55 protein-coding genes and 14 pseudogenes are annotated in these 54,069 nt (G+C 69.2%); 33 read left to right on the forward strand and 36 right to left on the reverse strand.

Annotation, left to right across the window (positions count from 1 at the left end):
• Positions 1–184: 184 nt before the first annotated feature.
• From ACFYO2_RS41870 to ACFYO2_RS41880, 3 genes and pseudogenes are all read left to right on the forward strand, one after another.
• Positions 185–529 (forward strand): annotated as a pseudogene (locus tag ACFYO2_RS41870) (sporulation protein); the annotation flags it as partial.
• A gap of 38 nt (positions 530–567) precedes the next feature.
• The gene (locus ACFYO2_RS41875; protein ID WP_388360781.1) at positions 568–918 is read left to right on the forward strand and encodes a transposase; all 351 of its coding nucleotides are present in this window, start codon (positions 568–570) and stop codon (positions 916–918) included.
• Between the two features lie 520 nt (positions 919–1,438).
• The gene (locus ACFYO2_RS41880; RefSeq protein WP_388360592.1) at positions 1,439–2,179 is read left to right on the forward strand and encodes an alpha/beta hydrolase; all 741 of its coding nucleotides are present in this window, start codon (positions 1,439–1,441) and stop codon (positions 2,177–2,179) included.
• Between the two features lie 599 nt (positions 2,180–2,778).
• Here the strand turns inward: ACFYO2_RS41880 and ACFYO2_RS41885 are convergent.
• The 3 genes and pseudogenes from ACFYO2_RS41885 to ACFYO2_RS41895 form a co-directional block, all read right to left on the reverse strand.
• The gene (locus tag ACFYO2_RS41885) at positions 2,779–3,717 is read right to left on the reverse strand and encodes a hypothetical protein (RefSeq protein WP_388360594.1); all 939 of its coding nucleotides are present in this window, start codon (positions 3,715–3,717) and stop codon (positions 2,779–2,781) included.
• Positions 3,717–4,250 carry a hypothetical protein gene (locus ACFYO2_RS41890; protein ID WP_388360595.1) on the reverse strand — a complete coding sequence of 178 codons (534 nt, stop codon included), beginning with the start codon at positions 4,248–4,250 and terminating at the stop codon, positions 3,717–3,719. Before ACFYO2_RS41890 ends, ACFYO2_RS41885 begins: the two co-directional genes overlap by 1 nt.
• 460 nt (positions 4,251–4,710) lie before the next feature.
• A pseudogene (locus ACFYO2_RS41895) lies at positions 4,711–5,165 on the reverse strand (alpha/beta fold hydrolase); the annotation flags it as partial.
• 3 nt (positions 5,166–5,168) lie between these two features.
• Between ACFYO2_RS41895 and ACFYO2_RS41900 the strand changes: the two are divergent.
• The 3 genes and pseudogenes from ACFYO2_RS41900 to ACFYO2_RS41910 all read left to right on the forward strand — a co-directional run.
• Positions 5,169–5,374: pseudogene (locus ACFYO2_RS41900) on the forward strand (transposase); the annotation flags it as partial.
• Between the two features lie 107 nt (positions 5,375–5,481).
• Entirely contained in the window at positions 5,482–6,138 is a 657-nt protein-coding gene (locus ACFYO2_RS41905; RefSeq protein WP_388360597.1) for a DUF4956 domain-containing protein, read from the forward strand.
• The gene (locus tag ACFYO2_RS41910) at positions 6,135–6,959 is read left to right on the forward strand and encodes a VTC domain-containing protein (protein WP_388360600.1); all 825 of its coding nucleotides are present in this window, start codon (positions 6,135–6,137) and stop codon (positions 6,957–6,959) included. Before ACFYO2_RS41905 ends, ACFYO2_RS41910 begins: the two co-directional genes overlap by 4 nt.
• Before the next feature lie 23 nt (positions 6,960–6,982).
• On the opposite strand, the gene ACFYO2_RS41915 is transcribed toward ACFYO2_RS41910, so the two are convergent.
• Entirely contained in the window at positions 6,983–8,299 is a 1,317-nt protein-coding gene (locus ACFYO2_RS41915; protein ID WP_388360602.1) for a sensor histidine kinase, read from the reverse strand.
• A complete protein-coding gene (locus ACFYO2_RS41920; protein ID WP_388360605.1) occupies positions 8,299–9,012 on the reverse strand; it encodes a response regulator transcription factor in 714 nt (237 codons plus the stop codon). The genes ACFYO2_RS41915 and ACFYO2_RS41920 overlap by 1 nt, the downstream gene beginning before the upstream one ends.
• A gap of 112 nt (positions 9,013–9,124) precedes the next feature.
• On the opposite strand from ACFYO2_RS41920, the gene ACFYO2_RS41925 reads away from it, so the two are divergent.
• Positions 9,125–9,616, forward strand: coding sequence for a hypothetical protein (locus ACFYO2_RS41925; RefSeq protein ID WP_388360608.1), 492 nt, complete (start codon positions 9,125–9,127; stop codon positions 9,614–9,616).
• Here the strand turns inward: ACFYO2_RS41925 and ACFYO2_RS41930 are convergent.
• The 4 genes and pseudogenes from ACFYO2_RS41930 to ACFYO2_RS41945 form a co-directional block, all read right to left on the reverse strand.
• A pseudogene (locus ACFYO2_RS41930) lies at positions 9,613–10,104 on the reverse strand (integrase core domain-containing protein); the annotation flags it as partial. The gene ACFYO2_RS41925 and the pseudogene ACFYO2_RS41930 overlap by 4 nt on opposite strands.
• Complete coding sequence (locus ACFYO2_RS41935) at positions 10,100–10,411, reverse strand: hypothetical protein (protein WP_388360611.1); 312 nt, start codon at positions 10,409–10,411, stop codon at positions 10,100–10,102. The pseudogene ACFYO2_RS41930 and the gene ACFYO2_RS41935, both read right to left, overlap by 5 nt.
• A gap of 305 nt (positions 10,412–10,716) precedes the next feature.
• Complete coding sequence (locus tag ACFYO2_RS41940; RefSeq protein ID WP_388360614.1) at positions 10,717–11,313, reverse strand: NADPH-dependent F420 reductase; 597 nt, start codon at positions 11,311–11,313, stop codon at positions 10,717–10,719.
• 41 nt (positions 11,314–11,354) lie between these two features.
• On the reverse strand, positions 11,355–12,173 hold the full coding sequence (locus ACFYO2_RS41945; RefSeq protein ID WP_388360617.1) for a 3'(2'),5'-bisphosphate nucleotidase CysQ: 819 nt from the start codon (positions 12,171–12,173) through the stop codon (positions 11,355–11,357).
• Between the two features lie 137 nt (positions 12,174–12,310).
• On the opposite strand from ACFYO2_RS41945, the gene ACFYO2_RS41950 reads away from it, so the two are divergent.
• Positions 12,311–13,216, forward strand: coding sequence for a LysR family transcriptional regulator (locus tag ACFYO2_RS41950; protein WP_388360620.1), 906 nt, complete (start codon positions 12,311–12,313; stop codon positions 13,214–13,216).
• Positions 13,217–13,391: 175 nt separating this feature from the next.
• Positions 13,392–13,595 (forward strand): annotated as a pseudogene (locus ACFYO2_RS41955) (DDE-type integrase/transposase/recombinase); the annotation flags it as partial.
• A 207-nt stretch (positions 13,596–13,802) separates the two neighbouring features.
• Here ACFYO2_RS41955 and ACFYO2_RS41960 read toward each other — a convergent pair.
• Complete coding sequence (locus ACFYO2_RS41960) at positions 13,803–15,284, reverse strand: MDR family MFS transporter (protein WP_388360623.1); 1,482 nt, start codon at positions 15,282–15,284, stop codon at positions 13,803–13,805.
• A gap of 96 nt (positions 15,285–15,380) precedes the next feature.
• On the opposite strand from ACFYO2_RS41960, the gene ACFYO2_RS41965 reads away from it, so the two are divergent.
• The 6 genes and pseudogenes from ACFYO2_RS41965 (at position 15,381) to ACFYO2_RS41990 (ending at position 19,320) form a co-directional block, all read left to right on the forward strand.
• Positions 15,381–15,950, forward strand: a complete 570-nt coding sequence (locus ACFYO2_RS41965; RefSeq protein ID WP_388360626.1) for a TetR/AcrR family transcriptional regulator — start codon at positions 15,381–15,383, stop codon at positions 15,948–15,950.
• Positions 15,951–16,124: 174 nt separating this feature from the next.
• Positions 16,125–16,833 (forward strand): annotated as a pseudogene (locus ACFYO2_RS41970) (IS6 family transposase).
• 72 nt (positions 16,834–16,905) lie between these two features.
• Positions 16,906–17,706 (forward strand): annotated as a pseudogene (locus ACFYO2_RS41975) (hypothetical protein); the annotation flags it as partial.
• A gap of 77 nt (positions 17,707–17,783) precedes the next feature.
• Positions 17,784–18,642 (forward strand): annotated as a pseudogene (locus tag ACFYO2_RS41980) (DUF3592 domain-containing protein).
• A 26-nt stretch (positions 18,643–18,668) separates the two neighbouring features.
• Positions 18,669–18,989: a hypothetical protein gene (locus tag ACFYO2_RS41985; protein WP_388360629.1), complete on the forward strand. Its 321-nt coding sequence runs from the start codon at positions 18,669–18,671 to the stop codon at positions 18,987–18,989.
• A gap of 1 nt (position 18,990) precedes the next feature.
• The gene (locus ACFYO2_RS41990) at positions 18,991–19,320 is read left to right on the forward strand and encodes a hypothetical protein (protein WP_388360632.1); all 330 of its coding nucleotides are present in this window, start codon (positions 18,991–18,993) and stop codon (positions 19,318–19,320) included.
• 307 nt (positions 19,321–19,627) lie between these two features.
• On the opposite strand, the pseudogene ACFYO2_RS41995 reads toward ACFYO2_RS41990, so the two are convergent.
• From ACFYO2_RS41995 to ACFYO2_RS42015, 5 genes and pseudogenes are all read right to left on the reverse strand, one after another.
• Positions 19,628–20,305 (reverse strand): annotated as a pseudogene (locus ACFYO2_RS41995) (IS6 family transposase); the annotation flags it as partial.
• 44 nt (positions 20,306–20,349) lie between these two features.
• Positions 20,350–20,757, reverse strand: a complete 408-nt coding sequence (locus tag ACFYO2_RS42000) for a DUF5131 family protein (RefSeq protein WP_388360634.1) — start codon at positions 20,755–20,757, stop codon at positions 20,350–20,352.
• 73 nt (positions 20,758–20,830) lie between these two features.
• A pseudogene (locus ACFYO2_RS42005) lies at positions 20,831–21,370 on the reverse strand (AAA family ATPase).
• Between the two features lie 107 nt (positions 21,371–21,477).
• A complete protein-coding gene (locus ACFYO2_RS42010; protein ID WP_388360637.1) occupies positions 21,478–21,654 on the reverse strand; it encodes a hypothetical protein in 177 nt (58 codons plus the stop codon).
• 238 nt (positions 21,655–21,892) lie between these two features.
• A complete protein-coding gene (locus tag ACFYO2_RS42015; RefSeq protein ID WP_388360640.1) occupies positions 21,893–22,450 on the reverse strand; it encodes a TetR/AcrR family transcriptional regulator in 558 nt (185 codons plus the stop codon).
• Positions 22,451–22,552: 102 nt separating this feature from the next.
• Between ACFYO2_RS42015 and ACFYO2_RS42020 the strand changes: the two genes are divergently transcribed.
• The gene (locus ACFYO2_RS42020) at positions 22,553–23,149 is read left to right on the forward strand and encodes a DUF2867 domain-containing protein (RefSeq protein WP_388360643.1); all 597 of its coding nucleotides are present in this window, start codon (positions 22,553–22,555) and stop codon (positions 23,147–23,149) included.
• 819 nt (positions 23,150–23,968) lie between these two features.
• Here ACFYO2_RS42020 and ACFYO2_RS42025 read toward each other — a convergent pair.
• Positions 23,969–24,160 carry a hypothetical protein gene (locus ACFYO2_RS42025; protein ID WP_388360646.1) on the reverse strand — a complete coding sequence of 64 codons (192 nt, stop codon included), beginning with the start codon at positions 24,158–24,160 and terminating at the stop codon, positions 23,969–23,971.
• Here ACFYO2_RS42025 and ACFYO2_RS42030 point away from each other — a divergent pair.
• The 6 genes and pseudogenes from ACFYO2_RS42030 to ACFYO2_RS42055 all read left to right on the forward strand — a co-directional run.
• Positions 24,146–24,319: pseudogene (locus ACFYO2_RS42030) on the forward strand (IS256 family transposase); the annotation flags it as partial. The gene ACFYO2_RS42025 and the pseudogene ACFYO2_RS42030 overlap by 15 nt on opposite strands.
• A 204-nt stretch (positions 24,320–24,523) precedes the next feature.
• Positions 24,524–25,069 (forward strand): YceI family protein, encoded by a 546-nt coding sequence (locus ACFYO2_RS42035; RefSeq protein WP_388360648.1) that lies wholly within the window; start codon positions 24,524–24,526, stop codon positions 25,067–25,069.
• A gap of 79 nt (positions 25,070–25,148) precedes the next feature.
• Positions 25,149–25,427 (forward strand): hypothetical protein, encoded by a 279-nt coding sequence (locus tag ACFYO2_RS42040; protein WP_388360651.1) that lies wholly within the window; start codon positions 25,149–25,151, stop codon positions 25,425–25,427.
• A 299-nt stretch (positions 25,428–25,726) separates the two neighbouring features.
• Positions 25,727–26,023 (forward strand): annotated as a pseudogene (locus ACFYO2_RS42045) (transcriptional regulator); the annotation flags it as partial.
• 143 nt (positions 26,024–26,166) lie between these two features.
• Positions 26,167–26,364: pseudogene (locus ACFYO2_RS42050) on the forward strand (TIM barrel protein); the annotation flags it as partial.
• Between the two features lie 416 nt (positions 26,365–26,780).
• The gene (locus ACFYO2_RS42055) at positions 26,781–27,068 is read left to right on the forward strand and encodes a hypothetical protein (RefSeq protein ID WP_388360654.1); all 288 of its coding nucleotides are present in this window, start codon (positions 26,781–26,783) and stop codon (positions 27,066–27,068) included.
• A gap of 402 nt (positions 27,069–27,470) precedes the next feature.
• On the opposite strand, the pseudogene ACFYO2_RS42060 reads toward ACFYO2_RS42055, so the two are convergent.
• The 11 genes and pseudogenes from ACFYO2_RS42060 to ACFYO2_RS42110 all read right to left on the reverse strand — a co-directional run.
• A pseudogene (locus ACFYO2_RS42060) lies at positions 27,471–27,986 on the reverse strand (ammonium transporter); the annotation flags it as partial.
• Positions 27,987–28,001: 15 nt separating this feature from the next.
• The gene (locus ACFYO2_RS42065) at positions 28,002–28,634 is read right to left on the reverse strand and encodes a helix-turn-helix domain-containing protein (protein WP_388360657.1); all 633 of its coding nucleotides are present in this window, start codon (positions 28,632–28,634) and stop codon (positions 28,002–28,004) included.
• Between the two features lie 9 nt (positions 28,635–28,643).
• Positions 28,644–29,729: an FAD-dependent oxidoreductase gene (locus ACFYO2_RS42070; RefSeq protein WP_388360660.1), complete on the reverse strand. Its 1,086-nt coding sequence runs from the start codon at positions 29,727–29,729 to the stop codon at positions 28,644–28,646.
• Entirely contained in the window at positions 29,726–31,045 is a 1,320-nt protein-coding gene (locus ACFYO2_RS42075; RefSeq protein WP_388360663.1) for an FMN-binding glutamate synthase family protein, read from the reverse strand. Before ACFYO2_RS42075 ends, ACFYO2_RS42070 begins: the two co-directional genes overlap by 4 nt.
• 15 nt (positions 31,046–31,060) lie before the next feature.
• Positions 31,061–31,735 (reverse strand): glutamate synthase, encoded by a 675-nt coding sequence (locus tag ACFYO2_RS42080; RefSeq protein ID WP_388360666.1) that lies wholly within the window; start codon positions 31,733–31,735, stop codon positions 31,061–31,063.
• A complete protein-coding gene (locus tag ACFYO2_RS42085) occupies positions 31,723–32,577 on the reverse strand; it encodes a glutamine amidotransferase (RefSeq protein ID WP_388360669.1) in 855 nt (284 codons plus the stop codon). Before ACFYO2_RS42085 ends, ACFYO2_RS42080 begins: the two co-directional genes overlap by 13 nt.
• Positions 32,578–32,630: 53 nt before the next feature.
• The gene (gene glnT, locus ACFYO2_RS42090) at positions 32,631–33,959 is read right to left on the reverse strand and encodes a type III glutamate--ammonia ligase (RefSeq protein WP_388360672.1); all 1,329 of its coding nucleotides are present in this window, start codon (positions 33,957–33,959) and stop codon (positions 32,631–32,633) included.
• Between the two features lie 151 nt (positions 33,960–34,110).
• A complete protein-coding gene (locus tag ACFYO2_RS42095) occupies positions 34,111–34,779 on the reverse strand; it encodes a GntR family transcriptional regulator (RefSeq protein WP_388360675.1) in 669 nt (222 codons plus the stop codon).
• A 97-nt stretch (positions 34,780–34,876) separates the two neighbouring features.
• On the reverse strand, positions 34,877–35,380 hold the full coding sequence (locus tag ACFYO2_RS42100; protein ID WP_388360678.1) for a flavin reductase family protein: 504 nt from the start codon (positions 35,378–35,380) through the stop codon (positions 34,877–34,879).
• A 26-nt stretch (positions 35,381–35,406) separates the two neighbouring features.
• A complete protein-coding gene (locus ACFYO2_RS42105; RefSeq protein WP_388360681.1) occupies positions 35,407–35,829 on the reverse strand; it encodes an ester cyclase in 423 nt (140 codons plus the stop codon).
• Entirely contained in the window at positions 35,816–37,420 is a 1,605-nt protein-coding gene (locus ACFYO2_RS42110; RefSeq protein WP_388360684.1) for a BCCT family transporter, read from the reverse strand. The genes ACFYO2_RS42105 and ACFYO2_RS42110 overlap by 14 nt, the downstream gene beginning before the upstream one ends.
• A 253-nt stretch (positions 37,421–37,673) precedes the next feature.
• Here ACFYO2_RS42110 and ACFYO2_RS42115 point away from each other — a divergent pair, with 253 nt between their 5' ends.
• Genes ACFYO2_RS42115 through ACFYO2_RS42140 form a run of 6 tightly spaced genes read left to right on the forward strand, consistent with a single transcriptional unit; the run spans position 37,674 to position 42,385 of the window.
• A complete protein-coding gene (locus ACFYO2_RS42115) occupies positions 37,674–38,288 on the forward strand; it encodes an amino acid synthesis family protein (protein ID WP_388360687.1) in 615 nt (204 codons plus the stop codon).
• Complete coding sequence (locus ACFYO2_RS42120) at positions 38,285–38,836, forward strand: amino acid synthesis family protein (protein WP_388360690.1); 552 nt, start codon at positions 38,285–38,287, stop codon at positions 38,834–38,836. Before ACFYO2_RS42115 ends, ACFYO2_RS42120 begins: the two co-directional genes overlap by 4 nt.
• A 6-nt stretch (positions 38,837–38,842) precedes the next feature.
• A complete protein-coding gene (locus ACFYO2_RS42125; protein ID WP_388360693.1) occupies positions 38,843–39,574 on the forward strand; it encodes an alpha/beta fold hydrolase in 732 nt (243 codons plus the stop codon).
• Positions 39,567–41,054 carry an aldehyde dehydrogenase gene (locus tag ACFYO2_RS42130; protein WP_388360696.1) on the forward strand — a complete coding sequence of 496 codons (1,488 nt, stop codon included), beginning with the start codon at positions 39,567–39,569 and terminating at the stop codon, positions 41,052–41,054. Before ACFYO2_RS42125 ends, ACFYO2_RS42130 begins: the two co-directional genes overlap by 8 nt.
• Positions 41,055–41,060: 6 nt before the next feature.
• Positions 41,061–41,345 (forward strand): 4-oxalocrotonate tautomerase family protein, encoded by a 285-nt coding sequence (locus tag ACFYO2_RS42135; RefSeq protein WP_388360699.1) that lies wholly within the window; start codon positions 41,061–41,063, stop codon positions 41,343–41,345.
• Positions 41,342–42,385, forward strand: a complete 1,044-nt coding sequence (locus tag ACFYO2_RS42140) for an LLM class flavin-dependent oxidoreductase (RefSeq protein ID WP_388360702.1) — start codon at positions 41,342–41,344, stop codon at positions 42,383–42,385. The genes ACFYO2_RS42135 and ACFYO2_RS42140 overlap by 4 nt, the downstream gene beginning before the upstream one ends.
• 45 nt (positions 42,386–42,430) lie before the next feature.
• Here ACFYO2_RS42140 and ACFYO2_RS42145 read toward each other — a convergent pair whose 3' ends face one another.
• Positions 42,431–42,613, reverse strand: coding sequence for a hypothetical protein (locus ACFYO2_RS42145; RefSeq protein WP_388360705.1), 183 nt, complete (start codon positions 42,611–42,613; stop codon positions 42,431–42,433).
• On the opposite strand from ACFYO2_RS42145, the gene ACFYO2_RS42150 reads away from it, so the two are divergent.
• On the forward strand, positions 42,594–42,716 hold the full coding sequence (locus ACFYO2_RS42150; protein ID WP_388360784.1) for a dihydropteroate synthase: 123 nt from the start codon (positions 42,594–42,596) through the stop codon (positions 42,714–42,716). The genes ACFYO2_RS42145 and ACFYO2_RS42150 overlap by 20 nt on opposite strands.
• Positions 42,717–43,056: 340 nt before the next feature.
• Positions 43,057–43,383: a hypothetical protein gene (locus ACFYO2_RS42155; protein ID WP_388360708.1), complete on the forward strand. Its 327-nt coding sequence runs from the start codon at positions 43,057–43,059 to the stop codon at positions 43,381–43,383.
• Between the two features lie 20 nt (positions 43,384–43,403).
• Here the strand turns inward: ACFYO2_RS42155 and ACFYO2_RS42160 are convergent, their stop codons facing one another.
• Together ACFYO2_RS42160 and ACFYO2_RS42165 are read right to left on the reverse strand one after the other, a co-directional pair.
• On the reverse strand, positions 43,404–43,787 hold the full coding sequence (locus tag ACFYO2_RS42160) for a transposase (protein ID WP_388360711.1): 384 nt from the start codon (positions 43,785–43,787) through the stop codon (positions 43,404–43,406).
• Entirely contained in the window at positions 43,735–44,667 is a 933-nt protein-coding gene (locus tag ACFYO2_RS42165) for a LysR family transcriptional regulator (RefSeq protein ID WP_388360714.1), read from the reverse strand. Before ACFYO2_RS42165 ends, ACFYO2_RS42160 begins: the two co-directional genes overlap by 53 nt.
• A 126-nt stretch (positions 44,668–44,793) precedes the next feature.
• Here ACFYO2_RS42165 and ACFYO2_RS42170 point away from each other — a divergent pair, with 126 nt between their 5' ends.
• The gene (locus ACFYO2_RS42170) at positions 44,794–45,471 is read left to right on the forward strand and encodes an FMN-dependent NADH-azoreductase (RefSeq protein WP_388360717.1); all 678 of its coding nucleotides are present in this window, start codon (positions 44,794–44,796) and stop codon (positions 45,469–45,471) included.
• A 254-nt stretch (positions 45,472–45,725) separates the two neighbouring features.
• Here ACFYO2_RS42170 and ACFYO2_RS42175 read toward each other — a convergent pair whose 3' ends face one another.
• The gene (locus ACFYO2_RS42175; protein ID WP_388360720.1) at positions 45,726–46,577 is read right to left on the reverse strand and encodes an MBL fold metallo-hydrolase; all 852 of its coding nucleotides are present in this window, start codon (positions 46,575–46,577) and stop codon (positions 45,726–45,728) included.
• Positions 46,578–46,973: 396 nt separating this feature from the next.
• Here ACFYO2_RS42175 and ACFYO2_RS42180 point away from each other — a divergent pair, with 396 nt between their 5' ends.
• Positions 46,974–47,258 carry a WhiB family transcriptional regulator gene (locus ACFYO2_RS42180; RefSeq protein WP_388360723.1) on the forward strand — a complete coding sequence of 95 codons (285 nt, stop codon included), beginning with the start codon at positions 46,974–46,976 and terminating at the stop codon, positions 47,256–47,258.
• 88 nt (positions 47,259–47,346) lie between these two features.
• Here ACFYO2_RS42180 and ACFYO2_RS42185 read toward each other — a convergent pair whose 3' ends face one another.
• Entirely contained in the window at positions 47,347–48,300 is a 954-nt protein-coding gene (locus ACFYO2_RS42185) for an NADP-dependent oxidoreductase (RefSeq protein ID WP_388360726.1), read from the reverse strand.
• A gap of 70 nt (positions 48,301–48,370) precedes the next feature.
• On the opposite strand from ACFYO2_RS42185, the gene ACFYO2_RS42190 reads away from it, so the two are divergent.
• Positions 48,371–49,405, forward strand: a complete 1,035-nt coding sequence (locus ACFYO2_RS42190; protein WP_388360729.1) for a GlxA family transcriptional regulator — start codon at positions 48,371–48,373, stop codon at positions 49,403–49,405.
• Positions 49,406–49,431: 26 nt separating this feature from the next.
• Here the strand turns inward: ACFYO2_RS42190 and ACFYO2_RS42195 are convergent, their stop codons facing one another.
• The 4 genes from ACFYO2_RS42195 to ACFYO2_RS42210 form a co-directional block, all read right to left on the reverse strand.
• A complete protein-coding gene (locus tag ACFYO2_RS42195) occupies positions 49,432–50,778 on the reverse strand; it encodes an FAD-dependent oxidoreductase (protein WP_388360732.1) in 1,347 nt (448 codons plus the stop codon).
• A 101-nt stretch (positions 50,779–50,879) separates the two neighbouring features.
• Positions 50,880–51,599 (reverse strand): hypothetical protein, encoded by a 720-nt coding sequence (locus ACFYO2_RS42200; protein ID WP_388360735.1) that lies wholly within the window; start codon positions 51,597–51,599, stop codon positions 50,880–50,882.
• 67 nt (positions 51,600–51,666) lie between these two features.
• Entirely contained in the window at positions 51,667–53,067 is a 1,401-nt protein-coding gene (gene lpdA, locus ACFYO2_RS42205) for a dihydrolipoyl dehydrogenase (protein WP_388360737.1), read from the reverse strand.
• Between the two features lie 97 nt (positions 53,068–53,164).
• The gene (locus ACFYO2_RS42210; RefSeq protein WP_388360740.1) at positions 53,165–54,031 is read right to left on the reverse strand and encodes an alpha/beta fold hydrolase; all 867 of its coding nucleotides are present in this window, start codon (positions 54,029–54,031) and stop codon (positions 53,165–53,167) included.
• Positions 54,032–54,069 lie beyond the last annotated feature (38 nt).

The following is a 54,069-nucleotide window of genomic DNA, read 5'->3' on the forward strand; positions in this document are numbered from 1 at the left end:
GCACAAGTGATATCGCGGCGCTCCGCGCCGCGACCACGAGGATGCGATTCCTCCCAGGGCTGAAGCCCTGGGGTTCCTCGCAAGAATCCGCTGAATCAGCGTTGGCGCTCTACCACTTACGCTCCTCTTGGTCTGGACGCCGACCATGCAGCCGACGCCCACGTGGTCGCCGGCCTCGGAGACAATGCAGGCGATCACCTGGCCGGGGACCTCCGTGAACCGCCGCGACTTCCTGGCCGGATCCGGCTTCGCCGCCTCCGCCTTCACCACCCCCGTCACTCGCTGGCTCGTCACTCCCGCCGACGAGACCGCCGATCATCAGGGCCGCCAGCAGGTCGGCCGGGCCGACCTCGACGAACTGCGCGCGGCCGCCGACGACGCAAGGCGGTGGGACTCCAAATACGGCGGCGGGAACTGGAAGGCCAACTCCGTCACCCACTGCCTCGACCACCGCGCGGGCCCGCTGCTGCAGGGATCGTTCTCCGACGAGATCGGCCGCGAGCTGTTCTCCGTCACCGCGGAGCTGTCGCCGCCAGCGCGGCGACAGCTCCGCAGTTCGAGCCTGTCCTGAAGAAGGTCCGCGTCGCCCGACCGGGCGCCGGACGACCGCGGACCCGGCCCCACCGGGTCCGCGCCGACAAGGCATACGCGTCCCACAAGAACCGTGCCTACCTGCGGCGACACGGCATCCGCTGCACCATCCCGGACAAGGTCGACCAGGCCCGCAACCGCAAGAAGCGCGGCTCCCATGGAGGCCGGCCGCCCAAGTTCGACGCCGAGGATTACAAGGCTCGGCACGCGGTCGAGTGCGGCATCAATCGGCTCAGAAGGCACCGCGCCGTGGCGACGCGTTACGACAAGCTCGCGGTCCGCTACGAGGCGACCGTCCTCGTCGCGGCCATCAACGAGTGGCTGTGACCAGCACATTCCATACACGCCCAAGCGCCGGCGGCCACCCTCGCGGATGACGATCAGCTTGATCACCACTCAACTGTGTGTGGCGGTCGAGTGCACGGCAATAGGTCACCAACGAGGCCCCCTGGCTGGCTGGTGCCTCGTAGACGCCAAGTTGGTCTTCCGTCGGAGCCTCCAACAACCGCAAAGCGTACGATACTTGGACGATCACGTTGCCCGCAGGGCCTCTCGCCCTGCCTGCATGCTCCAGCGTCGCAGGACCTCGCCACGAGAAGCCGCGATGAGGCCCCAACGAGTTCTGCATGGTGTTCCGACTCCTTGGCATCCGGCTACGGACCTCGCGCAAGAACCCATTTGGCGGACCACCGCGACCACTGCTACGTTTTCGGAGGCCGTGCAAGAGAACGAGGAGGTGGTACCCGTGGACGCACTATCGACATGGGTGCTCCCCTCCGGGGTCATGGTCGGACGATAGATAGGTCGTCCGGGAGCGCCGCTCTGAGCACTCCCGAAAGGCACGACCATGCATTTTACTTCTGAGCAGCGTCTCGACGACGGCGTCATCGAGCGCGAATTCACCCTCGGCGAGATCCCCGGCATCCTGTGGATGCCCGCATCTGCATCCGCATCCGCACCAGCGCCGCTGATCCTGCTCGGCCACCCTCCCATCGGGCTGCGCAAGATGTACCCCCGGCTGGTGGCCCGAGCCCAACACTCCGCGGCAGAGGGTTTCGCCACGGCCACCATCGAGCTCCCCGGGAGCGGTGAACGGCCCCGTTGGGACGCCGCCGAGCAGGCCCGCGCCGACCTGCGCCGGGCGATGGAGGCCGGCGAGCCGGTCAGCGACGAGATCGTCGACGCCCTCATCCTCCCACTGGTCGACAAGGCGGTCCCGGAATGGCAGGCCGCCCTGGACGCCCTCCTTGTGCTGCCCGAGATCGGCGGCCCGGTCGGATACTCGGGGGGAGTGATCTCCATCGGCATCCGGCTGGCGGTGGTCGAGCCGCGCATCGCGGCCGCCGGTCTGTTCGCCGGGAGTTTCGTGCCTCGCGCCATGTTCGAGGAGGCCCGCCAGGTCACCATTCCGCTGCACGTCCTGCTGCAGTGGGACGACGAAGGAAACGACCGGCAGGCAGCCCTGGACCTGTTCGACGCCTTCGGCTCCAAGGAGAAGTCCCTGCACGCCAATATGGGCGGGCACACCGGCGTCCCGCAGTTCGCGGGGGACGCCGCGGCCCAGTTCTTCACCCGGCACCTGAAGTGAAGCCGGGCCGTCAGGCCACCAGCAGACGGTAAGCAGCGCTGACCAGGATGCTGTGCGCCGAGGGAAGGTCCCGGCGCTCCTCTGCTGTTTGTGCCGTGGGCCCCTGCCAGTTCGGCAGGGGCCACACTGCCCGAAGCCATGAGCAGTTCAATTTCCGCAGCGCTTCGAGTGCTGCCCAATCTCGTATCCATGTGCTGTCGGTTCTCGGGTTCTGGCTCAGGTTTTGTGGCGGGTGATGCTCTGTCATTGCTCGACATCGAACAGCGGGATGGACGGTGATGGCGGAGCAAGGACTGTGCGAAGGCGGTTGAGGTCGGCTCGCCACTGCTTCCAGTCTTCCGGATCGACCCTGGTGTGCTTTCCGGCCGGTCCCCCCATCCGGCGCTCCTCGGGTGGCGGGGCCACACGGTCCGCGCTGTGAACGACGCAGTGCGTCTTGGGCTTACCTGTCCGCGTCAGTCGGGGGCTGACGCGGCACTCGGCCGGGCACCGTCACAGCGGACAAAAGGGCGGCACCACACGGTCAACGCTCCGTGCCTCGCACAGTCACGCTGCCTGGCCCCACCGAATCTCGATCTGTCGGTCCGTCGAGGCGTTCGTTACCAGCGTCGCAGGTCCTTGCGTAGCTGTTCGTACCAGGCTCGTCGGCGCTGGTCAGCGTCCGACGGTTTCTCGCCGAGCGCGACGACCTGGTCGGTGATGTCGTAGGTGAGGCGATACAGCAGAACCTCGGTGGCGGTCTCAAGCCACTTCTGTGTGGACTCGGCTGGCGGTGCTGATCCCAGAACGGTGACGAACCAGGCAGGCAGGAGGGCCCGTTCACGGACCGCGTCCGCAATGCCGCTGCGCAGGCCCAGGGTGAGCCGCTGCTCGGCCTTCGCCCCTGCGGCCATCACCGACTGCTTCTCGGCCCGTGTCGTGGCATCGGCTGCCAGGGCGTTTTCGGCTTCCGCGGCAAGCCTCGTCTGATGGTCGAGTCCCTGGCGCAGCCGCCGCTCCCCCACGACTGCCTGCCCGAGTTTGCCGGCAGCCTCGGCGCGGGAACGGGAGCCGTACCGCGTGGCGAGCAGCGTGCCTACCGCGTCAACGACGGTGGTGCGGTTTGCACGGAGCTCTTCGGTGGTCTCGCGGCGATAGCGCAGCCGGTGCTGGAACGTGGAGCGGTCGTGGTCACTGAGCAGGAGGCTGCGGGCTTGTCGGGCGCGTTCCATGCTGCGGGCGAGACTGTGCTGGTCCTTGCTGAAGGTGTCAAGATCCGCGAGCTGGGTGCCGCCGGACGCCAGGAGCTGGCCTTCCAGAAGCCGCACTTGCTGCACGAGGCGGCTGATGGTCCGCTCGGTGTCGCTGACGCGGTCGCTCAGTTCTCCGTCGAGTTCCTCGATCTTGCCTTCGCAGCTCCTGATGTCACTGCGGATGCTGCTCAGCTCGTGGTCAAGGTCCTCGGTGTAACCGAACTTGCGGCCGAGGCTCTCGTGTTCACTCTCCAGGTCATCGAGCCGTCTGTCGAGGTCCCGGATCTGCCGGTCGGCATCCTCCATCACTTCGCCCCTTGCTGGCTGGCGCCCTCTGAGGCCGCACCGACGGCGACCCATCCGACCAGGACGGCGACGATCCACCAGGCGGAGACCACCCCGAGAGCGACCAGCGCCACCAGCAGGCACAGCACGTGCAAGCCGATCGAGATCGCGCGTTGCTCCTTGAACCGCTCCACGGTCACCGTGACCGACCAACCCATCAGCGTGGCGACGAGGTGGGGTATGAGCAGCACGAGCCACCAGGCGGTGTGCCCCAGGGCAAGCACCGCGGCGATCAGTGCGGCTGCCACCACGGTTTGCCCACGCCAGGACCACTTCACGACCTTCTCGGCGCGCTCCCTCTTCGGTTGCGCCAGACGGCCCGGCAGCATCCGCTCGATCTCCAGCAGGCTCTCGGCACAAGCCACCAGTTGTTCGTATTGCTCATCAAACGCCGCGTCATCTGGACCGCATTGCTTGATACGCGCGTGCCGCGCCCTCAGATCCCTGATCATGGCCTGATGCTGCTCGCGCAGTTGACGCTCGCCTTCTGCCACCCTCTCCCCCTCAATCACGCCTGGTAGCTACCCACGCCCATCAGCTCCCCAGACATGCAGCCGACCAGACGGCCGAAACTGCGCCTTCAGCGCCGTCGTAGCCCGTACAGAGGCGTCTGGTAGGCGCCTTTGTCGCCATACGCGGACGCATCGAGCGCTGACGGTCAGCCTGTGGGTGTTCTACTCGACGGGACAAGTGGCGACTCAGTTCAACTCCCCCCGGGGCAGGGCTTCGGCGTTGTCGCATGACGTCCGGTTTGTGATCAGGCGAGGCCGAGCAGGGCCAGCGGGCGTCGTAGGTCACGGGCGTTGCGGCGGAGGCCGGCAGCAATCTTGGTGGTGCCGGACAGCTTGAAGGCTGGGGCGACTTTGCTCCTGGAAGAATCCGCAGAGGGCGTCGGTCGTCCAACCATGCCCAATCGGCATTCGGGTCGAGCCGTCCGCTACAGCTCCCCACTACGAGCAGTCCGGCGGGTGAGTCGCTCAGCCCGTGGGCCAGCGTGGCGCCGTCGAGCGTTTGCACGTAGGTGGGACGCCGAGCGGTGGTCCAGCTGGATCGTGGATGCCGTACAGCTCGTCGGCGTACTCGTGGCCGAGCTGCTTGGAGACGATCCCGCCGATGTCGCAGCCCCCGGCGGCGTATTTTTCGTATCCCAGGGTCTCGGGCATCAGGGTGTGCCAGAGGTCGGAGACCTTCCAGAAGTTGACGTCCGAAAAGCCGGTGAGCGGGCCAGGGGATCCGAAGCCGGGCAGGGACGGCACGATGACGTCGAAGGCGTCGGCAGGGTCACCGCCGAACGCGGCCGGGTCGGCGAGCGGGTCGATCACCTTCGACCAGTCCCCATTCCCCTCGTCCAGCGGCGGACGGGTCAATGTGAGACGGGCGCGCAGGTCATCGAGGATCTCGTCGGACACGTGGACAGGGGTGGGCTCAAGGACGGTGACACGTCGGCCTGTCGTGGCAGTACACCGGTACGGCCGGCAAGGTCACCAACTGCCAGGCAGGCGGGCCCTTGCACCTCGCCTCCGACAATGCGTCGGCGGCGGTCGACCGGCGCTTGTCCCTGCCCAAGACCTGGGACCCTGCTTCGTCGCGGGCCGATCCCGCCAAGGTGGCCCGCCGTGGATATTACGACAGCATGCTGTCAATCATCGCCCGCCACCCCGGTACGCGCACTCGTTAACCCGTGGGAGCGGTCCGCTTAACCTTCCGTTCCCTAACGTCGTCGGCATGGACAGCACAGAGAACCTCGGACAGATCGCGGCCCACCTGGGCCTCGATCTCCTCGCCGTGACGCTGCTGACGTTCGGCGTCTTCTATCCCCGGCATCGCAGGCGGGAGCTGGTGCCCGCGTATCTCGCCCTGAATGTCGCCCTGTTCGCGGTCGTCGCCGCGCTCGGCAGCGTCGGCGGCAACGGCGGGCTCACGCTCGGCTTCGGCCTTTTCGGGGTGTTGTCGATCGTCCGGCTCCGCTCGGACGCCGTGCAGCACCAGGAGGTCGCCTACTACTTCATCACCCTGGTTCTCGGGCTGCTGTGCGGGCTGCCCGGGCTGGACCTCATGGTCGCCGCGGGGCTCGCGTGCGTCCTGCTGCTCGTCATGTACGCCGCCGACCACCCGCGGCTCTACGCGCGGGACCGGCGCACCATCGTCACGCTCGACGTGGTCCACCGCGACGAGAGCGACCTGCGCGCCGACCTGTGGCGGCGGCTCGGGGAGCCGCTGGGCTGGACGGTGCGGGAGATCGACCTCGTGCGGGACCTGATGGTGCTGGAGGTCCGCTACCGGGAGCCGCGCCCCGCCGAAGCCCCGGTCGACGGCGGGCGCCTGCGTGCCACCCCCGCCCGGCTCGCTGCCGCCGAGCCCGCCATCAGGGAGACCGTGTGACTCCGGCTGCGAGCGGCGAGAGCGCACCGGCCGTCCAGGCCATCGGGCTGGCCGCGTCCGCCGCGCACCCCCTCTCCCTGGCCGAGCTCAACGCCCGCGCGGAGCTGCTGGCCCGCCACGACAACAGCTATCTCGTGCCGGCCGGCGTCTTCGCCGACTTCGCCGCCCGGCTGACCGATCCGCGGCGCCCGGCGGAGACGAGCGGCCCGTTCCGGGTGCTCTCCATCGGCGGACTGCGCTCCTTCCGGTACCACTCCACGTACTACGACACGACCGGCGTGCGCACCTTCCACGACCACCGCCAGGGGCGCCGGCTGCGCTTCCGGGTCCGGGAGAGGGTCTACGAGGACAGCGGGGAGCGGCAGTTCGAGGTCAAACTCAAGAGCGGGCGCGGCGAGACGGTCAAGTACCGGCAGCGGATGGCCGGGAGCGACCACCCGCTGGACGGACCGCGGCGGGAGTTCCTGGCCGACGTGCTGCGGGAGTCGTACGGCATCGAGGCCCCGCGCGGCCTGACGCCCGCGCTGGTGACGGACTACCGGCGCGTGACGTTCGTCGCCGAAGGGCAGCGCATAACGTGCGACGCCGGGCTGGTCGTCCGCGAGTGGGCCACGGGACGCGAGGCCGTCGCCGACGGTGGCCTCGTGCTGGTCGAGACGAAGACGAAGGGCCATCTGACGGAGGCGGACCGGATGCTGAACGGCTACGGCCTGCGTCCCGCCGACTTCACCAAGTACAGCGCCGGTACGGCCGCCCTGTACCCGGAGCTGGGGCGGAACCTGTGGGCCAGGGCGGTGCGGGCGGTGTTCCCGCGGGGCTGAGTACCGGGGGTTGCGAGGGGTGCCTACGCGCGGGCGGAAACCGCCGGGAACGTCAGTGTCACCCGTGCCCCCGGCGTGCTCTCCGCCTCGAAGCGGCCACCCGCCTCCTCCGCCGTGCGGCGGGCGATGTCCAGACCCAAGCCCGTGGAACCCGCGCCGCTGCTGCCGCGTTCAGCGGTGTGCGTGCCGGGGAAGCCCGGGCCCTCGTCCGCGACGGACAACTCCGTCCCAGTAGCCGTGGCCCGTGCCTCGACCCGGAAGGCCGTGCCCTGCGGGGTGTGGTCGAGGACGTTGCCGATCAACGCGTCGAGCGCGGCGGCGAGTTCGTCCTCGGGCACGGCGACCGGCAGCTCGGCGACCGGGGTGTCGACGTCGACGGTACGGCCCTGGTCCTCCGCCAACGGCAGCCAGAACCCGGCCCGTTCGCGGGTGACGACAGCCAGGTCGGTGCTGGGCGTCGCATCCCGCAGGGGCCGCCGCGCCCTGCGGATGACCTCGTCGACCCCGCGTTCCAGCGCGGCCACGCCGGAGGCGATGCGCTCCGCCTCGGCCCGGTCCCGGAGGGTCTCGGCGTCCAGCCGGAGGGCGGCGACGGGGGTGCGCAGCCGGTGCGCCAGGTCGGCCGCGTTCTCGCGTTCTGCGGTGAGAAGTTCGTCGATGCGGGCGCCGAGCCGGTTCAGCTGCCCGGCGATCATCCGCAGCTCCGCGGGCCCGGCGGGCTCTGCCCATGCTTCCAGGTCCCCGGCGGCCAGCCGGTCCGCGGTCCGGGCCAGTGAGCGGGTCGCGCCGACGAGCCGTGCGCCCAGCCGGTCGGCGAGCAGCAGCCCGAACAGGACGAGCCCGACGCCGATACCGGCGAGCACGAACCACGACGTGAGGACACCGTCGTGCAACTGCCCCCTGCTGAGCGCCGCCTGGACGACCGCCGTGCCGTCGGCTGCCCCGTGTACCGGCACCAGGACGACCCGCCCGCCGTCCGGCGGCTCGTAGGTGAAGGCCCGTCCGGTACGGGCGAGCCGCACCGCGTCCGTCACGCGGGCCGGGGCGCCGATGACGGTGCCGTCGGCCAGGATGATCGATACCCTGGGCAGTCCGGCGCCGTTGACCCCGCGCAGGATCTGCTCCGCGCCCTCCTGCGCGACCGCCCGACCGGTGGTCCCGGTCGCGGGCGCCGCGAGTCCTGGGCCGGTGGCGGCCGCCACCCACTGCGCCCGCGCGGTCGCCTCCGCGGTGGCCCGGTCGGCGGCATGGCTGCGCGTGAGCAGCGTGAGGGGCACCAGCAGCGCGGTCAGCACAAGCGCGGTGGTGGCACCGGTGAGCAGCAGCAGGCGGCGGCGCATTAGCCGCCGCCCTCATCAGAGCCTCCGGGCCCGGCCTCGGGTGCCGTGAGTTTCACGCCCACTGTGCGGACCGTGTGCAGATAGCGCGGTGTCTGGGCCGTCTCACCCAACTTCCTTCTCAGCCAGGACAGATGGACGTCCACGGTCTTGTCCGCGCCCCCCAGCGGCTGCTGCCACACCTCGGCGAGGAGTTCGCGCCGGGACACCACCTGCCCCGGGCGGCGGGCCAGGTGGGCGAGGAGGTCGAACTCGCGCGGGGTCAGGTCCAGGGCACGGCCGTCCAGGGTGACCTCGCGGGCCGCCGGGTCCACGGTGAGGCCCCCCACGCTCAGCATCTCCGCCGCTTCGGGCGGGCCCAGGCGGCGGAGGACCGCCGTGATCCGGGCGTCCAGCTGCGCCGCGCCGAACGGCTTCACTATGTAGTCGTCCGCGCCCTGCTCCAGCAGCGCGACCATCTCCGGTTCCTCGTCGCGCGCGGTGGCCACGATCACCGGTACGTCGCTGACGGCGCGCAGCATCCGCAGCACCTGGCCACCGTCCACGTCCGGCAGCCCCAGGTCCAGCACGATCAGGTCGGGCGGGCTGGTCACCGCCGCGTCGAGTCCGGCCATGCCGCTGGGTTGTGTCGCGACGGCATGACCCTTCTCTCTCAGGGCACGCACCAGGGCACCGCGCAGCGCGGGATCGTCCTCCACCACCAACAGATGAGCCATACGGACACCGTAGTCAGGGAGTTGGCGCGGTGGACAGCTGGGCGGGCGCGGGGGTGCGTCCTTGTGCGCGGCTTAACCGGGCGTTAGGAAAGAGTGCGGGAAACTGGTACGCATGAGGTGGCGGAGCGGGGTGGTGACCGCGGCATGGGTGGCGGTCGGTACGGGCGCGGGCGGGCTCGGCGCGTGGCAACTGGCGAGTGCCGACGGTCATGTGGGGGCGCACGGGCGGGCTCTGGACGACGCGGCGGTCCGGCGTGCTCTGGCGTCGGCCTCGAAGACCCCGGAGACGTCTGATACACCGGGCTCCACGGGCGCGACGCCGTCACCTTCCAACTCCCCCTCCCCCGGCTCTCCCCGGAGGGAAACCGCCCGCTTCACCGGCGGAAGCACCATCGTCGAGTGCCGCTCCGACGGGAACGTGTACCTGGTCTCCTGGAGCCCGTCCGACGGGTACGGCTTCGACGACGACGTCCTGCGCGGACCGGCCCCTGCCGCCCGCCTGGAGGCCGAGCCGAGCGCCGAGGAAGCGGACGACCTGCCGTACGAGATCACCTGCACGAAGGACGGGGCCAGGGCGGTGCGGGTCGCCGACACCGACGACTAGGTGTATGAGGGCTCGACGTTGGTGACGCTCTCGCGGAGGCGTGCTGCTGGCGGCTTTCCGGCGGCAGCACTATGCGGCCGGTGGTAGTTGTAGTGGATGTTCCACACTGTGATCGCGGCTGACCGGGCGTCCTCGCTGGTGAACTCGCGGGCGTAGAGGACTTCCTCGGCCATGATGCGCTGGTAGCGCTCCACCTTCCCGTTGTGCCGAGGTGTGTATGGTTTGGTTCTCTGACGCCGGGTGCCTTGCCCGATGATGCGGGCGAAGTCGCCGGAGCGGTAGCAAGCGCCATTGTCGGTGACGACCCGGTGGATGTGGTTGATGCCGTGGGCGGCGAACCAGACGTTCGCCCGGGCGAGGAAAGCAGCAGCCGTCGCGCCCTTCTCATCGCCCAGCGGTTCTGTGTAGGCGAGCCGTGAGAAACCATCGACGACGGAGTGCAGGTAGACGTAGCCACGCTTCGCCCCGGCCGACTTCGCCCGACTAGTAGCCGCCGCCGGGCCCCGACCGGGCGGCGAGCTCCTTGGCCAGGCCGTCCAGGGGGCGCAGGGTGTCCGGCCGTACGGCGTCGACGTACGCGCGACCGCTCAGGGCGACCAGGTCGCGGGCCGCGAGGTCCGAGCGTGGCGGCCTGGGCGCGCGCAGCTGCTCGACGCTGACGTGTCCGGGGGCGTCCATCCGCTGCTCATACGGCAGGAGTACGTCGTCGAGCTGGACGAAGCCGTGCAGGGCGGAGAGCACGAGAACGCCGGCGGGGCCCCGGCGCGGACGGCTACGGCCAGGCAGCCTGACCATCGATGCCAGGTCACTACTTCAGCGGCAGCGTGATGCCGTCCGGCGCCGCGCCATGCACACGCACGCGTACTTGGATCGGGGAGTGTGAGGCCGGTGCCGGCGGCCGCCGCGGGTATCGGCGGGCAGATTCGCGACCAGCTGCGCAAGCGCGTCCGCCGTGAGATGGGCCGATTCCTCAGTGCGAGGCCCACGGCCCCGGGAAGGGTGGCCACGGGTCGCCGTCCGGCACTGAATCGCCGGCCATGGCTGCGCTGTCGTATCCGTTCTGGATGTGGGCCCGCCGGGGGCGGTGCACTGTGTGCGGATCAGCGGGCGATCGAGATCGCGAAGGGCGCGAATCCGCTGGACCGAATCACGTGCGGTACGAACAGTATCGCGGCCTCCGTGGCGCGGGCGGTCTGGATCCCGCCGAGATCAGTGATCCACTCCTTGCGCCAGCCGAGGTTGATGAGCAGTTCACGGACGGTCTGCTTGGCCTGCGGGTCCTCGCCGGAGAGGAAGGCGTCGGGCGCCTGGGTGAGCGCGGACGGCGCGGTCATCACCGGGAAGAGCATGGTGTTGAGTGTCTTGACGACGCGCGTTGCGGGGAGCGCTTCCTGGAGTTGCTCGGCGAGGCTTGAGCCGGGGTAGATCAGGTCGGCGGGCAGTCCGTCCGGTCCGTCGACGGTGGCGTTGGAGACGTCGACGAGGATCTTGTCGCGCAGTTCCTCGCGCAGGGCGACGAGCCGGTCCAGCGCGCCGGCGCCTGGGGTGGCGTTGATGACGATCTGGGCTGTCCGGGCAGCGTCGGCGGCGGCGCCCGGCGCGCGGTCCGCCACGGTCACCTCATGCCCTGCCCGGATGAGGGCTGTGGCCAGGTTGCCGCCGACGCGGCCGTTTCCGAGAACTGCGATCGTGGTCATGATGATCTGGTCCTTCCGTGCGTGCAGGTTGTGGTGCGCGGTCAGCGTGAGAGCGTGGCGACGGCCTCGGCGTGGACGCCGGGCGCGGCGGCCAGGAAGCTCTCGCTCTGCGGGGTCCAGGGGCGGCCCTCGGCGTCGGAGATCTGTCCGCCGGCCTCGGTGACGAGCAGCGCCCCGGGCAGCAGGTCCGCGCGGGCGCCAGCGAACTGCCAGAAGGCGTCGATCCGGCCGGCGGCCACGTTCAGCAGGTGCAGGGTCGCGGGCACGGCGGTGCGGACGACGAGCGCGTCGAAAAGCATCGCGGTGATCGAGGAGCCGACGCGCCTCACGACCTTCTCGTCCTCGTCCGGCCGGGCCTGGCTGGTGGCCACGATGCTCAGGCCGAGGTCCGCGGTCTGGGAGACGTGCAGCGACCGGCCGTCGAGGTGGGCGCCCGCGCCGGTGAGCGCGGTGTAGGTCTCGCCGGTCAACGGCAGGTGGACCGCGGTGAGCACCGGCTGGTTCTCACGCACGAGGGTGGCGGTCACCGCCCACTCCGGCAGGGCGTGCAGGTGGTTGACGTTGCCTTCGGCCGGATCCACGACCCACCATTCGCCGGGCGGCAGCGCCCCGCCGTCCAGTTCGTCCTCCACCCAGCCGGCGTCCGGGCGCAGGCGCGTGAGACGGGGGCGCAGGATGTCGAGGGCCGTGTCGTCGTTGGCGGCGAGCGCGCGCATCAGCTCTTCGCGGGTCTGGTAGCGGACCACCTCGCCGAAGCGCTCGCGCAGCGCCGAACCGGCCGCGCGCACGGCGATCGCGGTCTGGCCGAGCAGGTCGGCGTCGGAGGCGGCGACGTCAGTGGTCTGAAGCGTTTCGGACATGGTGGTACTCCCATGTGAGGAGGGGTGATGAGGCCGGTCGGGCCAAGCTGTGCGTTCCGTCTTGCGCTCTCGTCTCGAAGCTATACAGCCCTTTAATTAACTTCAAATGCATGCCAAGCACGGCTAGGATTACTCACATGCAATTGGATTTGAACCTGCTCACCGCGCTCGACGCGCTGCTGGAGGAGGGAAGTGTGGCCGGGGCGGCCGCGCACCTGCACGTCACCGCCCCCGCGATGAGCCGGAGTCTGGGCCGAATCCGGCGCACGACCGGGGATCAGATCCTGGTGCGCGCCGGCCGCACGATGACCCCGACGCCGTATGCGATCGCCGTCCGGGAACAGGTGCACGAGCTGCTGCACCAGGTCCAGGGGGTGCTGGCACCGAGCCGTGAACTCGATCTGGCAACGTTGGAGCGCACTTTCACACTCCGCTGGCACGATTCCCTGGTCGCCTTGAGCGGCCCCGCACTGCTCGCGGCCGTGCGCGGACAGGCGCCGGGCGTGCGATTGCGCTTCGTCGCGGAATCGAGCATCGACACCCCCGAGTTGCGGCGCGGCGAGGTCGACCTGGAGGCGAACGCCAACCGCCCGAGCGCACCGGACATCCGTGCCGAGAACGTGGGCGAGACCCGCCTCGTCATCGTCGTGAGGCAGGGGCACCCCCTCACCCGAGTCAGGACCGTCACCGCAAAGCGGTACGCCGCCGCTGAGCACGTCACCGTCTCGCGACGTGGAAACCTCAGCAATGCCCTCGACGACGCCCTCGCGCGGCTCGGCCTCAGCCGCCGCGTGGTGGCGACCGCGCCCACGGAAGCGGCCGCGCTGGAGTTCGCGCGCGACTCAGATCTCCTGATCAGCGTCCCCGAAGCCACCACGCGGTCAGCGGTCGCCGACCTCGGCCTGGTCGTGCTCCCCCTCCCGCTCGAACTGCCGTCGGCACCGATATACCTGTCGTGGCATCAACGCTACGACACCGACCACGCCCACGCCTGGCTGCGCGGGCTGGCGCGAACCGCGCTGGCCATGCGCGGAGCGTCGTAGTCGGCGCCGTCCGGCCGATTCACCCATACGTCCACGCGACCACCACGGCGATGTGCTTGAACGTCAGCAGCGGCTTGTCCGTGCGGGTGCTGGCCGTGGAGGCGGCCAGACCAAATGGCGGATGCACGGCGTCGGCACCGACACTGCCCGCGCCTCCAAATGCCTTGGCCTCGGCACCGGGAAGGTGGGCTACCCCTACCTGCATACCGCGATCGACGACCACTCCCGGCTCGCCTACACCGAGGCCCTTGAGGACGAACGCGCCGTCACGGCCGCCGCCTTCTGGCACGGCGCCGTCGCGTTCTTCGCCGCCCACGACATCACCCGATCCACCGCGTCCCTCACCGACAACGGCTCCTGCTACCGATCCCTGGCCTGGGCCGGCCAGACAGCGGCGGGAGATCCCGGCTTCCGCTGCGACGTGCGCGATCGGACGGCCGGCGTCCACGCGCTCACATAACCGGCGACGCCCACCGGCGTCAGCGGGGCGTCGGGATGCCCCGCCATATCAGCCCATCGAGGTACCAGTTCCGAGTGCCCATCAGTTTTAGCTGTGCCGTCTCATGAGGCGGGGCCACGGTCGTGCTCACTGTGCGGTCGGATCCGTCCTCTTGTCTGTCTTCTTTGCTTTGCTGTCGGCGGGGGCCGCCGGTTTAGGGAGGCTGGGCAGGAGCAGGCAGAGCGGGACAGCGGCGGCGGTGAGGGCCACGCACCACCAGAACGCGTGGTCGAAGCCATTGGCCAGGGCGCTGGGAGTGTGGGCGTCGCCGATGTTCTGCTGGAGAACGACGATGAGGATGGCGACGCCCACTGCGCCGCCGATCTGCTGAGCGACGCGGGTGATGATGCTGGCGTCAGGGATCTCCGCGTGCTCCAGCCCTACGAAGGCGGCGCCCATGGGCGCGATCATGGCAGCGCCCAGGGCGATGCCGCGGATGAACAGCGCGGCCATGAGCAGGATTTCGCTGGTGTCGGCGGTGACGAAGGCGAACGGCACGGTGGATGCGGCGACGAAGGCGAAGGCCACGAGGGCCACCGCGCGGGGGCCGACGCGGTCCATGTACTTGCCTGCCAGGCCGCGGGCGACGAGGGCGCCGACTCCTTGGGGGATGAGCAGCAGTCCGGCGCCGAGGGGGGTCGCGCCGCGGACCTGCTGGAAGTACAAGGGCAGCACCATCATCGACCCGAACAGGGAGATGCCACCGAGGAAGAGCAGGGTGGAGGACGAGGCCACCGAGCGGTGTCGGAACATCCGCACATCGACCAGTGAGCCGGTGTCCCGGGCGAGCGCCCAGGCGATGAAGCTCCCGACCAGAGCGAGCCCGGCGAGCAGCGGGATGAGGACCTGGGCGCTGGCGAGGTCTGTGCTGCCGTCGACTTGGGAGAGGCCGTAGAGGAGGGCTGCGGAACCCGGGCACAGCAGGAGCAGGCCGACAACGTCCAGGCGGGTGTCGGGTGCGGGTTGGCCGTCGGGCAGGTTGCGCCAGGCGAGCCACATGCCGACGAGACAGAAGGGGATGTTGATGAAGAACAGCCATCGCCAGTCGGCCAGGTGGAGGATGAGACCGCCCAGGACCGGGCCGAGGATCGGGCCGAGCGCCGTGGGCACGGTGATGATGGCCATGACCTTGCCGATGTTGCGGCCCTTGGCGGCCTGCATGAGCAGGGTGTACATCAGCGGCATCATGATGCCGCCTGCGAGGCCCTGGACGAGACGGAAGAGGATGAGGCTCGTAACGCTCCAGGCCAGGGCGCTCAGGACCGAACCGACCAGGAACCCGCACAGGGCCGCGATCCACAGGCGCCGGCCGCCGATCCGTGACTGGGCCCATCCGGCGAGCGGGATGGTGATGAAGACGGCCAGCATGTAGCCGGTACTGACCCATTGGATCGTCGACAGTGGGGCGTCGAAGTCTTTGGCCAGGCCGTTCAGGGCGACGCTGATGATGGTGGTGTCGAAGACGACACCGAGGGCGCCGACGATGAGGGTGATCGCCATGCGCAACACGGCGGGGTCTACCCGGCCGGTATCGGCGGGGGCGGGGCCAGCCTCTTGGGAAGTGCTCACGGTAGCACCTTAAGATAGAAGACTCTTCCTTACTCTGCTCAAGGTAAGCCGGTACCGTAAGAAAGACAAATCTATCTACACCAGAGGAGGCGAGCGATGACTCAGAGGCGCCGCGGTGCAGCACTGGAAAAGGCACTCCTCGATGCGGCCTGGGAAGAGCTGACCGACAACGGCTACGCCAGATTCACCATGGATGCCGTCGTCAAGCGCGCGGGCACCAGCCCTCCCGTGCTCTACCGACGCTGGTCCGACCGCGACGAACTCATCCGGGCAACCATCGTCCACATCCTGACGGAGTCCCGCCCCGCCGTTCCCGACACGGGAAGTCTGCGGGAGGACGTCCTCACCCTCATGCGCGAAATCGGCACCGCTCATGTGCAGCTGGTCACCGTGATGTACGCGCACCTGGCCAGCTACTACCGGGAAACCGGAAGAAGCCCCAGCAACCTGTTCGATCCCGTCGCGACGGGCCGCAAGGCAGCGCTCGACACGCTCTTCGACCGCTCCGTCGACCGCGGCGAGATCAAGCCGGAGCTCCTTACCGAGCGCATCAAAACCCTCCCCTTTGTCCTGCTGCGCCACGAGATCCTCTCGACCTTCGCCCCGGTGCCCGATCACGTCCTCGAGGAGATCGTCGACACGATCTTCCTCCCCCTGGTGCGTTGACCGACCGCAGCAACTCACGATCGAGGACTTCGTGGCACCAACCTCATGAGACAGCACAGCTAACTGACAACCCGCAGGTCATATCCCCGCCCCAGCCCGGCACCCATAAGGGCGCTGTCACGTTGGCTGACCGGGCGGGATGATCTTGTGGCTGATCATGCGGGAGGAGTGTTTGTGGAGAGCGGGTCGCCGTCGTACAAGGGGCACCGGTACCCGGTCGAAATCATCTCCCACTGTGTATGGCTGTACCACCGCTTCCCGCTGTCGTTCCGCGAGGTGGAGGAGCTGATGCTCGAGCGCGGTGTGGTCGTCTCCTACGAGACGGTCCGTCGCTGGTGTCTGAAGTTCGGGCAGACCTACGCCAACGCACTGCGCCGCCGGCAGCCCGGGCCCGGCGACAAGGGAGGTCTTCATCAAGATCAACAGCGAGCAGAAGTACCTGCGGCGGGCCGTCGACCAGGACGGCAACATCCTGGACATCCTCGTGCAGAACCGCCGGGACAAGGCCGCGGCCAGGCGCTTCTTCCGCCGGCTCCTCAAGACGGCAGGCGCCGTGCCGCGGGTGATCGTCACGGACAAGCTGCGCTCCTACGGCGCCGCTCACCGCGAGGTCATGCCCTCCGTCGAACACCGCGACCACAAGGGCCTGAACAACCGGGCCGAGAACAGCCACCAGCCCACCAGACAGCGCGAACGCGCGATGAAAGGCTTCCGCAGTACCGGCGCAGCCCAGCGGTTCCTGTCCGCATTCAGCGGCATCTCACCCCACTTCCGCCCCCGCCGCCACCTGAAGCCCGCCCCCAACTACCGAGCCGAGATGACCGTCCGCTTCGAGATCTGGGACCAGGTCACCAGCATCGCCGACTTGCCCACCACGCCCTGAGCACCCGGCCGGATCTTGGCCCACCACACCCCGACACACCGTCAAAGCACCCACGTACCCAACAACGTGACAGCGCCGTTCGAGCTCACCGTCGCACCGGACGACGGGCCGGCGTACCAGGTTGAGATCACGCAGGACATCAACCCCGTGGACCTGTCCGACTACCGGCCGCGCGGCGTGGTGGTGGTCCAGTACCCGCCGGACCGGCCGTGGCGGGTGCGGATCGTCAAGCGGCCGACACCGGAGTGGGAGGGCCGGGTGGCCTCGGCCCGCCTCGACTCGGTGAATGGGACGGCCAGGGTGGCCGCGCCCCCGGAGGGCTGTGCCTTCGGCTTCGTCGTGCTCCTCGGCCTGCTGCTCGGTGCGGTCGTCGTGGTCCTGCTGTTCCGCGCGGACCTCTTCGACCGGGACGACACCGCGAAGTCGCCTTCGGCCGCGCGGCCGTCCGTCTCCTCCACGTCGTCGACCACGGTGGTGTCGTCGGCGTCCGGAACGGTCGCCCTGGGCCCAGGCCAGTCGTTTCTCAACAAGGGTGAGCTGGACCGGGCTGTCGGCTCGCTCACCAGGGGTGGGGACGCACGCCAGGCGCTCACCGTCGTCGTGCAGGAACGCCTGCTGTCGGTCGTGTTCTCGCCGACCGGCACGCAGACCCCGGGGTTCGACCCCCGTGCGCTGCCCTACGACCGTTTCCCCGCCCTGGTCGAGGAGGCCACGACCACCCTCGGCGTCCACTCCCCGCGGACCTGGCAGATCACCGCCGACCGTCTCACCGGCTCCCTCACCATCAGGGTCGTTGTGACCGGGGCCGAGGGCACGGCGTCACTGGAGGCGAAGGGACAGGGCAAGGTGGTGCGGCGCGCGCCCGCACGGTGAGGTGCCCTGGGACCGCACTGTTCCGGACGGCAAGGGTGCGCTCGGTGGCCGTCCCCGAAGTGGCAGGAGGAACACCGATGGGCTGGCACGGATATTTGGTGCTGTGGTGTGGCGTGTTCGCTACGGTCGCGCTGGTCGGCTACGGGAGGTCACTGGCCGGGGTGACCCGGGCCCAGCGGGCGATCCGGGCGACCGGGCGGATCGAGCGGGTGGGGGAGCCCCGGCACGGAAGCTCCCCGAACGACGGGATAGCCGTGGTCGTCTCCTTCCAAGACCCCCCACCGGGCAGGAGTTCACCGTCACGAACGACGGTGAACGAGGCGAGAGGATCAGCGCGGCTTGGACGGGCCGGGAGATCGGCGTCCACTACCCGCGCGGCAGGCCCCACGCCTTCCGGTTCACCAACGACCTCTCCGAAGGCGGGCGGGGACTCGGCTGGCCGACCTTCGCGGTCTTCCTCGTCTGCGCCGGTCTGGTCGTCGTCGCCGCGATCGACTGGGGCTGGCCGTGGGCTCTGCTCGGCTTCTGCGGGCCGTGGGCCCTCTCCGGGGTGTACCACCTGCCCGGGAACATACGCGACAGGAACCGCCGTCTCGACGAGCTCGCCGCCATGGCCGCCGTATCCGGCCGTGTCGTCGCCGTGCTCAAGAGCGTCAGCACCGACGACGACGGCCACACCTCCACCCGCCTGGTACCGGTCGTCACCTTCACCACCCTCGACGGCAGGGCCGTCACGGCCTACTGCGAGTCAGGACTGCCGGACCCCGCCGGATCGCAAGGCCTGGACGTCACGATCCACTACGCCCCGACGACCCGGCCGTCTTCACCCTGGACGTCGAGGCCGACCGCCGGTCCTGGAAGCGGGACATGGCCGTCAACGTCGTGGGTCTCCTGGTCGTGGCAGCGGGGGCCGTGGTGGGGGTGGTCGCGCTGTGACACGGGAGCCGGGCTATCTTCCCACCATGGATCCGCTCACGTTCGACTACGAGGACCTACATCTACGCGTGGACCGGGGGGTATTCGAACTGTTCGGCGCGCGTGGTTCCGAGCTCCGGGTGCCGCTGCCGCGGCTCGGGGCGTTGGTGCACTACAAGAAGTCCGACCGGCCCGGCAAGTTGTTCATCGGCACCGTACGCGATCCGAACGCCGCGCTCTACGGCACCGACCAGGCCGCCTTCTGGTACAGCACCTCGCCCGCGTTCCAGGTGCCGCCCGGTGACGAGCCGTTGTTCCGCGCGTACTTCACCGAGGTGGCCGCGCTCGCCGACCGGAGGGTGGTCTGACATGGATCCGGTGGTGCCGAAGGTCTTCCAGCACGAGCGTGTGTACATCCAGGCCGACCGGGGGATCGTCGAGGTCTTCCGGCGCAGTAACGTCATCGGGCCGTACCGCTACCCGCTGGCCTGGGTGACGGTGTACGCCGAGGCGCGTCGAGGGGGCCGGACCCGGCTGCACTTCGGGATCGCCGAGGACCTGGGCGAACCGATCTACGGGTGCGTGCCGAACTCCGGACCGGTGTTCTGCCGGCACGAGATCCCGACCGCCGACGAGCCCCTCTACCGCGCCTTCTTCACCGAGCTCGCCCACCTGGCTGACCGCCCGATCGCCTCGTAGGGCCGAGGCCAGGCAGTCGACGGCCATGGCCCCGACTCCGGCTGCCCCGAGCACCGGCTCCCTCGTCCCGGCCCGCACAGCAACGCCGTCCCGGCGGCGCAGGGAACACGACGGCTCAGCTCGATGTAGACAGAGCCCCAGTGGGCGGACGACCGGTTCCGGGCCGGCGGCCCGGCGAACTGGCCGGAGGGTGCTGTCACGTTGTTGGGTGCGTGGGTTTCTGGCGGTGTGTTGGGACGTGGTGGAGCCCGGTTCGGCGCCTGTCTCAGGTCGTGGTGGGCTGACCGGTGACGCCGGTGATCTGCTCCCAGATGGTGAAGCGGAGGGTCATTTCCGTCCGGTAGTCGGGTGCGGCCATCAAGTGGCGGTCAGGTCGGAAGCGGGGTGAGATCCCGCTGAACGCGGAGAGGAACCGCTGGGCTGCGCCAACGCCGCGGAAGCCCTTCATCTCCCGTTCACGCTGCCGGGTCGGCTGGTGGCTGTTCTCCGCCCTGTTGTTCAAGCCCTTGTGTGAGCGGTGCTCCACGGAGGGCATGACCTCGCGGTGGGCCGCGCCGTAGGAGCGAAGCTTGTCGGTGACGACCACCCGCGGCACCGCACCCGTGTTCTTCAGCAGGCGGCGGAAGAAGCGCGTGGCCGCGGCGGTGTCACGCCGGTTCTGCACGAGGATGTCGAGCACCATCCCGTCCTGGTCGACAGCCCGCCACAGGTACTTCTGCTCACCGTTGATCTTGATGAAGACCTCGTCCAGATGCCACTTGTCCCCGGGCCGGGGCAGCCGGCGACGCAACTCGCGGGCGCAAGCCGGGCCGAACTTCACACACCAGCCGCGGACCGTCTCGTAGGAGACGACGACACCGCGCTCGAGCATCAGCTCCTCGACCTCGCGAAAACTGAGCGGGAAACGGTGGTAAAGCCACACACAGTGGGAGATGACCACGACCGGGTAGCGGTGCCCCTTGTACGACGGCGACCTGCTCTCCACGGGCACCCCTCCAACAGGATCAACCCGAAGATCATCCGACGTGATCAGCCAACGTGACAGCGCCCGAGTAGCGGCTCGCACGACAGGAACCGCACCGCGGCCGGAACCTGCCGCAGGTCGTCGACACGCGGCAGTTCCTTCGCGCTCTCCACGGACACCCCCATCCACAGGTTGGCCGGCCACTCCAGTCGGTCGGCGACCTGCCGCAGTCGGCGCGCCCGCTTCGTGAGCACTTGATAGGTGTGCTGCGGGGTCTGCGCGATGATGTCGAAGACCTGCTCGACGTAGTCCAGCGGGACGCGGGCGTGGAAGAGATCTGACATCGAGTTCACGAACACCGTGCGCGGCGCCTTCCAGCCCAGAGGCACCGTCAGCGCGTCCGGGTGGACGGTCAGGCCGAAGCCGGGGCCGGAGGTGCGGGGGTCGCCGTCGTTCTCAGAAGCCAGATGCACCGAGAATCCAGGCCCGGCTGCTCTCATCCGACATGGGCAGCCCCGCAGCTCAGCACAAGATCCACAGACAAGCTCAATTCGACGGGACACAACTCTTGACAGCCTCTGCGATCTGCAGTGCGGCCTGGGCGGGCGTGAGGTGCGTGGTGTCGACGACCTCGGCCTCGGCGTGCAGTCACGTGCGGGCCGCCTCGACGTAGGGTTCAAGGTATTGGAGACGGAACGGGGAGTTGGGGCCAAGAACAGTGTCGCCCGCGATGCGCGCGCGGAGGGTGTCCTGGTCGGCATGGAGGACGAAGTGCCGGACCGGAATGGCATGCTGGGCAAGGCCCGAGCTGATCTCGCGCCAGTACTGCTCGACCAGGACGGTCATGGGCATCACCAGGGTGCCGCCGGCGTAGTCGAGGACGCGTCGGGCGGTCTCGACTACGAGCGGCCGCCACGGCGGCCAGTGCTGGAAGTTGTCCGTCGCGGGCAGCCCTGGCGTGATGTCCATGAGTGTCTCGCCGACCTTCTCGGCGTCGAGCACCCGTGAATCCGAGATGAGCTGCTGCACGAGCGCGCTGGTCGTCGTTTTGCCTGCGCCATGGGTGCCGTTGAGCCATACGATCATGAGACTCGACGCTAGCGTCGTGGGGGCTGCGGGAACAGACACAGCAGAAATCCGGTATGGCTTCGGCGTGTCTCAGAGTGGTGTCAACCACCAAGATCAGGTGTCACTTATCGCGAAAGGTTGGGGTCGATCGCCTTGGCCAGCTGCTCGGCGTGGGCGTCGAGCAGCGGCCTGAGGGCTCGGTAGTAGGGGAGGCCGTCCCGTGTGTCCGTCTGCCTGAGCCAGTGGCAGACGTTGTGCCGTTGTCGGCTCCAGACGGCGGAGTTCGGGATCGCGGGCGACATGCGGCGGGCAGGGCGCGAACTCGAGTTCCCCCTCGGTGACTCGGGTCCAGACGTAGACGCTGACGGCGAGGCGTTTGCGTCGTCGCTGATGGATGCCCGATGCCCCGGAAGGATCGGCAGCTGGGAGACCGTACGCTGCCAAATATCCGGTTCGAGGCCCAGGACGTTAAGCAGTCGGGCACCGCCGGAAGCAGTCGCACACCACGGGAAGCACTCGGTGAGTGACTGCCCCTCGCCCCTACGTCAGCAGCCGCTCCCGCGCCAGCTCCATCACCTGCGCCCGACTGAGCCCCCCGTGCTCGGCGGCGATGAAGTAGCTGCCGATCCGCAGGGAGAAGACGAGCATGCACCGCAGCTCGACCTCCTTCTCGTCGGGGCAGAAGGCCCCGAACAGCGCGCGCAGGTACTCCATGCGCCGGTTGTCCACCCGCCGCAGCCGCGCCGCCACGTCCTCGTCGCGCCGCGCCCAGTCGCGGATGGCCAGCTCCGAGGCCACGCCCGTCACCGGCCCGGTGGCCGCCGCGGTGATGGTGAACAGCCGCTCCAGCCGGGCCCTGGCGTCCCCGCCCCCGGCATCCACCTGCTCGATCACGGCCTCGGCGGCCTCCCGCTCCCAGGTGTCGAGCATCTCGCCGAGCAGCGCGTCCCGGTTGCGGAAGTACCCGTAGAACCCGCCCTTGCTGACGCCCAGCGCCTGCGCCAGCACCTCGATCCGAACGGCCTCCGGACCGCCGGCGGCAAGCGCCCGCATCCCCTGCTCGATCCAGGCGCCGCGCGGCGTACGGGTGACTCCCATGCCGTGCCTCCTCACTCACCGGATATACGGACCCGTATAGACGCCTCCGTACACACAGGGCTAGCCTAGGTCTATACGCCACCGTATAGACAGGGGCTCGGCATGAGGCTTCCCAAGACCGCCCACACTTCCCGTCCCTGGCGCATCCACGCCATCGCCCACGACTTCCGCCTCGAGGACGTCTGGGCGCTGCCCACTCCGGGCAGCCCCGGCGACTGGCCCCGCCTGGTCGCCCTCTTCAGCGGCGCAGGCCCCGCCCAGGAGCCGTTCGTCACCTCGCCCGTCGCCCGCGCCCTCTTCGCGATCCGCTGGAAGCTCGGTGCGCTGTTCGGGTGGGACAAGCCGGATGCCGGCCTGGGCGCGCGGGTGCCGACCCTGCGCGACCGGCTGCCCGACGACCTCCGCCAGGACCTGCCGTCCTCCCGCAACCCCCGCTTCACCACCGTCTACGAGACCGAGGGTGAGTGGGCGGCCGAGATCGCCAACCGCACCATGCATGGCGTGCTCCACCTCGGCTGGGTCCCGGACGGCTCCGGCGGCTACCGCGGGCAGATGGCCGTCCTCGTCAAGCCCAACGGCCCCTTCGGCCACCTCTACATGGCCGCCATCAAGCCCTTCCGCTACCTCGGCGTCTACGACAACCTGCTGCGCACCATCGGCACCCGCTGGCAGGCGACCGCTCCCGCCCCCAAGCCCTGACCCCCGCCGCCACTCCGACCGGGCCGGGTGCGCACGGGGGACGCACCCGACCCACACGCACGCCCGCCGAGGCGGCCGGCCCCCGACACCCGGGCGCCGTCGATGTGCAGTTCGGCGTGGCGGGCGAGCTGGGTGAGGATCTGCTCAGGCAGCAGCCGACACCGGGGCGGCAACGGGCAGGGTGAGCGTCTTGCGGACCGACTTGCGGGTGAGGCGGTAGGAGTCGGTCTCGATCAGAGTGCACTTGAAGGTGAGCCGGCTGGTGCCGGTTGGTCAGTCTCCGGCGCTGCCGCCGTCACCACCCGCGCCGAACCCGCCCGCCCGCGGCTGTCGTGCCGCCTTCACCCAGTCAGTACGGCGGCGCTCCCGAACACCACACAGCATCGACACGACAGCCCTCAGGCCTGACAGAACCGCCCAGGCCGCGGCGATCCGCATGTCCCGCCGCTCGTCGCGCGGCCGACGACGCGCCCCATCGAATCCCTGTCCCTCCCGCCATCCCAGGCTTTTCCGCCACTCGGCGGCAGCCCGCCGTTCAGCGGCCGTCTGCTGCTTCCTGCACGCGTGACGTTTCGCCAAGGACACTCCGGCGTCGTACGGCTCGCTGCACTTCCGGCACGTGAAGATGTTCACCGGGTCGCCCCCCGCTCAGACCTGTAACCGTATCGAGCGCAGCCGCAGCCTCGGAAGAGGCTCTTCGCCCCGCTGTCGCGCGCCCTTTGTCCGCCCGCCGGCCGGGCCAGGACGGAAGCCGGGTCTATCAGGAATGAGGTGTGATTCGTCTGATTGGTCTACAGGTTCTTCGGTGGGCTGATTGGTCTACACCCGTCCGGCGGTAAGGCGGCCGTCGAAGAGGAGGTCGAACTCGTTGAGCGCGCTCTTCCAGCGGTTGTTCCAGCGCTGGTGTCCGCGTCCGGTGGGATCGAGGGCGAGGGTGGTCAGGTAGAGGCGCTTGAGGGCGGCGGTCTCGTTGGGAAAGTGGCCGCAGGCTTGGGCCGCTCCCGCGGGCACTTCCCCACGGACCAGGCCGCCCTCAAGTGCGTCTACATGGCCGTCATGAGCCTCGACCCGACCGGCGCCGGCCGCAAACGCTGGACCATGCGCTGGAAGGGCGCCATGAACGCCTTCGACCTGGCCTTCGACGGCCGCCTCACCGCAGGCCAACTCTAGCCACACCAACCCCAGTTACACCGCTCGCTTTACAGACCCTATGCACCGCCGTGCACACCATGACCACCCTCGCAGATCATCTCGCCCCATGGGGGACACGCCGACCAGACCGCGTCGACGCCGCCTGCCGGATCCGCCCGTACCCTCGGCGCTGTGACGCTGACAGACGGAACGTACCGACTCGGGCCGTCGACCGGCCGCCTCTTGATCAAGACCGGCCGCGCCGGATTGGGACGCCGCGCGGGCCACGACCTCACGATCGAAGCCACCCGATGGTCCGGCGAGGCCGTAGTGGATGTCGGTGACCCTGACAGGTCCTCGGTGAATGTGACGGTCGAGACGGGCTCGCTGGAGGTCCGGGAAGGAACCGGTGGGCTGAAGGCACTCACCGACGCAGACCGGGCCGAGATCAAACGGACGCTGGAGGACATGGCCCTGCTGCACACCGCGGAGCACCCCACGATCACCTTCAGTTCCACCAGTATCACGGGAACCCCGCAGTCCTTCGAGATCACCGGTGAGCTCACTATCAAAGGGCTCACCCATCCCGCGTCGGTCCACGGCAAGGGAAACAACGCCGGGCCATTGCGCGGCTGGGCAACCGTGACGCAGTCCACCTGGGGCATCAAGCCCTACACCGCGTTCCTGGGGGCGCTGCGACTGGCTGACGACGTTCGTGTGGAATTCGAGGTGGCCAGGCTCGAGCCGGCGGACCGCCCCGGATCGCCGCCGCGCACGGGTCAGACGTGAGAGCAGCGCCCGCCGATCACAGCCACCCGGTCTCAAAGGCGGCAGGGGGATCCGCCCTTCCTGCTCCTATCGTGGGTACATGAGCACCATCGTTGTCGTGTACGAGCTCGACAAGCCGGTGCCCGCGCACCCCTTCCCGGGGATACCGGGCAACGAGGAACAGCACGTCCGCAAGGTGCACGCGGCGCCCACCGCCCCCGGGGAGCCCACCGCCACAGGGCCGCGGACCCTGTGCGGGAAGGACACCTTCGCCATGGAAGCAGGCCCCTTGACCACCGAGGATGGCGGGACGCCCTGGTACCCCGCGCAGTACGAGTCCGTGGTCTGCCCAGACTGCGACGCCGTGATCGAGACTTGATCGGCATACTGGCTGCCCCTTGGGCACGGGGTGTAGGCCGCTGCGGACAAGAGATTCCCGACGACGTGGGCGACCAAGCGGTCCAAAGAGCCAGGCTGACCACCATGGTGCTGCCCAGCGTGCGCAGTCCGGCCGACGGTTACTGCAGTGAGCAGCCAGCCCTTGCTGCCGGCGGTGCGGAGCGGCCGAGTGCGAACGTCCTCGCTCCGTAAGATCTAGGGCCGCAATCCGGGCGTACCGTGACGAATGTGCACCGGTCTTCGGCGGTGCGTCGGAGCCCTCCGGCGGAAGGAGCGATCATGTCCACTCTTGGCACAGAGCAGGCGTCCTTGGACACTGCCAGGCAGGAGGCGTTCGCGGGGGAAGTCGTCGATGTCCTGAACAAGGCCGCGCTCGCCCTGCTTACCAGCGTCGGTCACCAGTGCGGCCTGTTCGACACGCTGGCCGCCCTTCCGCCGTCGACCAGCGCCGAGATTGCAAAGGCAGCGAACCTCGATGAGCGGTATGTGCGCGAGTGGCTCGGCGGCATGGCCGTCGGCGGGTTCGTGGAGTACGAGCCGGAGACGCGGACGTACGCCCTGCCGCCCGAGCACGCCGCGTCCCTGACCACCGCGGCGGGCCCGGACAACCTGGCTGGCATGATGCCCTACATCGCGATGATGGGCGAGGTCGAACAGCAGGTCGTGCGCTGCTTCCGTGAGGGCGGGGGCGTACCGTACGAGGCCTACCCGCGGTTCCCCCGCCCGGCACCGCCGCCCGTATCCACCAACACCTCGACATCGGGCAGGGCGAGGTCGACTGGGACGCCTTCTTCACCACCCTGCGCGAGCTGGACTTCGACGGCGTCGCCACCGCCTGCGTCTTCGCCTGGGAGGAACGCGCCCACGAGTCCTCGACCTTCATGCTCGACCGCATCACCAAGGAACTCGCGGCGTAATCCATCCGCCGGGCCCACCGACCTCCTCACCGAACCGGCCCATGCCGCCGTCGCCGTCCTGGAACGCTGGACACTCAGCTGTACGTAAGCGACGGCGGCTGCGCGGGCATGACCAGGACCAGGCGCGGGCCGGGCTTCTTCTGGCAGCGCAAGAAGGGCAGCCCGCCCGGTGCGGGTCAGGTGCCCTTCTCCACGGGTGACGCCATGACCCCGTGATGCCGTGCAGGCCCGGACGAACGCGTCGGCCAGTTCGGCAGGGCGGGTGAAGAGGGCCTCGTGGCTGCCGGGGGTCTCGATCATCAGCGGGTTCTTCAGGCACTCGGGAAAGCGCTCGGCCCAGTGCCACTCGCCGGAGAGGGAGAGGTCCTCGGACAGGACGTACGCGGTCGGGAATGTCCAGCGCGTAGAACGCGCTCATGTCCGGCTTCTCCGTGAAAGTGCCGAGCGGCTGCGGCACGAGAGGGGAGTGGACGATCCGCTGTGTCTCCTCGTCGGCGTCCTGCATGAACGCCTGCTGGAACACCTCGAACGGGAAGGTCACTCCGTTGTTGCCGGAAGCAGCCGCCACGGCGTGGAACATCTCGCCGTGGTGCGGCGGGCAGGCCTCGATCAGCGACTCGCCGTCACCCGGCACGAACGCGCTCCAGAACACCAGGCGCCGTAGCCCGGAGGCGAGTTTCGGCGCCGCTCCGGTCGGGACGTAGCCACCCCAGCTGTGACCGCCCAGGGTTATGTCGTTCAGGTCGGCGCTTCGACGTACTCCACGAGGCTGTTGACGCACTCGGTGAAGGTGACACCGCGCGGGTCGTCGTCGGTCCCCAGCCCGGCGAGACGGAAGTCCACACACTCCCGCCCCAGGCAACCCCGTGGGCGCATCTCAGCAGGTCAGCGCACCCTCCCCCACGACTTCAACGTCACCGGCGCCATTTCGGGAGCCAGCAGCGGTGCCCCGTCATACCCCTTCACCTCACCGAAGGTGCCGAGTTGAGGCTGTGGAATGCACGTCACGGTGCGAGACGCCGCAGCCCTGCCCCCGCTGTCGCCAGTCTTCTCGTGGCCCGGGATTGCCGGGCCCGCAGCGGCTGGGCGTCGGAAGGTGGGCCTCCTTATCCCGCAACAACAGGCGCGGGGGTCGGGGCGGTGGTCGGCGAGTGGGTGAGGTCGTAGGCGCTCTCCGCGTGCAGGTGAACGTCGACGCCCTCCTCCTCCACCTCGGGGCGGACCCGCAGCCCCATCGTCTTGTCGAGCACCTTGGCGATGACCCAGGTCACAGCGAACGAGTAGGCCAGTACGGCGAAGGCGCCGACCGCCTGCTTGCCGAGGAGGGAGAGGCCGCCGCCGTAGAGGAGGCCGTCGACGCCGTTGGGTGCGTCCGACGTGGCGAGGATGCCGACGAGCAGCGTGCCGGTGAGGCCGCCGACGAGGTGGATGCCGACGACGTCCAGGGAGTCGTCGTATCCGAAGCTGTACTTGAGGCCGACGGCGAGCGCGCAGACCGCGCCGCCGATCGCGCCGAGCACGAGCGCGCCGAGCGGGGAGACCGCGCCACAGGACGGGGTGATGGCGACCAGGCCGGCGATGGCGCCGGAGGCGGCGCCGAGGCTCGTGGCGTGGCCGTCGCGGAAATAGGCCGGGTTTCAGTGCTGAGGGCTGCCCCCGAACGCGGTCACCGTCAGGAAGCGAATGGGCAGTTCGATGAGCCGCTCGGGGCCGTGCGGGGCCTCGCCGTCGAGCTGGAGGGCGTCGCCGGGGCGCAGGGTGTAGCTGGACTTGCCGTGGCCGTAGACCATCTCGCCCTCCAGCATGTAGATGATCTCCGTGCCGGCGTGCTGGAACAGCGGGAAGACCTCGCTCTGCTCGGTCAGGGTCACCAGCAGGGCGTCCATGCGCTTGTGGGCGCCTCTGAGTGAACCGAGCTGCGCGTATTCGTGGCCGACGCGGGTGCCGCGCCGGACGATGCGGGCGCCGTGTCCGGCGGGGACGAAGACGGCCTCGCGTTCGTCGTCCATGCCGCGGAACAGGGCGGTGACGGGGACGTCGAGACCGCGTGCGAGCCGGGAGAGGGTGGTGAGGCTGCATGCGGTCTGGGCGTTCTCGATCTTCGACAGCATGGCCTTGGAGATGCCGACCCGCTGTGCCATCTCGCCGACCGACAGCCCGGCCGCCTGCCGGTACTCGCGGGCCCGGACCGCGATAATGCGCTCCAGCGCCTTGTCGTCGGAGTCCTGGGAGTCCTCTGGGGTTTCGGGTTGTTCGGCGCGCTCGGTCACCGGCGCATCTTATGCGGTGCGCTCCAGGCGGAACCGCGGGTGGGGCTCGGCGCGGCCCGTGGCGAGGTCGGCGGCCATCGCGCCGATGAGTGGGGCGAATTTCGCGCCGTGTCCGGAGCACGGGGAGACGATGACGAGGGGGCCGTGGCGGTCCAGGACGAAGTCCTCGTCGGGGGTGGTGGTGTAGAGGCAGGTCGCCTCGGTCACCGGGTCGGGGGCGAGGCCGGGGAGCCGGTCGCGGACGAAGTCGCTCACGCGGGTGCGTGAGGCGGGGTCGACGAAACCGTTGCGCGTGGTGGCCGTGGTCGGGGTGCCACGGTCGTGTTCGGCGACCTTGACGGCGGGCAGCGGGCCGCCGTCGCCGCCGGACGGGAGTCCGAAGACCTGCATCGACGCGTCCTTGGAGACCAGGATCGGCCAGGCGACGGACGGGTCCCGCTGACGGAAGTGAAAGACCTGCTGCTGGGTCACGTGCAAAGGCGGCAGCGGGAGGGGAAGTTCGAGCTCGGGAAGCCACGCCCCTGCCGCGATCACCACCGTGTCGGCGATGAGCTCACGCCCGTCGTCCGTGCGCAGACGGGCCTTCTCCTGTACGTCGATGCCGGTGACGCGTACGCCGATCCACGCGTCCGCGCCGTGCTCGTTCGCCCTGCGCACGCAGGCCGCGACGGTCTCGTCGGCGTCGATGACACCGGCGTCCGGCTGGTAGAGCGCCGGTCCGTCGAAGTGGATGTGGGGCCAGCGCTCGACGGCGGCCTCCGCACCGAGTAGTTCGTACGGCACTCCGGCCGCGCCCAGCACGGCGGCCAGCGCTTCCGGGTCGCGTCCCGGGCCCAGGTCGAGGCCACCGGTGGTGCGCAGCAAGGGGGTTGCACTGTCGTGCTCCAGCTCACGCCACGACTCGAACGCCTTCCCGGTCAGGCCGATGTAGAACGGATCGGCGTACGCCCGCCGGAAGATCCGCGAGCTGCCGTGCGAACTGCCGTGCCGGTGGCCGATGTCGTACGCCTCGATCAGGGTGACCTCGTGGCCGCGGCGGGCGAGCTGCCAGGCGGTGGCCGCGCCCATCAGCCCGGCGCCGACGACGGCGATCACAGGACGGTCCCGGGGATCCACTGCGTGCCGGCGAGCGGGACGCGGGCCATCGCGGCGGACTCGATGGTGAGGGCGACCAGGTCCTCGGGTTCGAGATGGAGGAGGTGGGCCTTGCCGCAGGCGCGGGCGAGGGTCTGGGCCTCCATGGTCATCACGCGGAGGAAGTTGGCGAGCCTGCGGCCGGCGTCGACCGGGCCGAGGCGGGCGGAGAGTTCCTCGTCCTGGGTGGAGATGCCGGCCGGGTCGCGGCCGTCCTGGTAGTCGTCGAAGTAGCCGGCGGCGGAGCCGAGTTCGCGGTAGTCGGCGTCGTACTTCGGGTGGTTGTCGCCCAGCGCGATCAGCGCCGCCGTGCCGATGGCGACCGCGTCCGCCCCGAGGGCGAGGGCCTTGGCCATGTCGGCGCCATTGCGGATACCGCCCGAGACGATCAGCTGGACCTCGCGGTGCACGCCCAACTCCTGGAGCGCCTGCACCGCTTGGGGCAAGGCGGCCAGGGTGGGAATGCCGACGTGCTCGATGAACACGTCCTGGGTGGCCGCGGTGCCGCCCTGCATGCCGTCGACCACCACCACGTCGGCGCCCGCGTGCACGGCGAGCTTCACGTCGTAGTAGGTACGGGTCGCGCCGACCTTGACGTAGATCGGCTTCTCCCAGTCGGTGATCTCGCGCAGTTCCAGGATCTTGATGGCGAGGTCGTCGGGGCCGGTCCAGTCGGGGTGCCGGCAGGCGCTGCGCTGGTCGATTCCGATCGGCAACGTCCGCATGCCGGCGACCCGTTCGGTGATCTTCTGGCCGAGCAGCATGCCTCCGCCGCCGGGCTTGGCGCCCTGGCCGAGGACGACCTCGATGGCGTCGGCGGCGCGCAGGTCGTCGGGGTTCATGCCGTAGCGGGACGGCAGGTACTGGTAGACGAGGTGCTTGGAGTGCCCGCGCTCCTCGGGGGTCATGCCTCCGTCGCCGGTGGTCGTGGAGGTGCCGACCTCGCTCGCACCCCGGCCGAGGGCCTCTTTGGCCTGGGCGGAGAGGGCGCCGAAGCTCATGCCGGCGATGGTGACGGGAGTGGCGAGCCTCAGGGGGGTCTTCGCGTGCCGGGTGCCTAGGACGACCTCGGTGTCGCACCGCTCGCGGTAACCCTCCAGCGGGTAGCGGGACATGGAGGCACCGAGCAGCAGCAGGTCGTCGAAGTGCGGGAGGCGCCGCTTGGCACCCCAGCCGCGGATGTCGTAGATGCCGGTCTCGGCCGCACGCTGGATGGCGTGGATGGTGGCACGATCGAAGGTGGCCGACTCGCGCAGGCCGTGGGATGCGGGTTCCATGTGTTTCGAACTCCCTCAGTACGCCGTCGTGTTGTCGACCTTGAAGTGGTACAGATCCCGTGCCGAGCCGTAGCGGCGGAAGTCGGCGGGGTCCTCGTCCCGCTCGGCCGCCTTCAGCAACTCGGCGAGTTCTGAAAGGTGTTCGTCCCGCATCTCCTTCTCCACGCAGTCCGCGCCGAGGGACTTGACCGTGCCGCGGACGTAGATCCGGGCCTCGTAGAGGGAGTCGCCGAGGGCGTCGCCCGCGTCACCGCAGACGACCAACCGTCCGGCCTGGCCCATGAACGCGCTCATGTGGCCGACGTTGCCGCCGACGACGATGTCCACGCCCTTCATGGAGATCCCGCAGCGCGCGGACGCGTCACCGTCGATGACCAGCAGCCCACCGTGAGCGGTGGCCCCGGCCGACTGCGAGGCGTTCCCCCGCACCCGGACCGTTCCCGACATCATGTTCTCGGCGACCCCGGTGCCCGCGTTGCCGTGGACGGTGACCGTGGCGTGCTGGTTCATTCCGGCGCAGTAGTAGCCGACGTGGCCGTCGATGTCGACGGTGAGGTTCTCCCGTATGCCGCAGGCCACGGCATGCGCGCCGCGCGGGTTGGCCACCCGCCACGCGCCCGCTTCCGGCGCGTGCAGCGCCCGGTTGAGTTCCCGTACCGGCGTCTTGGCCAGGTCGATCAGCGTTGCCATACGTACACCTCTTCCGGCTCGGGTTCGAAGATGCGGGCGTGCTCGATGCCCGGCAGGACGTCCAGCGCCCGGTACTCGGAGGCCATCGCCACCCATGCGTCGGTCTCAGCGACCAGCGCCGGCTTGCAGGCGATGGCGTCCCGGACGACCGCGAAGGAGTCACCGGTCGACACCAGCAGCGTGTAGAAGCCGTCGAACCGCTCGCACAGCAGCCGCAGCGCCTTCTCCAGGTCGGCGCCCTCGGAGAGCTGGTGCGCGATGAAGCGGGCGCCGACCTCGGAGTCGTTCTCGCTGTCGAACTCCACGCCCTGGGCGCGCAGTTCGCGGCGGATGGTGGCGTGGTTGGCGAAGGACCCGTTGTGCACCAGGCACTGGCCGGGGCCGACGGAGAAGGGGTGGGCGCCCTCCGGGGTCACGGCCGACTCGGTGGCCATACGGGTGTGGCCGACGCCCTGCCAGCCGGTGACGGAGGCGAGTGCGAAGGACTCGGCCAGCTCCACCGGGTTTCCCGTCCCCTTGAGGACAGCCATGCTGGTGCCGGAGCCGATGACGGTGGCGTGCGGCAGCGCCTGTGTCACGGCGGCGAGCAGATCGCCGTCCGCGTGCACGACGGTGGTGGCGTCGGCGGCAACGGCCACCGCACCCGGCAGCGCGGCCTCCGCCTCCGCCGGTGTGACTCCGAGCAGCGAGACGACGGTACGTCCCGGCGGCGTCAGGCGCGGGTCGCCGTACACCGCGACGCCCGCCGAGTCCGGTCCGCGTTCGACGACCTGGCCCAGCATCGCGGTCAGCAGCTCGCCGAGCCGTGGTTCGAGTGCGGGCTCACGTAGATGGAGCCCCACGATTCCGCACATCTCAAGTCCCTTCGGAAGGCGGTTCAATAAGCGGAAGGCGGTCAGAAGGCGGTCAGATAGCGGTCGAGCTCCCAGGGGCCGACCGTGGCGTGCCAGTCGAAGAACTCCTCGCGCTTGAGGTCGGCGAAGTACTGGCTGACCCCGGTCCCGGCCACGTCCAGCGTGCCGCTGATCACGTCGTCAGCCTGGAGGGCCTCGACCGCGTGCAGCAGGGTCGGCGGGAGCTCCGGCCCCTTGCCGGTCGCGCCCGGCTCGCCGGGGTCGAGGCCGCGCTCGATGCCGTCGAGGCCGGCGGCGAGGGCGGCGGCCGCGGCGAGATAGGGGTTGGCGGCGCCGTCCCCGCCGCGCAGCTCGATCCGGTTGCCGTCGGGGACGCGCACGAAGTGGGTGCGGTCATTGCCGCCGTAACTCGCCACCCGCGGCGACCAGGTGGCGCCCGAGCGGGTCGAGACCGCTCCGGTGCGCTTGTACGAGTTGACGGTGGGCGCGATGACGGCCTGGAGCGCCCGCGCGTGCTCGACGATCCCGGCGACGAAGGAGTAGGCGAGCGGGGAAAGGCCCAGGCCGCGCCCGTCCGTGCCGTCCGGGAACGCGGGGTCGCTCCCCCGCCACAGCGACATGTGCATGTGCATGCCCGTGCCGGTGCGGTCGGTGAACGGCTTCGGCATGAACGTGGCCGTCATACCGCGCTGTTCGGCCAGCACCGACACCAGGTACCGCATGGTGATGACCCGGTCGGCGGTGGTCAGGGCATCTGCGTGCAGGAAGTTCTGCTCGAACTGGCCGTTGCCGTCCTCGTGGTCATTGGCGTAGTTGCCCCAGCCCAGACTGTTCATCGCGCTGGAGACCGCGGTGAGGTGGTCGTACATCCGGGTCAACCCGCGTGCGTCGTAACAGGGCTGGGCGGCCGTGTCCCTGGTGTCGGCGACACGGAGCACGCCGTGCTCGTCCCGGTTGACCAGGAAGTACTCGACCTCGGCGCCCACCGAGAGGGACAGCCCCTGCGCGGCGGCCCGGTGGAGCAGCGAGCGCAGGATGACGCGCGGGGCATACGGCCAGGGCCTGCCCTCCACATACGGGTCGCAGTGCACGAGCGCGAGACCGGGCTTCACGAAGGGGAGCGGCGTGTACGAGGAGGCGTCGGGCCGGGCGATGACGTCGGGGTCGCTGGGCTGCTGGCCGAGCGCGCCGGCCGCGTACCCGGCGAAGCCGACGCCCTCGTCGCGCAGTTCCTCGACGGCCTGGGCCGGGACGAGCTTGGCGCACGGCTTGCCGGTCAGATCGACGAAGACGGCCAGCACGAACTCGATGCCGTCGGCGCGGACCAGCTCGGCGAGATCAAGGGCGTCCACTTCCGGGTCGGTCGTCATGGCCCCTCCCAGGGTGTCTACTGTGATGAATCGTTGTTGCATACGAGTAGACACACTTGGTGTTACGGGGGGATTTCCGCCGTGGAAGGTCCCCGTAAGCAGAAGGGCCGGGCACCGCCCCGAAGAGGCGGACCCGGCCCGGCAGTTGGGATCAGGCACCTGCCATGCCGAACCCCTCGTTCGCGCCGCCGATGGGCAGCCCCGCCAGCAGTGCGCGCCGGCTGGCCCTGACGTGCTCACGCATCACGTGCTCGGCGGTGTCGCCGTCCTTCTCAAGGATCAGCTCCAGGACGACGTGGTGCTCACGGTCCGACTGCAGGGCACGGCCCGGTTGGCTCAGTGACGTGTTCACCAGCCGGGGGTAGGCCAGCTGATTCATCAGCATCCGGTAGTGGGCCTCCAACTTGTTGTTGTCGGCACCGGCGATGAGCAGGTCATGGAACTCCTGGACCAACTCCGCGTACCGCTCCCGGTCGTCCCGGGCCACCGCTTCATCAGCCTCGCGCAGATTGCGCTCGAGCATGTCAATCTCCGCGACGCGGCCGCGCCGGGCGAGGAGGCGGGCGGCCGCGCCCTCGAGAAGTTCCTTCATCTCGAAGAGCTCTGTGATCTCGCGGCGGGAGGGGGTGGTGACGAACGTCCCGACGCGGGGCCGAACCTCGACCAGTCCCTCGGTCTGCAGCTGCTTGAGGGCTTCGCGTACCGGCGTACGGCTGACGCCGAACTCCTCCGCGAGGGCGAGTTCCGAGAGCGGAGCCCCGGGCTCGATGTCGCCCTTGATGATCCGCCGGCGCATCTCGGCGATCACCCTGGCCTGCATCGACCCTCCCCCAGCCTCAGGCCGGGGGGACCCCCACTTCGGTTCGCTCTGTGCGCGATTCACCGAACCCTCCTCCGTATCCCGAGCCGACCGCCGGTCATCCCAGTGGCGCGAGCGCGCCACCGTCGAAGAACTTACCCGCGCTGTAGACCATCGGATGGCGCTCGGTCACCGCGGCATGCACCACGCGGCAGATGAACACGGTGTGGGTGCTGGCCTGGAGCCGCTCGCGGATCTCGACCTCCATCTGGGCGCTGCTCCGGGCGATCAGCGGGCTGCCGAACGGGCCGCTCTCCCATGCGAGGTCCTTGAACTTGTCGTCGGCCTTGCTCGCGAACCTGCCGACGACGTCGAGCTGGTCCGTGGACAGGATGTTGATCGCGAGGTGGCCCGCCCGGAAAAGACAGTCGTGGGTGGAGGAGGTGTGCTGGATGCAGACCATCACAGTGGCGGGGTCGAGCGAGATGCTCGAGAACGCGTTGACGGCCAGTCCTCTGGGCGTTTCTCCGTCCATCGCGGTCACGACCGTGACACCGGTGACGAACTGCCGGTTGACCTGCTTCATCACGTCGAGGTCGGGCTTCGCGGCAAGCGGGGTCATGGAGATGCTCCTAGTCATCCTGATCGTCAGTCCTGTCCCACCCGGATGACGCCCAGCGCCGAGAGCAGCGCCCGGGGATCCCACGTGACGTGCTCCTCGACGATCAGGTCCCCCTCGAAGCGCGCGAACGTGGCGCCGCTGACCTCCACGTGCCGGGCAGTCGGAGGAACGCCGAGGAACGAGTTCACATGGGTTCCGCTGCTGTGCCAGCGGATCGCGGCCCGGTCGCCCTCGACCACGACGTCGTCGATGGTCGTGACCAGGTCCGGGAAGGCCGCCCGGGTCGAGACGATCGCGGCCTTGAAGGCGTTCAGGTCCTGATGCGGGTCTCCGCCGTGACGGAGGTATGCCGGGCTCAGCAGCGCGTCGAGGGCATCGACGTCACCCTGGCCCCAGGTCGCGGCCCACACCTTCTCGATGAGCCCACGACGGGCGTCAGAGTGTGACACCGGTCTTCTCCTTTCGGTCTGCGCTCAGCTCTTTCCAGAAGGACACCGTCAGACCGGCGATGATCAGGAGGAAGGGCAAGGACGTCACGATGACCGTGTTCTGGAGAGCGTTCAGTCCGCCGGCGAGCATGAGGACGACGGCGGTGACACCGGTGAGGACGCCCCAGAGGATGAGCACCCAACGACGCGGGGTGAGCGATCCGTCCGAGGTCATCATGGACAGCACGTAGGTGTTGGCGTCCGCGCCGGAGACGAAGAACATCACGACCAGGATGATCGCGATCACCGAGGTGACCCCGGCCAGGGGGAAGTGGTCGAGGGTTGCGAAGAACGCGCTGTTGATGTCGGCTGCGGTCTGCTTGGCGATGTCACCGCCTTCGAACATGTCGACGTGGATCGCCGTGCCACCGAAGACCGCGAACCAGGTGAAGAACACCACGCTGGGGACGACCAGTACGCCCGTGATGAAACCGCGGATGGTGCGGCCACGTGAGATACGGGCCAGGAAGACGCCGACGAAGGCGCCCCAGGAGACCCACCAGGCCATCATGAAGTAGGTCCACCACTGCATCCACTCAAGTCCGCCGAAGGCGGTGCCCTGCAGGCTCATCCGGAAGAAGTCGGTGGCCCACTGGCCCAGGGACTCGATGTACAGGTTCGCGATGAACACGGCCGGGCCGACGATCAGCATGAAGACGAACAGCGCGATCGCCAGCAGCGTGCTGCCCTGGCTCAGGAACTTGATGCCCTTGCTGACACCGGTCACCGCCGAGAGCGTGAAGATCGAGGTGACGGCGGCGATGATGAGCACCTGGCTCACGTTGTTGACCGGCATCCCCCACAGCCTGCCGAGACCGTTGTTGACCTGGAGAGCCCCCAGGCCGAGGGAGGTCGTGGTGCCGAAGAGCGTCGCGAACACGGCGAGCACGTCGATCGTCTTGCCGATCGGCCCGTTCACGCGGTCGCCGAGCAGCGGCTCGAACAGCTGGCTCACCAGGGTGCGCCGGCCCTTGCGGTGGGTCGAGTACGCGATGGCCAGGCCGAAGACGGCGAAGATCGCCCAGGCCTGCAGGCCCCAGTCGAAGTAGGAGTACTGCAGGGCGCGCACCGCTGCCGCCGGCGTGTTCGGCTCGGCGAGACCGTGCGGTGGCGTCGCCAGGTGGGAGATCGGTTCGGCGACACCGTACGAGACCAGCCCGATGCCCATGACCGCGCTGAGGATCATGGCGAACCAGGTCGGCGTCGAGAACTCGGGGCGGTCGCCGTCCTTGCCCAGTCGCATGTTGCCGGCGGGACTGAAGGCCAGGAACACCAGGAAGATCAGGATGGCGAGCGTGATCACCAGGTAGGACCAGCCGAACGTGGCCGTCACCCAGTTCAGCGAGGTGTTCGTGACCTTGTTCAGGTTGTCGGTGAAGAGCACCGCCCAAGCCACGAAGATCGCGGAGATTCCGAGCGAGGTCCAGAAAACGGAACCGAGTCTGCCACCGCCGTCATGGTCGGCGCCGGTGCCATCGGTGGCGCTTTCTCCACTACTCTCCGACGGCGTTGTGAGCGTCGTTTCCGCGCCCGTTCCAAGGTGACTGGACATTGGAACTCCTTGGGTCCGGGGCCCTATGGCCACCTGGTCTGGCATACAAGCAGCAGTAAGGCACGTCACCGATAGAGCGTCAAGGGTTCGGGGCGGGGAATCACACTGCGCCTTTAAGCGTCCCTAATAACCGCAGGTTAATAGCCTGTTACCTGACAGATGGGAAGGCTGACGGACTACGGGGGAGCCCTGAACTCAACCTCTTGACCGACCCAAGAAGCGACACCTATCGTCCTGTGCCATGCAAGAGTGCATGGATCACCCCGACGAGAGCATCGGTCTCCGCAAGCTCGTGGTCTACCGCGACGTCGTCCTGACCGAGGCGGGCGAGGCACCCGCGCAGCCCGCGCGGCGAGCCAGCGTCGCCGCGGTCATACGGAACCCGTGGGTGGGCACCGGCCCCTCGGCCGATCTGTCCGGGGAGCAGGCCCGCGTCGGCCCGGTGCTCGCCAAGCTGCTGACGGATCGGCTCATCGCCTCCCTGGGAGACGTGGACGAGATCGAATCGTTCGGCAAGGCCGCGATCGTCGGTACAGCGGGCGAGATCGAGCACGCCGGGGCCCTCATCCACACCCCGTACTTCGGCAATCTGGTGCGGGAGTTCCTCCAGGGCGAGTCGATCATCTGCTTCGCCGACACGCGAGCCGAGGCGGGCGAGACACTGGTCGTCCCGCTCTGGCACAAGACACGGGCCTCGACGCGCAACCACTACCAGACCATCAGTGCCCGCGTCTCAGACGCCCCGCGTGCGGACGAGATCGTCGTCATCGCGGCCGCGTCGACGGGGCCGCGCCCGCACCCCCGCATCGGGGACCGCATGACCGACCCCATCGTCACCACCGAAAGCCTGGAGGTAGTCCCCTCATGAACGTTCGCAAGATCGTGACCGTCGTCGAGGAGATCCGCACCGAGGGCGGCCGCGCGGTCGACCGCCCCGCCCGCATCGCCGTCGTCGCAGCGGTGATCGAGAACCCCTGGGCCGGTCAGGGCTTCGTGGAGGACCTCAATCCCGGCATCGACGCCAACGCCTCCGATCTCGGCGCGCTGCTGGCCCCGGCGGTGCTCGACGCCCTCCAGGCACCCGCCGAGGCGTACGGCAAGGCGGCCATCGTCGGCCTGGACGGGGAGATCGAGCACGGCTCGGCACTGATCCACACGCTCAAGTTCGGCGACCACTTCCGCAAGGCCGCGGACGCCACCACCCTGCTCCCCGCGGTCGAGAAGCGCGGGCCCGCAGGCATCGTCTTCGACATCCCGCTCAAGCACATCACCGACGCCACGATCCGTTCGCACCACCAGACCGTCGAGGTCCGGATCAGCGACGCCCCGCACCCGAACGAGATCGTCATCGCCCTCGCCGCTGCCGCCCAGGGGCGTCCCCAGCAGCGCCTGGCACCGCTCTCGACCGAGCAGTAGGTATCCATGACCAAGCCCACCGTGGTGCTGCTGCACGGCGTCGGGCTCGACCACACCATGTGGGAGCCCACCGCCGCACTCCTGGCCGACCGCTTCACTGTGATCATGCCCGACCTGCCGGGCCACGGCCCCCGCCCGCCGGTGAACGACGGGGTGACCCTCGCGGACCTGGCCGACGGGGTGGTCGAGGAGATTCCGGCGGGCTCGCATCTGGTCGGGTTCTCGCTCGGGGCCCTCATCGCCCAGCACCTGGCGCTGCACCGCCCGGAACTGGTAGCCACGCTGACGTCGGTCAGCTCGGTGTGCGCGCGTACGGCCGAGGAGCGGGCATCCGTACTCGACCGGCTGCGCACCGCGGAGGCCGACTTCACGGCGAGTGCGGCCGCGTCCTTGGAGCGGTGGTACGCCGGCACCGACGTCGACCCCGACCGGGTGGCCCGAACCGAGGCCGCGCTGCTCTCCAACGATGTCGGGTCCTTCCTCAACTGCTATCGCGTGTTCGCCACGGCGGACGCCGAACTAGCCCCGGACCTGGCCGGTATCGCCGTACGCGCGCTGGCGGTGACGGGCGGGAACGACCCCGGGTCCACTCCCGAGATGACCCACCGGCTCGCCGCGGCGCTTCCCGACTGCCGTGCAGTGGTCATCCCCCAGGCGCGTCACATGCTGCCCGTCGAGCGCCCCGAGGCGTTCGTCGACTCCCTCACCACCTTCATCGGAGAGTGCGCACATGTCTGACCTCACCACGTTGCAGCACTTCATCGGCGGAACGTGGGTCGAGCCCGCGTCGGGCGAGTACTTCGAGAGCACCAACCCGGCCACGCGCGAGATCCTCTACCAGGCGGCACGCGGAAACGCCGCCGACATCGAGCGAGCCGTGGCCGCCGCGAGGGGGGCCTTCGAAGACCCGCGTTGGCGCGACCTCAGCCAGACGCGCCGCGGACACCTGCTGCGCCGCCTCGGGGACCTGATCGCGGAGAACGCCGAAGAGCTGGCCCGGATGGAGACGCAGGACAACGGCAAGCTGCTGCGCGAGATGCGCGGGCAGCTGGCGACTCTGCCCGAGTATTACTACTACTACGCCGGACTGGCCGACAAGATCCACGGCGACTTCATCCCCACCTCCGACCGACAAGTACTCAACTACACGGCCCGGGAGCCCCTCGGCGTGGTCGGCGCGATCACCCCCTGGAACTCCCCGCTGACGTTGACCAGCAGCAAACTGGCGCCCGCGCTCTGCGCAGGCAACACGGTCGTGATCAAGCCCTCGGAGCACACCTCGGCGACGGTGCTCAGGCTCGCCGAGCTGGCACTGGAGGCGGGATTCCCGCCGGGTGCGGTGAACGTCGTCACCGGGTTCGGCGCCGAGGCCGGGCAGGCCCTGGTCGACCACCGCGACCTCGCGAAGATCTCCTTCACCGGCAGCACCGCCACCGGGGCACGCATCGCCGCCGCGACGGCGAGCCGGTTCATCGGCTCCACCCTCGAACTCGGCGGCAAGTCACCCAACATCGTCTTCGAGGACGCGAACCTCCCGAACGCCGCGATGGGCGTCGTCGCCGGCATCTTCGCCGCCGCCGGACAGACCTGTATCGCCGGCAGCCGGGTGTTCGCGCAGAGGTCCGTCTACGACGAGCTTCTCGAACGGGTCTCGGAGCGCGCCCGTACCATCGTCATCGGCGACCCCCTCGACGAGAAGACAGAACTCGGCCCGCTGGCCTTCGCCGACCAGCGCGACAAGGTCGCCGGGTACGTCGACCTCGGACGCGGCGAAGGCGCCCGGGTGCTGACCGGCGGACGGGCCACCGACGGTGGCCTCGGCGGCTACTTCTACGAGCCGACCGTCCTCGTGGACGTCGACAACAGCATGCGCGTCGTCCGCGAGGAGATCTTCGGCCCCGTCCTGGCTGTCATGCCGTTCGACACCGAGGACGAGGTCGTCCGCCTGGCCAACGACACGGACTACGGACTCGCGGCCGGCGTCTGGACGACAAACCTCGCACGCGCACACCGGATGGCCACGCGCCTGGACGCCGGCACCGTGTGGGTCAACACCTACCGGGCCATGTCCCCGATGTCACCGCGCCAGGGCTTCAAGACCAGCGGCGTCGGCGTCGAACACGGCACCGAGACGATCAGGGAGTACACCCGGCTCAAGAGCGTCTGGATCAACACCAGCGAGGAGCCCGTCGCCGACCCGTTCACGATGCGGAGCTGAGCTGACATGCCACAGATCTCCATCACCCTCGCCGAGGGCCGCACCCCGGCACAGATCCGGGACTTGATCCACGAGGTGCACGCCGCGGTCCTACGCACCGCGAACACACTGCCCGAGTACATCCGCGTCGTCGTCCACGAGGTCCCTCGCACGCACTGGGCCACCGGTGACGTCACCCTCACCGAGATGGACGCCGCCCGCGCGGGGCAGACCGGCGTGACCGCCGACGAGCACAGCGGCCAGGACGCTGCCCGCCACCTGGTCACCGCAGCAGACGAGGAGCAGTCATGAGGTTTTCGTTGTTCGTGCACATGGAGCGCTGGGACGAGAAGGTCAGCCACCGGCAGCTCTTCGAGAACCTCTCCGAGCTGGCCCTGATGGCCGAGGCCGGCGGGTTCGGCACCGTGTGGATCGGCGAGCACCATGCCACGGAGTACACGATCTCCCCCAGCCCGATGCCGCTCCTCGCCCACCTGGCCGCGAAGACCTCGACCATCCGGCTCGGCGCGGGAACCATCATCGCCCCGTTCTGGCACCCGCTCAGAGTCGCCGGTGAATGCGCGCTGCTCGACGTCATCAGCAACGGACGGATGGAGGTCGGACTCGCCCGCGGCGCCTACCAGTTCGAGTTCGACCGACTGGCAGACGGACTGCCGGCCGCCGACGGCGGAAAGCACCTGCGTGAGCTCGTGCCCGCCGTCCGGGCACTCTGGCAGGGCGACTACGCCCACGACGGCGAGATCTGGCAGTTCCCGACATCGACCAGTGTGCCCAAGCCGGTGCAGCAGCCCACCCCGCCCATGTGGATCGCCGCACGCGACCCCGCCTCCCACGACTTCGCCGTAGCCCAGGGCTGCAACGTCATGGTCACCCCGTTGATGAAAGGCGACGAGGAAGTCGTCGACCTCAAGCGCAAATTCGACACCGCGGTGGCGAACCACCCCGAGGTACCGCGTCCCGACCTGATGGTGCTGCGGCACACACACGTCCACTCCCCCGACGAGCCCGACGGCTGGCGCCCGGCCGCGGAGGCGATCAACCGCTTCTACCGAACCTTCGACGCCTGGTTCGGCAACAAGACCACCCCGCAGAACGGCTTCCTGCCGCCCAGCCCGGAGGCGAAGTTCGAAGACCGGCCGGAGTTCCGACCGGAGTCGCTGCACAAGACGGCGATGATCGGCACCCCGCCCGAGGTCATCGAGCGACTGCGCGCCTATCAGGAACTCGGCGTCGACGAGTACAGCTTCTGGATCGACAACAGCCTGCCGCACGAGGAGAAGCGCAAGTCCCTGGAGCTGTTCATCAAGGAAGTCATGCCGGCCTTCCAGTGAGTCGAAGCCGTCGCCAAGGAAGAACCGATCTCGGTGAACACGATGTCAGCGGTCAGCACCAGGGCCGCATGCGCCTTCATGGTGTTCGCCGAAGCCGTCGACGCTACCGTGATGCGCCGGTTCCTCGACCGCCTCACCTGCCACTTCGACCGCAAGCGTCGATCCGCGCCTGGAGGCGGCGAGGATCACGCCGGTCGTCGCCGCAGGCATCACGGTGTCAGTGGACACGATGCACGCCACGACGGCGTGTGCCGGGCTCCAGGCGGGTGCGCGCATCGTCAACGCCGTCTCCGGCGGCCTGAGTCGGCAAGTGCTGACGGTCTCTCAGTAGCGGGGCTATTGGCAGGGGAGTACAGGTAGCAGGCGGGGAGCTGACGCACAAGTACGGCGGTTCCGCGAGGGTGTCCGGACGATGCCTGCTGAGCGGTTCGCGGCGGGTTAAGGCGGCTGTACCAGCCAGGCGGACGTGTCGGACGTTCGCGGAGTTCGGAGAGCTCTCGCTGGTCGGCGTGGGCGATGAGCCGGTGGGGCCAGCAGCTCTCCCGGAGGGTGGTGATCCAGCCGCGGTTGATCCAGGCGTAGAGGATGGAGGTGGTCATGTCCAGCTCGGCAACCAGGTCCTTGATCCACCACTCGTCCGGACCGGGCTCCTCGCCGGGTGCTGCGGGACGGTGCCGGTGGACACGGCCTGCGGGGCAGGCCAGGCGGCGCATGAGGTCGCGGACGGTGGCCGCGGAGATCCGTTTGCCACCCTTCGCGGGCCGGAAGCCCTCGGTTTCCAGACGGTCGGCGATCCCGCTGGCGCCGATGCCCTGGCCTGCGAGATCGCGGATCCGCTCGGTCAGTTTCAGGTAGTAGCTGAGCTGATCCAGCCGCTGGACCGGGCGGATGACCTCTCCCGCCGTAGTGGTCCCGCCAGCCGCTGCGTCACCCGACGGCACAACGCGAGTGCGATCGCGATGAATCGGAAGATGGGCTTCGTCGACGCGGTCGACTGAGCGATGCTCCCCGGCTTCGGTCACCCGGTCTTCGCCCACTGGCTGGTGCGGGGGCTTTTGCGGGTCAGGCGTCGGGTCATCATGGTGATGAGTGCCCAGTTCAGGTGTGCTTCTGAGTGCTGGGGCAGCCGTTCGTAGTCCCGTGCGTTGCGGCGGGCGCTCATGCACCAGCCGATCGTCCGCTCGACCTTCCAACGGCGAGGAAGGACGACGAAGCCCCGTTGTCGGTCGCCTCGCTGTGGGCACCGACAAGGGCACCCCACTACGCGCCGTCCCAGTAATCTTTGCCCTGGCGGTCGACCCCCGCCAGCGTCGGCTTGATCGACAGAGAAAGCGCTGAGCAGCGTGCGTTCATCCGAAACGGTCGGTCCCGCCGGGGCGCGCCAGATGCCCGGCCGCCTCACGTAGGGCCGACAGCAGCGCGACCGTCGGCGCGCTGTTCAGGGTGCCTTCCCGGACGACCAGCGAGGTACGGCGGGTCAGGCGGCGGTCGCGTACGGCGAGCCGGACGACGGGGTGGCCCGGCCGGTCGGGGGCAAGGTCGGGGACCAGCGCGACGCCCCAGTTCAGGGAGACGAGGCCGAGGACAGCTTGCAGGTCGCCGGTGTCGCAGACCACGTCGGGGAGGAACCCGGCCCCGGCACACAGGTGTAGTGCGAGCCGGCCCAGGTCGGTCGTGCGGTCCAGCAGCCAGGGACTGTCGGCGAAATCCTCCATCGCCCGTGGTTCGCCGCTCGCCGCGAACGGATGCCCCGGTGCGACGGCCAGCCGGATGTCGTCGTTGAGCAGCTCCTCCTCATGCAGGCCAGGAAGATCTGCGACGGGGACATGCGTGTAGCGGGCGGCGAGAGCGACATCCAGCCTGCCGAGGCGGACGTCGTCCCGTCCCTCGTCGGACGCCACGCCGTGCAAGGTGATCCGCAGCCTGGGGTGCTCGGTCCGCAGCCGTGTCGCGGCCGGGGCGACCAGGGCCGGCCCCTCGTGCAGCGGTACGCCGATCCGCAGCTCACCGGCCACCTCCCCCTGCTGGGAGCGCAACTCCGCCTCTGCCGTCTCCAGTTGGGCGAGGATGCGCTCCGCGTGCCGGACCAGTAGGTGTCCCGCGGCGGTGAGCCCGGCTCGTCGGCCATCACGGGTCAGCAGAGTCGTACCGGTCTCGTTCTCCAGGACGGTCAACTGCTGGGAGACGGCGGAACGGGTGTAGTTGAGAGCCTGCGCGGCGGCAGCGATGGAACCGCGTGCTTCCACCTCGCGCAGCAGCAACAGTCTTCGCACGTTCAGCACCGTCAGTTTTCCTTACGCGCCCGTCCAATCATCGTCACGCCAGATTACGTGAAATGCGTCCGGTAGCGGCATTCAATGGAAGGCGAACGACCTTGCAGTGATCACGCACCCGGAAAGGCACTCCGCATGACCACCCTGCTGCACCTCGACTCCAGCCCACGTCCCGACTCGGTTTCCCGGCGGCTCTCCGGGGAGTTCGCGACCGCCTGGCGCAAGTCCAACCCGGAGGCGACGTACGTCTATCGCGACCTCGCCGCCGACCACGTGCCCCACATCGACGCCGCTCAGATCGCCGTCATGCACCGGTTGGAGACCGAGGGCGTCCGCGACTTGGCCGCCGCCCGCGACGCGGCCCGCACGCCCGAGGAGGTGGCGAGCTGGTCGGTGACCTGGCCGCTGGTCGAGGAACTCCTCGCGGCCGACACCATCGTGCTCGGCGTGCCGATGTACAACTTCTCCGTCCCCTCGACCTTCAAGGCGTGGTTCGACCGGATCCTGATAGCACCTCTGATCATCGACCCGGAGACCGGCCGGGGGCCGCTGTCCGGCAAGAAGGTGGTCGTGGCCTCCGCGCGCGGCGGCGCCTACGGTCCTGGGACTCCGCGCCAGGACTCCGACCACCAGGAGCGTTACCTGCGGGCGGCGCTCGGCATGGTGGGCGTCACCGAGGACGACCTGACCTTCCTGCACGCGGAGATGACCAAGGCGGTCCATGTACCTCGGCTCGCGCGGTTCCAGGACATGGCGGCGGCGTCGTACGAGGCGGCGATGGACGGGGCGCGTACGCTGGCCGCGCGTGCCTAGCGGAAGTGCTCGGCCGGGCTGTTGAGAGCCCCCCGGCCTTCGGGCCCGGCCTGACTGTTGCCCCCTGTCGAGGGCATGGCTCTGCCGGGTCTGGTGAGGCGCCGGATCGCCGATCTGTATCCGGCCAAGGCGAAAACCGACGTGCGTGACGCGTCGGCGATCGCAACCGAGCTGCCGCCGGAGCCCGCATTCTGTTCAGCCCGCGTCCGGCACCGCCCTGAGCGCTGACGCGGATCAGGCGGACGCGGCCGGGCTCACTCGGCCCAGCGCCCCACAGCGGTCAGCCATGCGATGCCCGGGTTCAGCCACGCCGGGAACTTTCGCTTCATCGTCTCGAAGTACTCCGCCCGGCTGGTGGCGTCGGAGAAGACCTCCGCGGCCGCGTGCAGGTAGTCGCGGGTGTCGTTGATGATGGACGCGGGGTCGCCTCGGTCAGGATTTTTGTGTCCGGCCACAACGGCGGTCGGGTTGACCGCGGCCACGGCGTCGATCGCCCGGAGCCAGGTGTCGATGCCGTGTTCGCCAGCCTCGGACAGGTACTGGTGCACCTGGTTGTAGACGACGTCGCCACTGACGACCAGGTCCAACGACGGCACATGCAGGAACGTCGTGTGCTCCGTGTCGGTGTGTCCGGCCGCGTGCGGAACGAGTGGCTCCCCGTCGACCTCCAGACCACCGTCCGGGACCGCCCGAGCGATGACCGGGGTGTCGCCTATCAGGCCGGGGAAGGCCGCTTTCCAGAACTGGTTGGGCTGACCCCCGGGGGTGGTGCGCTCCATCTCCGCGACCGTCTCGGCCGTCGCCCACACTTGCGCGTCCGGGAACTGTTCACGTACGGGCCCGGTCGCGTACCAGTGATCGCCGTGCGCGTGAGTGACGTAGATACCGGTGACCGTACGGCCGAAATCGGCAGCCCACTTGGCGACGGCGACCCCTTGCTCCGTTGTCAGCCCCGGGTCGACCAGGATGGCCTCACGCGGCCCGTAGACGAGCGTCGTGGACAGGGGAGACCACAGCATGGGGCCGCCGTCCGGACGCGGGGGCAGGGCGGCCGACGCCAGGGGTTGCATCGGACTGACATGTACGGCATAGGACAAGGACGTCATCGTTGTTCCTCTCACCTATCGAAAAGGCGAACAGTGCACTGCCGTGCGCACTGGATACGCAGCCGGGCGTGGTCGGGATATGCGGGATACCCGCCTCCTAGCGGCCGCGGCTGATCCTGCCGCATCACGGTCAACTCCCCACCGGCCAAGGGAAAGAGCGGGCCATTGGGGCAGCCCTTCTGCCCTGACACACTCGACGCCCAAGTGTCGGCTCCGGGGTGAACGGCTGAGCCAACTCAGGGGCGGCGGTAGGTGTGGCGACGGTCGACCGTGGGCTCTTCACGTCGGTCATCTGACCGATGCCCTACAGAGCTACTCAAAAGGACCATAGCGACGAAGGAGATCTAGCGCTCTCGGACGCTGATCAGGTGCGCACGGGACAAAGGAGCAGGAGCTGTGCGAACACGACTGCGGCCGTTGCTGAGCCGCTGGGACTGGCAGGAACGAGCCGCATGCCGCGGCATGAACAGCGCGACGTTCTACTCCCCGCAGGGGGAGCGGGGCCATAAGCGTCGGGAGCGGGAGGAGGCCGCCCGCAGAATCTGCCACGGGTGCGAGGAACAATGCGCCGCCATGGCCATGGATTACCGGGAGCGCTACGGGGTGTGGGGTGGGATGTCGCCGCGAGAGCGGGACACCGGGCCCCTCTCATCCGCGATCTCCCTGGTCAGGGACACGTGATGACTTGGCCCGCCCAGGACATGTGCCTCAAGGACCGCCCCGCTACTTCGGACACGGCTTCCGAAAGACAGTCGGAGCGGTCGTCGGGTCAGGACACCACGAGGACGTTCTTGCCGGTGCTGGGCTTGGTCGCGTGCGCCTTGGCGACCTCCTCCAGGGGGAACGTGGCGTCGACGACGGGGGTGAGGCGGCCGTCGGCTGCCAGGGAGGCCAGTTCCGTCATGCCGAGCCGGTCGGCCTCGACGAACAGGCCGGCCAGGCGCACCCCGCGCTCGGTGGCAGCGGCCACCGCGGGAGCAAGGGAGGGCGGCAGCGTGGAGACCAGGATGCCGCCGGGCTTCAGGATGCCGACGGCCTGGGCGGGATAGTCGCCCCCGATGGTCTCCAGGACGGCGTCGAGGTCGGCGGTGGCGTCCGTGATACCGGTGGTCGTGTAGTCGATCACCTCGTCCGCGCCGAGTCCGCGGACGAACTCGGCGTTGGAGCCGGCGGCCACGGCGATGACGTACGCGCCGCGCGCCTTGGCGATCTGGATCGCCAGGTGGCCCACGCCACCGGCGGCGCCGTTGACCAGCACACGGCTGCCTTCGCCGATCCGGGCAGTCTCCACCAGGGACTGCCACGCGGTGAGGCCGGCCATGGGCAGAGCCGCGGCCTGTATGTGATCAAGGCGCTCCGGCTTGCGGACGAAGGGGCGGGCCGGGGCGACCACATACTCGGCGTAGGAGCCGTGGCCGTGCGGGAACGGCAGCATGCCGAAGACCTCGTCGCCGACCTGGTGAACCGTCACACCGGGTCCGACGGCCTCGACGGTGCCCGAGATGTCGTAGCCGAGCACGGCGGGCGGCTTGCCGATGAAGACGCCCGCCGTCCGGTTCATGATGTCGACCGGGTTCACGCTCGTGGCGTGCACCCGCACGAAAATCTGGCCCAGGCCGGGGGTGGGGCGGGCCGCGATGACGGACTTCAGGACCTCGGGTCCGCCGTGCGCGTCCTGACTGATGACCCGCATGGTCGGGGTCTCCTGGGTGGTTTCGTTCATGCACACCATGGTGCGTTCCACAGCGGCATCCGTCCGTGGCAGAGAGGTCATTAGTCGATAGAATTCGGCCATGATTGCTGCGCAGACCTCACCGGCGGCCGTCCGGGCGCCGCACCGGGTCGTGGTTCTCGCCCTGCACGGGGCTTACCCCTTCGAGCTGGGTGTCCCGGCGCGCATCCTCGGTGCCGCCGACGGCCGCTACGACATCGTCATGACGACCGTGGACGGCGGCCCGGTGCGCACCAACGGCGGGTTCACTCTCACGCCGGACCACGGCCCGCAGGTGCTGGAGACCGCAGGCACGATCATCGTCGCGCCGGTCGACCCGCGCGTGCTGACCCGAGAACTGCCGAGCGACACCGCGGCCGCCCTCGCGCGCGCCGCCCCGGGCGCCCGCATCGCCTCCATCTGCACGGGCGGGTTCATCCTGGCCGCGGCCGGGCTCCTCGACCACCGCCCCGCCACCACGCACTGGGAGTGCGCGCCCCTGTTCCGCAAGTGGTACCCGCACATCCGCCTCGACGAAGGTGTTCTGTTCGTCGACGACGGCGATGTCCTGACCTCCGCGGGAGCGGCCTCCGGCATCGACCTGTGCCTGCATCTGATCCGCACCGACCACGGGACCCGTCTGGCGAACAGCGCCGCGCGACGCTGCGTGGTACCGCCCTTCCGTGAAGGCGGTCAGGCTCAGTACATCGAGCGTCCCATACCCGAGGACGACTCGACCTCCACCTCGGCCACCCGCCAATGGGCGCTGCAGCGCCTCGGTGAACCCCTGGACGTGCCTCAACTGGCCCGGCACGCCCACATGAGTCTGCGCACCTTCAGTCGCCGGTTCCGCGACGAGACCGGGGTGACACCTCGTCAGTGGCTCATCCGGCGCCGCCTCGAACGCGCGCGTCAGCTACTGGAGACGAGCAGCATGACCGTCGACCAGATCGCCACCGAAGTCGGTTTCGCCACGTCCGCCTCACTGCGCCAGCTCATGAACGCCGAACTGGGTGTCTCCCCCGTCGCCTACCGCCGCACCTTTCAGGCTTCGGTGCGCTCCCCCGAGCGAGGGACACCGAGGTCACGACCGCGGCCGGCTGAGGGGGCGGCGTGAGTGTCACGCCGCCAGCGGGCCGGCGCTCAGACCGGGTCGCCGACGGGCCCGTACTCGTCGTCGTACTCCCCGTTCGGCACTCCGCTGGCTCGCGCTGCGGCTCGTACCAGGTCGGGCGCGAGCAGAGTCGCCGGATGCGCGAGCATGAAGCTCACGTCACGGAAGGCCGTGGCCACCTCGCGGTCGTGGACGGCCGCGGCCATGATCTGCCGGGTCGCCCAGGCGGTACGTCGCTGCGCCGGGGTGTTCTGCTGTCTGCCCAGGCCCAAACGCGCGGCATCCGCGGTCGTCGATGTCTGCCATGCGGCGGCGACCACGACATGCTGGAGTTCGAAGAAGTGCCGGGCCGGGGTCGTGAGGTCCGGCTCACCGCGCAGGTACTCCGACAGGCACGAAGCGTGCAGCATCGCGGAGCTCATGCCCTGGCCGTAGACCGGGTTGAACGACGCCACAGCCTCCCCGGTCACCGCCAGGCGCGCGGGGAAGCGGTCGAGGTCCTCGAAGTGGCGCCACCGGTTGTCGGGGTGCCGAAAGGGGACGAGGCCGCCGATCAGCCGGCCCTTCGCGGCTTCCTGGTAGACCGGCTGCAGCTCGTCGCACCGGGCCCTGAAGCCCTCGGCGTCCAGCACCTGCGGGTCGTCGCCGTAGGAAGCCAGCATGACGGCCCAGCGCTGATCCTCGACGGCGTTCACCGCCGCTCCGGCGAACCGTGCGGACGTGGCCCGCGGGCTGAAGCGTGTGATGCCGCTGAGCGGACCGGTCCAGTCGGGTGAGCGCCGGAAATGAGCCGTCACATAGCGGACGTCGACGTCGAGCCGTTCCAGCCTCGGCCGGGGCCACTCCCCCGCCTCCAGCCAGTCGGCGATCCGGCTGCCGCGGCCGGTGGCGTCCACGACGAAGTCGGTGGCTTGTACCAGCTCGCCCGCCGCGGTCGCGTACCTGACCGCGGCGACGCGTTCACGGTCGCAGACCAGGCCCATCGCGCGGCCGGCGGCCGTCTCCACGTTCGGCAGGCGGAGGGTCCGCTCGCGTACGAGCCCCTCGAGGAGGGGACGGCTGGAGCTGAGCGGGTTCACATTGGGCGTGCTGACCTGCCCGATCCCGTCCACGTACGACGCGCTCCGGTCCGGGCCCGGCAACACCGCTCCCCGGGCCTCGGCCTGATGGACGACGCCCGGATACCAGCGCTCCAGTTGCCGCAGGCCGCCCGGCATCAGCGTGTGGACCTGCGAACCTTGAGGGACACCGGGGCGCGACGCACCACTCGTGTCCCATTCCCTCGCGTCAGGGTCGATCACGACGACCCGCTCGGCGTGGTCGGAGAGGACCCGAGCGGCGAACAGCCCACCGATCCCCGCTCCCAGTACGTGCACGGTACCGAAGAGTGCGGGGGTCTCGGCGGGCGCCCGCGAGGCACTGAGGCGTTGAAACACGGTTATCGGTGAGGCTGACACGCTTTTCTCCGGGCCGGTGCTTACGCGAAGCGGTAGTCGGACAGATCGACGGAGACGATCAGCGGCTCCGGCGCGGGGGTGTTATCGGGCTGGCGCGGGTAGATGCGCAGTTTCGACGGCAGCGTGATTCCCTGGACCTCGACCGGGTCGAGGAGGTACCGGGCCGCGGGGTTGCTTCCCTGGATGTCCACTTCGTAGTCGTGCCGGACCAGGAGTCCGCTCGCGTTGAAGTAGTAGGTCTGGATCTTGCTGTGCGTGGCGATGGCGTCCGGGAACTCGACCCGCAGCCGCCGCCACTCCTCGCCGTTCTCCTGCCAGGGTTCGATCTCCTCGGCCGTCACACCCGGCTGCTTGAGGATGAACGGCGAGGTCAGATAGGTCCACATCGTGTACCCGCTGAAGTACGCGACCTGCGCATCGCTCCAGGGGGTCTCCATCTCGTAGCCCTGGAACGAGGCGCGGGGTTCGTTCAGCTCTTCGACGACCTCTCCGTCCGGGGTCTCGATCGTGACGCGGTCCGGACCGAAGACGGAGTGGTTCCGGGTCGGCGCGAACGGCCAGTGGGAGACCCGCTCCTGCTTCAGGTCGACCCGGACGTTGCAGTCCTCCAGAACCGTGGGCTTGCCCTTGAGGCCCCACAGGACGCCGCCCTGATGCAGCTTGGCGGTCAGAGTCGAGAAGCGGCGGAACCGATCCAGCCCACCATGTGCTTCCAGTGCCAGTTCGACGAGATCACTCATGTTTGTGCTCCTACGTTCCTTGAGGTGTTTTGTCGGTGTCCTCTCGGTGTTGGGACAGCGACACCTGTCACAGATTGATCATGTGGCCGGCCAGGCCGTGGATAGCTTCCTTGACCGACTCACCGAGCGTGGGGTGGGCGTGCACGTTGCGCGCCACCTCGTGGACGGTCAAGTCCCACTGCTGAGCCAGCGTCAGCTCCGGCAGCAACTCCGCCACCTCCGCGCCGATGAGATGTGCGCCCAGCAGCTCACCGTGGACACCGTCGCTGATGATCTTGACGAAGCCGGCCGGGTCGCCGAGCCCCTGGGCCTTGCCGTTCGCGGTGAACGGGAACTTCGCGACACGCACGTCGAAACCGCGCTCGCGGGCCTGCGCCTCCGTCCAGCCGAAGCTCGCGATCTGCGGCTTGCAGAAGGTGACGCGCGGGATCATGACGTAGTCGAGTTCCATCGTCTCCGCCCCGCCGATGGTCTCCGCCGCCACGATGCCCATCGACTCGGCGGCATGCGCCAGCATCAGCTCGGCCGTCACATCGCCGATCGCGAAGATGTGCGGAACACTCGTGCGCAGCCGGCCGTCGACGTCGATGGCGCCTCCCTCGGTGAGCCGCACCCCGGTGTTCTCCAGCCCGTAGCCAGTCACGTTCGGCTGGAAGCCGAGGGCCTGCAGCACCTTGTCGGCTTCCAGGACCTGCCGCTGCCCGTCGCGGGAGACCGTCACCCGTACCGTGCCGCCGTCCTCCTGGATCGACTCCACGCGGGTGGAGGTGAGCACCTGGATGCCGAGGCGCCGGTACTGCCGGGCCAGCTCCGCGGAGATCTCCTCGTCCTCCAGGGGCGCCGGCCGGTCCGCGAACTCGACGACGGTGACCTGGACGCCGTAGGTGTGGAGTATGTACGCGAACTCGACGCCGATCGCACCGGCGCCGGCGATGATGATGCTGCTGGGCAGTTCCTCGACGAGGATCTGCTCCTCGAAGGTCACCACCCGCTCGCTCCGCCGGGTGCCGGGCAGCAGTTTGGCGGTGGCTCCCGTGGCGATGACGCAGTGGTCGAAGGAGACCGTCTCCGCGGTGCCGTCGGCGCCCGTCACCGTGAGGGTATGGGCGTCGGTGAAGCGACCACGCCCGAGATACTGCGTGATCTTGTTCTTCCGCATGAGGTAGTTGACGCCCTTGGCCCGGCCGTCGGCGACCCGGCGACTGCGCCGGAACGCCTCGCCGTAATCGAAGCGCACCTGGCCCTCGACCTCGATGCCGAAGGTCTTGGCCTCATGGGTGAACGTGTGCGCCAGTTCGGCGTTGCGCAGCAGTGCCTTGGCCGGGATGCAGCCGATGTTGAGGCAGACGCCGCCCCAGTAGCGCTCCTCCACCACCGCGGTACGTAGCCCCAGTTGGGCCGCGCGCACCGCGGCCGTGTATCCACCGGGCCCGGCGCCCAGGACGACGACGTCATAGTGTGCGCTCATGAGAAATCCTGTTTCTTGATACGTGGAATGCGGTGGATCACGGGGACCGTGGGCCGTCGCGCGCCCGCCCGGCCTGCCTCTCTGCGTACGCCGCCCGTCAGGCGCCGAGGAAGGCGTTCACCTCGTGGGCGAACTCCGCCGGGTACTGGAAGAGGAAGCCGTGTCCGGCATCCGGGTAGACGCTCAGCTTCGCGTTGGGCAGGTGCTCGGCCAGCAGATACGTGTTCTTGGTCGGGATCATCTCGTCGTTGTCCCCGTTGGCGACCAGAGCGGGCTGCTGGATGGAGTCCAGGCGCTGCAGGCGGGAGTCGTCCCGCACGCCCCACGCGGAGATCGCGGTCAACTGGGCGTCCCGCACGGCCAGATCGGTCGGGGCGTCCCGCTCGGCGGTGCGCAGGCCGAGGCGCTTGAGGAACTCCACGCCCTTGCCCTGGCTGGAGACGCTCTTCTCGAAGAAGAGGGTGAGCAGATCCGTCGCCGTGGGGGCGTCTCCGAAGGCGGTGTCACGAATGGCGCCCGCCGTGTACAGGTGGATGTCCCGCCCGCCCCTGGGCGCCGTACCGGCCAGGACCAGACGCCGCACCTGCCACGGACGGAACAAGGCGATCTCCTGGGCGATGAAACCGCCGAGGGAGAAGCCGAGCAGGTCGTACCGGGGAAGCTGCAAGGCGTCGAGAAAGGCGATGGCGTTGTACGCCATCTCCTCGACGGTGTTCGGCGTGGTGCCGGTGGAACCGCCGACGCCGGCGAGGTCCACGAGGACGACCTCACGCTCGGCGGCGACGGCGTCCACGAACTCGGGGTCCCAGTTGTCCAGGTTGGCGCGGAAGTGCACGAGGCAGACCAGCGGGAGGTCGCTTTCGCTGGGCTTGCCGAAACGGCGGTAGCGGTAGGTGACACCGTCCGCTGCCTCGACGTGGAGGTTGGGCGTCGTGATCTGGCTTCGGTCGGACTCGGTGGCCATGGCGGTTGTCTCTCGATCTGAGTGAGTGAAGTCAGTGG

The organism is Streptomyces sp. NPDC006602, assembly GCF_042870385.1.
Classification (GTDB): Bacteria; Actinomycetota; Actinomycetes; order Streptomycetales; family Streptomycetaceae; genus Streptomyces.

Excerpts from the sequence above, each read along its gene's own strand:
- ACFYO2_RS41880 (WP_388360592.1), top strand. The coding sequence starts at position 1,439 with ATGCATTTTACTTCTGAGCAGCGTCTCGACGACGGCGTCATCGAGCGC.
- ACFYO2_RS41885 (WP_388360594.1), bottom strand. The coding sequence starts at position 3,717 with ATGGAGGATGCCGACCGGCAGATCCGGGACCTCGACAGACGGCTCGAT.
- ACFYO2_RS41905 (WP_388360597.1), top strand. The coding sequence starts at position 5,482 with ATGGACAGCACAGAGAACCTCGGACAGATCGCGGCCCACCTGGGCCTC.
- ACFYO2_RS41915 (WP_388360602.1), bottom strand. The coding sequence starts at position 8,299 with ATGCGCCGCCGCCTGCTGCTGCTCACCGGTGCCACCACCGCGCTTGTG.
- ACFYO2_RS41920 (WP_388360605.1), bottom strand. The coding sequence starts at position 9,012 with ATGGCTCATCTGTTGGTGGTGGAGGACGATCCCGCGCTGCGCGGTGCC.
- ACFYO2_RS41925 (WP_388360608.1), top strand. The coding sequence starts at position 9,125 with ATGAGGTGGCGGAGCGGGGTGGTGACCGCGGCATGGGTGGCGGTCGGT.
- ACFYO2_RS41935 (WP_388360611.1), bottom strand. The coding sequence starts at position 10,411 with ATGGTCAGGCTGCCTGGCCGTAGCCGTCCGCGCCGGGGCCCCGCCGGC.
- ACFYO2_RS41940 (WP_388360614.1), bottom strand. The coding sequence starts at position 11,313 with ATGACCACGATCGCAGTTCTCGGAAACGGCCGCGTCGGCGGCAACCTG.
- ACFYO2_RS41945 (WP_388360617.1), bottom strand. The coding sequence starts at position 12,173 with ATGTCCGAAACGCTTCAGACCACTGACGTCGCCGCCTCCGACGCCGAC.
- ACFYO2_RS41950 (WP_388360620.1), top strand. The coding sequence starts at position 12,311 with ATGCAATTGGATTTGAACCTGCTCACCGCGCTCGACGCGCTGCTGGAG.
- ACFYO2_RS41965 (WP_388360626.1), top strand. The coding sequence starts at position 15,381 with ATGACTCAGAGGCGCCGCGGTGCAGCACTGGAAAAGGCACTCCTCGAT.
- ACFYO2_RS41985 (WP_388360629.1), top strand. The coding sequence starts at position 18,669 with ATGGATCCGCTCACGTTCGACTACGAGGACCTACATCTACGCGTGGAC.
- ACFYO2_RS41990 (WP_388360632.1), top strand. The coding sequence starts at position 18,991 with ATGGATCCGGTGGTGCCGAAGGTCTTCCAGCACGAGCGTGTGTACATC.
- ACFYO2_RS42010 (WP_388360637.1), bottom strand. The coding sequence starts at position 21,654 with ATGTCGCCCGCGATCCCGAACTCCGCCGTCTGGAGCCGACAACGGCAC.
- ACFYO2_RS42015 (WP_388360640.1), bottom strand. The coding sequence starts at position 22,450 with ATGGGAGTCACCCGTACGCCGCGCGGCGCCTGGATCGAGCAGGGGATG.
- ACFYO2_RS42020 (WP_388360643.1), top strand. The coding sequence starts at position 22,553 with ATGAGGCTTCCCAAGACCGCCCACACTTCCCGTCCCTGGCGCATCCAC.
- ACFYO2_RS42040 (WP_388360651.1), top strand. The coding sequence starts at position 25,149 with ATGAGCACCATCGTTGTCGTGTACGAGCTCGACAAGCCGGTGCCCGCG.
- ACFYO2_RS42055 (WP_388360654.1), top strand. The coding sequence starts at position 26,781 with ATGTCCGGCTTCTCCGTGAAAGTGCCGAGCGGCTGCGGCACGAGAGGG.
- ACFYO2_RS42075 (WP_388360663.1), bottom strand. The coding sequence starts at position 31,045 with ATGGAACCCGCATCCCACGGCCTGCGCGAGTCGGCCACCTTCGATCGT.
- ACFYO2_RS42080 (WP_388360666.1), bottom strand. The coding sequence starts at position 31,735 with ATGGCAACGCTGATCGACCTGGCCAAGACGCCGGTACGGGAACTCAAC.
- glnT (WP_388360672.1), bottom strand. The coding sequence starts at position 33,959 with ATGACGACCGACCCGGAAGTGGACGCCCTTGATCTCGCCGAGCTGGTC.
- ACFYO2_RS42095 (WP_388360675.1), bottom strand. The coding sequence starts at position 34,779 with ATGCAGGCCAGGGTGATCGCCGAGATGCGCCGGCGGATCATCAAGGGC.
- ACFYO2_RS42100 (WP_388360678.1), bottom strand. The coding sequence starts at position 35,380 with ATGACCCCGCTTGCCGCGAAGCCCGACCTCGACGTGATGAAGCAGGTC.
- ACFYO2_RS42110 (WP_388360684.1), bottom strand. The coding sequence starts at position 37,420 with ATGTCCAGTCACCTTGGAACGGGCGCGGAAACGACGCTCACAACGCCG.
- ACFYO2_RS42115 (WP_388360687.1), top strand. The coding sequence starts at position 37,674 with ATGGATCACCCCGACGAGAGCATCGGTCTCCGCAAGCTCGTGGTCTAC.
- ACFYO2_RS42120 (WP_388360690.1), top strand. The coding sequence starts at position 38,285 with ATGAACGTTCGCAAGATCGTGACCGTCGTCGAGGAGATCCGCACCGAG.
- ACFYO2_RS42125 (WP_388360693.1), top strand. The coding sequence starts at position 38,843 with ATGACCAAGCCCACCGTGGTGCTGCTGCACGGCGTCGGGCTCGACCAC.
- ACFYO2_RS42130 (WP_388360696.1), top strand. The coding sequence starts at position 39,567 with ATGTCTGACCTCACCACGTTGCAGCACTTCATCGGCGGAACGTGGGTC.
- ACFYO2_RS42135 (WP_388360699.1), top strand. The coding sequence starts at position 41,061 with ATGCCACAGATCTCCATCACCCTCGCCGAGGGCCGCACCCCGGCACAG.
- ACFYO2_RS42140 (WP_388360702.1), top strand. The coding sequence starts at position 41,342 with ATGAGGTTTTCGTTGTTCGTGCACATGGAGCGCTGGGACGAGAAGGTC.
- ACFYO2_RS42170 (WP_388360717.1), top strand. The coding sequence starts at position 44,794 with ATGACCACCCTGCTGCACCTCGACTCCAGCCCACGTCCCGACTCGGTT.
- ACFYO2_RS42175 (WP_388360720.1), bottom strand. The coding sequence starts at position 46,577 with ATGACGTCCTTGTCCTATGCCGTACATGTCAGTCCGATGCAACCCCTG.
- ACFYO2_RS42185 (WP_388360726.1), bottom strand. The coding sequence starts at position 48,300 with ATGAACGAAACCACCCAGGAGACCCCGACCATGCGGGTCATCAGTCAG.
- ACFYO2_RS42190 (WP_388360729.1), top strand. The coding sequence starts at position 48,371 with ATGATTGCTGCGCAGACCTCACCGGCGGCCGTCCGGGCGCCGCACCGG.
- ACFYO2_RS42200 (WP_388360735.1), bottom strand. The coding sequence starts at position 51,599 with ATGAGTGATCTCGTCGAACTGGCACTGGAAGCACATGGTGGGCTGGAT.
- lpdA (WP_388360737.1), bottom strand. The coding sequence starts at position 53,067 with ATGAGCGCACACTATGACGTCGTCGTCCTGGGCGCCGGGCCCGGTGGA.
- ACFYO2_RS42210 (WP_388360740.1), bottom strand. The coding sequence starts at position 54,031 with ATGGCCACCGAGTCCGACCGAAGCCAGATCACGACGCCCAACCTCCAC.